Genomic DNA, 57671 nt, shown 5'->3' with positions numbered 1-57671 from the left:
ATATTTTAGAATTCTCATGATTAGGTATTTGTTTTCAACGGTAAAGTTAGAGATTTAATTAATATGCTATACGAACCGCTATAAAAAATATAAAGTAGCTACAATAATGGTATAATTTTTCTGTTCAAAATTTTTCAATATTGGGTACTGTTCTTATTAAAGTGCTATTAATCGAATACAGAATGCAATTAAGAATCATTTAAAAATATGAATTCTGTAAAATGTAGCGCTCAAAACGATGCTGTTTTATTGTTTGTTTAAAGATTATGTATATTTGTGATTAATAATTTATTGAAATTTAAATAACATATAGATGAAATTACAAAAAATAGCTGGTTTTCTATTGACTGCAGGACTTGTTGCTGCATGTAATACACAAAAACCTATTGCCGAATCAATGGCCAAATCACAGGATGCTAAGGCGTTTGATTTTGTTGTAGAGCAATTTGCTGATATTAAGGTGTTGCGCTACCAAATTCCAGGTTGGGAAAACCTAACTTTAAAAGAACAAAAATTAGTGTATTATTTGACGCAAGCAGGAACTTCAGGGCGTGATATTATGTGGGATCAAAACTACAGAAACAACTTGAAAATTAGAAAAGCATTAGAAAATATCTATCAAAATTATAAAGGGGATAAGACGAGTGCAGATTGGGCCGACTTTGAAGTGTATTTAAAAAGAGTTTGGTTTTCTAATGGAATCCACCACCACTATTCAAATGAAAAAATCAAACCAGAGTTTACTGCCCCTTATTTTGCTAGCTTAATGAAAGCGACAGACACAACACTTGAGGCGGATGTTGTTGCCGTACTATTTAATGACGTGGATACTAAAAAAGTAAATCTTGATGAATCTAAAGGGTTATTAGCAGGATCTGCAATAAACTTTTATGATAAAGGAATTACTCTTAAAGAGGCAGAAGATTTCTACGCTAAGAAAACGAATACTGATCCTAAAAAACCACTTTCATACGGATTGAATTCTAAACTGGTTCGTAATGCAAATGGCGTATTAGAAGAGAAAGTTTGGAAAAGTAACGGAATGTATGGAGCAGCTATAGATAAAATTATCTACTGGTTAGAAAAAGCTAAGTCTGTAGCCGAGAATCAAAAGCAAGCAGATGCTTTAGGATTACTTATAAAATACTATCAAACTGGAGATTTAAAAACTTGGGACGACTACAATATTGCATGGTTAGGCGCTACAGAGGGTAATATTGACTACATCAATAGTTTTATCGAAGTGTATAATGATCCATTAGGGTATAGAGGTTCGTATGAAGGCGTGGTGCAAATCAAAGATTTTGATATGTCAAAAAAGATGGCCGTGGTTTCTCAAAGTGCACAATGGTTTGAGGATAATTCTCCGTTGATGCCAGAACACAAGAAAAAAAATGTTGTAGGGGTTTCATACAAAACAGTTATTGTAGCAGGTGAGTCTGGTGATGCCTCTCCTAGTACGCCTATTGGTGTAAACTTACCAAACGCTGACTGGATACGCGCAGAGCATGGTTCAAAATCGGTTTCATTGGGTAATATTATAGATGCTTACGCAAATGCAGGAGGCAAAGGCAAATTACAAGAATTTGCTAATGATTCAGAGGAAATTGCTTTGGCTGAAAAGTATGCTGAAATTGGAGATAAGTTACATACTGCTTTGCATGAAGTAGTGGGGCATGCCTCTGGACAAATTAATGAAGGTGTAGGTACGCCAAAGGAAACTTTGAAAAGCTATGCCTCAACATTAGAAGAAGGTAGAGCTGATTTAGTAGGTTTGTATTATTTATACAACCCAAAAATTCAAGAATTAGGACTTGTTGATGACTGGAAAAAGACAGGAATGGAGTCATATGACAGTTACATCCGTAATGGATTAATGACGCAGTTAGTTCGTTTAGATTTAGGTGCAAATATTGAAGAAGCGCACATGAGAAACCGTCAATGGGTAAGTGCTTGGGCTTTCGAAAAAGGTAAAAAAGACAATGTTATCGAAAAAATAGCTCGCAACGGAAAGACCTATTTTAATATTACTGACTACGTAAAATTACATGCTATCTTTGGGGATTTACTACGTGAAGTACAACGTATTAAATCAGAAGGGGATTATGAGGCTGGAAAAGCTTTAGTTGAAAATTACGGAGTAAAAGTGGATCAAAAATTACATGCTGAGGTATTAGAGCGCAACAAGCAGTTTGCAGCAGCTCCTTATAGCGGATTTGTAAATCCAGTCCTAGTTCCAACAATGGATACGAAAGGAAATATTATTTCGATAGCAGTAGAGCAGCCAAAAACTTTTGAAGAGCAAATGCTTAACTACTCTAAGAATTTTAGCTTCTTGCCTTTAGAAAACTAAAAATCCTTACATTTTAGAATATAAAAAGTCCGCCATGAGCGGACTTTTTTAATGGTAACAAATGGATTGTTATCGTTTAAAGAATATCTTGATAATAAACAAAAGACCTATGAAACCTAAAAAGGCTAAAAGGACTTTGTAGTTACCTTTGTAAAATGATTTGTGAGTATTAATGTCTTTTCTATAAGCGATTGTCGTAGCAATCACAAAAGCAATAAAAAAGCAAGCCGCAAAAATTAATTGTCCTTGACTAAACATAATGTTATTATTTTTTGCAAATTTAAGTAAATGTTTCTCAATAGTTGCTAATTTGCAGTTCCATTTATTAAAATAAAAAAGATGCAAAAACAAATTAAAGCTGTCAAGGAATTTCATACCGCATACAAGTTAGGATACAGTGCAATTCCAACTGCTAATCTAAGTGAGGCAAAAACTAATTTGCGTTTTGAGCTTATGAAGGAGGAAAATGAGGAATATCTTGAAGCTGTAAAAAATAATGATTTAACTGAGATTGCTGATGCGTTAGGAGATATGATGTATATCTTGTGTGGAACCATTATCGAACATGGGTTGCAGGATAAAATGGAAGCGGTTTTTGACGAGATTCAACGCAGCAACATGAGTAAGTTAGGGGAGGATGGGCTACCTATATATAGAGAAGATGGAAAAGTATTAAAAGGACCCAATTATTCTAAACCAGATTTCACTACTATTCTTAAATAGTAAAAATAAAACGGGCTTCTACAATTGTAAAAGCCCGTTTTTTATATATTAATGTAGCAACTATACCTTTACAGTCCAACCAAAAGTATCTTCGGTAAGTTTATTTTGTATGTTTGTTAGTTTTTCTTTTAATTGAGAAGCATACGTATGTGCAGGTTTAGGTAGCTCATAATAAACATCTTGGTATGAAAATCCTGAGATCGGACTTATAACTGCGGCAGTTCCAGCACCAAAAATTTCTTGAAGTGTTCCATCTTTTGCAGCAGCAACAAGTTCTGCTACTAATACTGGTCTTACCTCTACATTGATTCCTTCGCTTGCAGCTAATTCGATTAAACTTTTACGTGTGATTCCGTCTAAGATTCGCTCACTTGTAGGTGCTGTATACAAAGTATCTTTAATTCTAAAGAATACATTCATTGTACCTGCTTCCTCCAGTTTAGTATGCGTAGTGTCGTCAGTCCAAATTACTTGTTGGTATCCCTCTTTATTAGCTAAACTTGTTGGGTAAAATTGTGCAGCATAGTTTCCTGCTGCTTTTGCAGCTCCAATTCCACCATTTGCCGCTCTAGAAAAATGCTCAGCAATTAATACTTTTACTTCTCCAGCATAATATGCTTTTGCAGGAGATAATAAGATCATGAATTTATAGTTGTCAGATGGATTTGCCATTACACCTGTTCCTGTAGCAATCATAAAAGGCCTAATGTATAGCGAACTTCCGTTACCTTTTTTTACCCACGCTTCTTCTAATTTAAGTAGCTCATTTAAACCATTCATGAATACATTTTCAGGTACTGAAGGCATTGCCATACGTGAAGCAGAATTATTAAATCGTTTAAAGTTTTCTTCAGGTCTAAAAAGCCATATTGCATTTGCATCGTCTTTATACGCTTTCATACCTTCAAAAATAGCTTGACCATAATGAAAAACACGAGCAGAAGGATCTAATAAAAAGGGTGCGTAAGGTTTGATAACCGGAGTTTGCCACTCTCCATTAATGTAGTCGCATTCGAATAGATGATCTGTAAATACAGAACCAAAAGTTAAATTATCAAAATCTACATCTTTTATTTTAGTAGTCGCTGCCTTTGTAACCTGGATTTGCTGATTTTGAGTGGTACTCATAATAATATTTATTTGTTTAGTTCGTAGTTTGGGTTATAGTATGGGACTACGGCAGCTAACTTGAAAAACTGCTTTTGTCTAAATGCAAAATTAAGTAAAAATCAGTAAAATACTTGCTAAAACGACATTAAAAAGTAGCTTTATCTGTGTTTTGTTTATATTATAACAAACTAATATAAATTACTACGTTTTATGTTAATTCTGTACTATAATCAGGCTAATTTTAAAGTAACTATGATTGTTTTTAGTTATTTTTGAGCGCATGTAAGTGCCGTTTTGTGGCTTACGTATTTTAAATTATTATTTTGAAAAGAGAAATTATACAAACATTAGATGGTTCGACAACCATACATATTCCAGAATGGAAAGAATCTTACCACTCAAAACATGGCGCAATCCAAGAGGCAAATCATGTGTTTATAAAAAATGGGCTATCGTTATTTGAAGGTAAGGCTATTGCTATAATGGAAATTGGTTTTGGAACAGGCTTAAACGCTTTTATTACCTATTTAGAATCAAGCAAGCTAGGTCAAACTATAAACTATGTAGGGGTAGAAGCATTTCCCGTTTCAAAGGAAGAGCTCACTGCAATGAACTACGTAGCAGAGTTAGAAGTGCCTGAGCAACAATCAGTTTTTGATTTAATGCACCAGTCAGTTTGGGGAGAGCAATGCAACATTGATTCCCATTTTAAATTAACAAAAAGAAAACAGTTCTTTGATGATATCGTAGATCAAGACTGCTATGATTTAATCTACTTTGATGCTTTTGGTTATCATGTTCAGCCAGAATTATGGAGCACTGAAATTTTTAGAAAAATGTATGCTTCATTAAAGGATAATGGTGTTTTAGTTACTTACGCTGCGCGTGGAGTGGTTAAAAGAAGTATGCTAGAGGTGGGGTTTACAGTAGAGAAATTAGCAGGCCCTCCTGGAAAAAGAGAGATGTTTAGAGCTACTAAGAAAATTTAGGAATTCTACATAAAAATTTATGTTTTAGCGATTTAATTTATCAGAATATAATATTTATCAAAAAATAACGTTAAATTCGTACCATACATTTTTTAAATGGTCTATTTTTACTCCATACAAAATCATATAAATAACCTGAAATTCTTTTTTATTATGTCTAAAGTAATGTTTGATTATACGAAATCTATATTAGAGAGAGTAAGTTTTGATCCTATTCTATTTTGTAAAGAATTAGAAAAAGCTATTAGAACTTTACTGCCATATGAAATTGAACAATTAAGAGAATGGTTATTCGACTTCACTGTTGAAAAACCAGAATTGAAACAATGTTTACTGATCGTTAATTCATAAAAAAAGGGAGCTCATTTGAGTTCCCTTTTTTATTGGTACGTGATTTCATTTCAATAAAAATCTAAATTTAGATTACAGATCAAGTGTTATAAATTGATTTGATCGTCATTCGTCTATACTTAACAGTATTTTGGCTTTTTTTTTCGAATAAACTAAGAAGTTATAACTAAGTTTATAAGGTCGAAAGAATACTAACATTTTAAGAAAAAATAATATGTCTAGATTAATTTATTTTTATACAAAGGAATCACTAGAAAAAGCACGTCTTAATCCTGAGGAGTTTACCAAAGTATTGAAAAAAGCGATCAAAAATTTACTACCGTATGAAATCGAACATTTAGGAAATTGGTTGCATTTTTATACTAGTAAAAACCCAGAATTAAAACCTTGTTTAGTTCACGTTAAAAAATAGTTTCTTCGTTACTTCTTTGGTAACGGACTAATCACCTCCACATTTTGAAACACTATTGCACCTTTTATAACTCCTGCAATTGTACTTCGTAATGCATCAATTATTTGAATTTTTAGTTCGCTCTTAGGGTAAATCAAGCTCACTTCTCTAGCTGGTTTGGGCTCTTTAAAATGGCGCAATTTTAATTTGTCAGATTCTTTTAAATCTAAGGTATGCAGGAACGGCAATAAGGTAGTTCCTAATCCTTCATCTGCTAATTTTACTAAGGTTTCAAAACTTCCGCTTTCGATCTGGAAATGGGTAAACTCATTTTTTGGATCGTTTTTGCAAAGGTTTAAAATGCCATCTCTAAAACAGTGACCATCTTGTAATAATAATATTTCATCTGGATTTAAATCTGACACTTCCAGTTCCTTCTTGTCAAAATGCTCGTGACCTTCTGGGATGTATGCCATAAATGGCTCAAAGTATAAGACAATCTCCTTTATTTTATCTTCTAGTAGTGGAGTAGCAGCAATGGCGGCATCTAAATGTCCATTGTTAAGTTTGATGATTATCTCCTCAGTATTTAACTCTTCTATAATGAGTTTAACCTTTGGGTATTTTTTTATAAAATTGCTTAAAAACATCGGGAGTAGGGTAGGCATAATTGTAGGAATGATTCCTAATCTGAATTCTCCACCTATGAACCCTTTTTGTTGTTCTACAATATCTTGAATGCGATCTGCTTCATTTACAATATTCTTAGCTTGGTTAACAATCTTGTGCCCTATTTCGGTTAATTGAACGGGCTTTTTCGTTCGATCAAAAATTAAAATACTCAATTCATCTTCGATCTTTTGAATTTGCATACTCAATGTAGGCTGTGTCACAAAACACTTTTCTGCTGCTAAGGTAAAGTTCTTATGTTCTGCTACAGCTAAAACATATTTGAGTTGTGTTATCGTCATGTATAGTATTTTTTGATACAAATATAAAAACAATCAATTTACATTATAGTGTATATAGCTCTTAATTTTCATAAATTTGTATAAAACAAAGCGATATGAAAACGAATATATTAGGATTACCAGTAAAAGAAACAGAAGCAACAGTAAAAGAATTGAATACGTTATTATCAAATTTTCAAGTCTACTATCAAAATCTAAGAGGTATTCACTGGAATATTAGAGGGAAACGCTTTTTTGATTTACACGTAAAATTTGAAGAACTGTACAATGATTCACAATTAAAAATTGATTTGATTGCTGAGCGTGTATTAACGTTAGGAGGTACACCATTACATACCTTTGAGGATTACATAGCAAACAATCAATTGACCGTAGGTAAAAATATTTCTAATGATGAAAAAGCTATTCACTTAATAGTGTCCTCTTTATCATCTCTACTTAAAATAGAGCGCTCCATATTAGATCATGCTGGAGAGATCAATGATGAAGGTACAAACAGTATGATGAGCGATTTTATAGCTGAGCAAGAAAAAACAATCTGGATGATGCAAGCTTGGTTAGAGGAATAAACTAGCTTTATATAGTAAATACATAAGCCACAAATAGTTGAAATTATTTGTGGCTTTTTTTGTTTTGAATATGTTAAATTTTTATAAATTTAGTAGTACATTTTTTTAATTTACTGACTTATACTATATTTTTGTAGTAATGAAAATAATCGCTCGTATATTTTTACTTCTATTTATTGCTTTTCTAGCTGTGCCACCTATCGTCACAATTATAGAGAAGTCTTGCGATACGTCAAAATATTTCAGTCTTTCAGAGGAAGAGCATACTCAAAAGGAAGTTAAAGTTTTTGCTTATTCTCAAGATGCAGTAAGTAGTCACGTGATAACAGCAGTTAGTAAAACAAGTCTCATACTATCAGAGAACTTATCAAAGCACGATAGAATTACCCCTAGAATATTTTCTCCGCCTCCGGATATTGCATAGTACATACCGTTTTTTATAAATTTAAACATGAATTTGCATATCTTTATGCAACAGTGTTTTATATATTAATTATCTATTGTATTATGACAAAGAAAATAAATCTTTTTGCCAACCTTAAATCTGATTTTGCATCTGGTTTAGTGGTTTTCTTGGTGGCGCTACCTTTATGTTTAGGAATTGCATTGGCCTCTGGAGCCCCATTATTTTCAGGTATTATATCTGGAGTTATCGGTGGTATCGTTGTGGGGTATTTAAGTAAATCTCATTTAAGTGTTTCTGGACCTGCTGCAGGTTTGACCGCTATTATCTTAACAGCCATAACTGATTTTGGTGCTTTTGATATTTTCCTTACGGCGGTTTTAATTGCAGGTTTTATTCAATTAGCTTTAGGATTCATTAAAGCAGGTAGTATTTCAAATTACTTTCCTACAAATGTAATTGAAGGTATGCTAGCCGGTATTGGAATAATTATCATCTTAAAACAATTACCACACGCTTTTGGTTACGATGCTGATTTTGAAGGGGATCAATCGTTTGTTCAATCAAATGGTGATAATTCGTTTTCTTCTTTATTTGAAGTGTTTAATCACGTCCAGCTAGGAGCAATTATTATTACAGTTGCCTCTCTTATAATTTTGATTTCTTGGGATAAAGTACCGTTTTTAAAACGTTTAAAACTTGTTCCTGGTGCTTTGATTGCAGTAGCGTCAGGGATTTTAATCAATCAATTTTTTATTAGTACAGGTAGTGATTTAGCTATTTCTAAGGAGCACTTGGTTACCTTACCAGTTCCTACTTCATTTGAAGAATTAAAAGGAATTATTGTTACTCCTAACTTTTCTGGCTTTACCAATCCTAAAGTTTGGTTAGTGGGATTAACTATTGCTATCGTTGCATCTATCGAAACATTGCTTTGTATTGAAGCTTCTGATAGAATGGACGAGCAAAAAAGGTATACAGATACTAATGTAGAGTTAAAAGCGCAAGGTATTGGTAATATTTTAAGTGCGTTACTAGGTGGTTTGCCTATGACATCTGTTGTAGTGCGTACCTCTGCAAATAATGCGGCTGGAGCCAAATCAAAGATGTCGTCTATTATTCATGGTGTTCTTTTGTTAATTAGTGTATTAGCAATTCCAGTGATCTTAAATATGATTCCATTAGCAACATTAGCTACGATACTAATCTTAGTGGGTTACAAATTAGCAAAACCTGCAACATTCAAACATTTCTGGGAAAAAGGAAAATACCAATTCATTCCTTTTATTGCGACTCTAGTAGCAGTAGTAACTACCGATTTATTAAAAGGTGTGGCGCTAGGAATTGTTATTAGCATTATTTTTATATTGAAAGGAAATTTAAAAAGAGCATACAGTTTCAAGAAAGAAGAGTACGTTGATGGAGATATTATTCATATCGATTTAGCACAAGAAGTTTCTTTCTTGAATAAAGCGGCTATAAAAAGTACGTTAAGCGAAATTCCTGAAAATTCTAAAGTTATCATTAATGCGCAGGATACCGTTTACATTGCACATGATATCTTAGATTTGATCAAAGAATTTAAAATAACACGTGCTGTTGACGAGAATATCAAAGTTAAATTGAAAGGATTCAAGAAAGCTTATGATTTAGAAAACAGCCCTGAAGTCAATAATCATGTTACTTTTGAACATTATTATGATGTTGCAAAAAGACAAATGGTGAAGAAGGAAGTTGTTGAAGACGAAGTAAAAAACTAAAAAAATACAATTGATTGGTTGCATTTATTGTTAAGTAAATGCAGCTGTCAATCAAAAACTAACAATAAAAAAGACACAAAATGAGCGATTTTTATAAAAAAATATTAGATAATAATAAGGAATGGGTAGAGACAGCATTAGCTAAAGATCCTAACTTTTTTGCAGATTTAGCTAAGGGGCAAACACCGCCATTATTATGGATAGGATGTTCAGATAGTCGTGTACCTGCAAATGAAATCATTGGAGCTAAGCCTGGTGAAGTTTTTGTACACAGAAACATTGCAAACATGGTTGTACACTCTGATATGAACATGCTAAGTGTACTTGATTATGCAGTTAATGTCTTAAAGGTAAAACACGTAATTGTTTGTGGCCACTATGGTTGTGGTGGTATAAAAGCTGCTATGGGAAATCAATCGATTGGAATTATCGATAACTGGATTCGCCATATTAAAGATGTGTACCGTTTACACAATACGTATCTAGATGCTATTGAAGATGAAACAGAGCGTTTTAATAAATTTGTAGAAATAAATATTAAAGAGCAAGTATTTGACTTGTCTAAAACATCTATTGTTCAAGCTGCTTGGAAAAGTGGTCAAGACTTAAGCATTCACGGATGGGTTTATGGTTTGAATTCTGGTTTTGTAACCGACTTAGAAGTAAATATAAGTTCGAATACAGATTTAGATGAAGTATTCCAATTGCAATTTTAAATATTAAATGAAAAAGCCACTTTATTAAGTGGCTTTTTTTTATTCGTTTTCGTCCCAATTTTCATTAAACGCCGAAGGCAGCATTTTTGGAATAAACTTAATTAGTATGGGAAGCAATAAACTACCTCCAGGTAATAGAAATATAGTTAATGAAGGAACAGATTTGCAAATATCTAATAATTGCTTTTTAACCTTTTTCTTTTCTTTTTCGTCTAAATCTCTTCTGGTGGATAATGCTAGCAAAACCATCAATTCTTTACTTTGAACGATCTCTTTTACAAGTCGGTTCTTATTGCGAGTAATCAAAGTAATCACACTTTGTGTCGTCTGGTCATAAAAATGTTTAACAGGATTGGAATAGTTAAAATAGGCAATATCTTTTTTATTTAACGATATAAAAGAATTGGTACTATCAATGCTTTCAGTAACAAAATCGTCTGACACTGCAACTGATTGAGCAACCTTATGTAAAAAATAAGCCTCTTCGTTTTCTATTTTTCCATCGCTCCACAAAGCCATTCCTGCCATATCGATCAGATAATATTTCTCTAATTCAGAGGTAAAGTAACTCAAATTTAAATGTTCTAGATTTTGAACATTAACTTTTGAAAACTTACTATAACGTACTGATGCCTCAAATAGCTTGATGAGCAAATCATCATAATTAGATTTTTGAGTTTTTGTTTTAAGGGATAATGAAACTAGGCTAATAACCGCTTCTTCTATCTTCTTTAAATATTTTTCTGGTATTTCACCGTGAATCAGGTATTGTCTAAAGGCTAAGATATCTACAAATAGCAGTGCATTAGTCATAATGTGAGAGAAGTTCTTACTTATAATGTCAATATTAGTTTGAACACGCTCATCAATAATTTTCTCCAGGTTTAGCGAGGCGGTACCATTAGGTAAAACTTTCTTAAACAAGTTGAATCCCTGCGGATGCATCTCATTGTAAAAATCGACTGCTTTATTTATAAAAGCGGTAGCATTATTTTCTTGTGATGTTAATTTGTAAACAGCATGTAAGGTATTCAATAAAGCAACTTTTGGAATCTCATTTTGAACCCATCCTTTTGTTTGTATTGGTGTAGTAGTTTCAAACGAAATTACGTGTCCGTATATGAAACCTGTTTGTCGAATCTTATAATAAAAATCTTCAGGACTGCTAAAAACTGTTTGAGGAACAGTACTTTGCATGCTAAAGTATTTTTCGATCCAGCCTGATGCTGATGGATTAATCATTGTGGTTATTTGAGGTGACAAAGCTAGTTATTTTTATCGCTTTGTTCATTAAATTTAAATTAAATAAGCATACACTATTTGTAAACAGCTAGTGTACGCTTATTAAAGTATTGGGCAAAATTATTTTATAATTGCAGAGCAAGCTACTCTAGCTCCTGCATCTCCTGAAGGTTGCGATACAAAATCATCTGTTCCTTGGTGCACAATCAATCCTTTTCCAAGAATATCTTTTGTAGGATCACCTGAACCAATATTCCATTCATTAGTAGTCATGGTTATCATTCCGTTTCCATTAGCGTCAGCTGTGAAATTTCCAATATCTCCTTTGTGGTACTCACCAACACCCCATTTTCCATGCTTTTTAAAAGTAGGGTTCCAGTGTCCGCCTGCTGAACTTCCATCTGCAGCTGAACAGTCTGATTTTTCATGAATATGTATTGCATGCACGCCTGGTTGCAATCCTGCTAGCTTTGCGGTGAAGGTTACCATACCATTTTTTTCTACAAATGTTGCGGTACCAGAAACGTTGCTGTTACTTTTGGATTCAAAATCAATTTTTAAGTTTTTTGTATTAGCCGAATCACTATTTGTTTTACAGCCTACTACAACAGCTGCTAATATCATACAAGAAATAATTATTTTTTTCATGGTTTAAGTTTTAGTTATAAAAGCATAAAATTAGGGATTATAGTGGTCATGTTTTATCAAAATTTTTAACAAAAGATACAACATTATGATGTAGTTGCTTTTATCTAATGTTGTAAAAGTATCTTGCGGTCATTATTTTGGGGCTCAAAACGGCAAGCTTATTTGGCAAATAAAAAACTGCATCACTAATAATTTTAGTGTTTCATTGACTATTTGCTTGATAGATTGAGTAATCCAACATAATGAGCTGTTTTTTGTCAATTTTTGTTAGTTTTGCAAACCAATTTGCAATTTTTTTGATTCTTTATTTTATTTCTGTTTTAAAATGTAATACAATCAAGATAGCGATAAGTTGCAATATTTTCAAAACTACAATGGCTTTTGTCATTCAATTTTCACTGGAACTCTTTACAGGGTTCTTAGCGTATCATCAATTATTTTATGATGATTACTCAGTGAGCTAAATTTATTTTTAGCAATTAAACATCATTTTTGGGTTTGGTTTTATATTCTAAAGCAGAATTGAGCAGACTATTTTTAATACTGTGAACAAGCATTGTTTGCAGTTAACTTTATTTAACTATTTATGAATAAACTATTATCTTTTTTAGAACAGAAGTATAATTTTAAAACTGATTTCACAAAGTCAGTTGCCTTACCTAGTCTTACGATTATCATCGTAATTTCTCTTTTTTGTGGAATTTTCTCTGTAGAGGCAGAACAATTTTTTAATGTCGTTAAAGGAGTAATTTTCAAAAATTTAGGTTGGCTCTATGTGTTAATTGTTACTGTTTTTGTAATTTTCTTAATAGGTCTGGCAGTTAGTAAACTAGGTAAGATCAAGTTAGGGGCTGATGATACTAAACCAGAGTATTCCTTCTTCTCCTGGGTAGCCATGCTTTTTGCTGCTGGTATGGGAATTGGTTTAATGTACTTTGGTGTTGCCGAAACTATGGCTCATTTTGCTAATCCTGCGATCAGCAATCTTGATGTAAGTTTAAGAGCAAAGGAGGCGCAGTTGTATACGTTCTTTCACTGGGGTTTTCATGCTTGGTCGATTTATGGTGTGGTAGGATTATCTATGGCATATTTTGCGTATCGTCATAATTTGCCTATTGCTATTCGTAGTGGGTTTTACCCAATGTTGAAAGATAAAATACATGGACGTTTTGGTGATATTGTTGACGTTTTTGCTTTGTGTAGTACGTTCTTTGGTATTGCTACTACCTTAGGCTTTGGTGTTTTGCAATTAAGTGCCGGACTTGAAAGTTTAGGTGTGATTCCTAATACTAGCTTCGAGTATCAAGTAGGAATTGTAGTTGTCGTGATGTTGATTGCCATTATATCTGCTACAAGTGGATTAGGAAAAGGAGTTAAAAAACTAAGTGAAATCAATATCATAATGGCGGGTGCGCTAATGCTGTTTGTTTTAATTGCAGGGCCAACCATTTATATATTAAGTACCTTAACAGAAGGAATTGGACATTATGTAAGTAACTTTATGTCATTGACTTTTAATACATACGCTTTCGAAAAAGACAGTCAAGAGTGGTTTTCTAATTGGACGATACTGTATTGGGCTTGGTGGATTTCATGGGCTCCTTACGTAGGACTGTTCATTGCTAAAATTTCTAAAGGTAGAACAATACGTGAGTTTATATTAGCTGTTCTATTCATACCAGCACTTTTCAACTTTGTGTGGATGACCATCTTTGGAAGCAGTGCTATCTGGATTGACAAATTTGTTGCTCATGGTGCTTTAAGCGAATTTGCAAATAATCCGGACACCTTGTTATTTAACTTTTTTGGTTACTTTCCTTTAACTAGTTTGTTGAATGTGCTTTCGATTGCTATTATTTGCGTGTTCTTTATCACATCAGCAGATTCTGGAATATTTATAATGAATGGGATTTCGTCAAAAGGAGCTACAAATTCTCCTAAATGGCAAAATGCTTTTTGGGGAGTTTTGCTTACCGTTGTATCGCTAAGCTTATTACGCTCTGGAGGATTAGCCTCTTTACAGACCATGACGCTAGTTACTGCACTACCATTCGGGATAATCATGTTGTTGCTTTGTGTGAACTTATGGAAGGCCCTATCGGCAGATAATGAGTACAGTATGACCAAGTATTCTCATGGAAGTTTAAACTGGAATGACTACCACTGGAAGGTTCGTTTACAAAAAATTCTAACCTATTCACAAAAGAAAGATATTAGGAAATTCTTGAATGAAACAGTACGTATTTCATTTGAGGAATTGGTAAGCGAATTAGAGAAGAACCAAATTGAAGCTAGTATTGTTTACCATACTACTCCTAATAATTCTATAGAGCTTGTCATCAAACACGAGCAATTACGCGATTTTGTCTTTGGGGTGATGGCACAACCGCAAACCGTATCAGAGACTTTAGTAAACGAATTAAACATGCCTACTATTGATTCTGAAACGATGTTTTTACCAATAACGTATTTTGGTGATCATCGAATGGGTTATGATATTCAATATTTAAGTAAGGACGAAATAATCTCTGACGTTTTAAGAGAGTACGAACGTTTCTTAAACTTAGGTTCAGATGGTACGCATGATTTATTTGTAAAACCAACGGTTATCGAATAATAGCACTGCTATCTATAAAAAAAAACTGCAATCCTGTATTGCAGTTTTTTTTTGCTCTGTTTTTAAATAGAGATGGAGTTGATAAATAACCATCGCTCATCTAGTTGTTCCTAATTATAGCTAGGGTAGTGGTAGGCTTTTATTCGAAAGAGAATATGCTAAAAATTAAAAACCGCAATCAAATTAATGAGTGCGGTTTTTTAAACAAATAAAATTCAACTTAAAACAATCTTCAATATGCTAGAAACAGTATTCGTTTTTAGCAACTAGCTTAGAAGTAATAGTTTCTTTTAAAGCTACAACATTTGGCATGTTAGTATATTTAGTGAAACGTCTTAATCCCATAAGCATCATGCGTTGTTCATCTCCTTCTACAAATGAGATGATCGCTTCTTTACCTTTTTGTGTTACAATATCAACTGCTTGATACAAGTACAATCTTGCCATTGCAATTTGTTCTTCAACTTTATCTTCTCCTTCTTTTTTAGCTAATTTTTCAGTTCTAAGGATTGTACTTTCTGCCATGTAGATTTCGATCAACATGTCTGAAGCCGACATTAAGATTTGTTGGTGAGAGTCTAATTCAGTTCCGAATTTTTGAACTGCACTACCAGCAACCATCATAAATGCTTTTTTCAATTTAACAATTAAGTCTTTTTCCTCAGCAAACAACTCAGAGAAATCTGGAGTATCGAATGAAGGAATACCTAATAATTCCTCACCTACTTTCGTTGCAGGTCCTAATAAATCAACATGACCTTTCATTGCTTTTTTAATCAACATTCCTACAGATAGCATTCTGTTGATTTCATTTGTACCTTCATAGATACGAGCGATACGAGCATCTCTCCAAGCGCTCTCCATAGGAGTGTCTTCTGAGAATCCCATTCCTCCAAAGATTTGAATCCCTTCGTCAGAACAGTTTTGAACGTCTTCAGAAACAGCTACTTTCAAGATAGAACACTCAATTGCGTATTCTTCAACACCTTTTAATTCAGCATCTTGATGCGTAGACCCTTCTGCTTCACGAGTAGTAATTCTGTTTTCGATATCTTTTGCTGCTCTATAAGTAGCACTTTCACCAGCATAACAGCTCGTTGCCATATCAGCTAATTTGGAACGGATGGCTCCAAACTGTGAAATAGGTGTATTAAATTGTAATCTTTCGTTTGCGTAAGCAGTTGCATTTGTGATCACTCTACGTTGAGCATCTAGACAAGCAGCAGCAAGTTTAATACGTCCAACATTTAAAGCGTTCATTGCAATTTTAAATCCGTTTCCTCTTTCAGATAACATGTTCTCAGCAGGAACTTTTGTTTCATTAAAGAAAACTTGACGAGTAGAAGAAGCTCTAATTCCTAATTTGTGCTCTTCTTCGTTCATTGTAATTCCATTCGCAGGATTATTTTCTACGATGAAACCAGTAATGTTTTTATCATCACCAATACGTGCAAAAACGATGAATACACTACAGAAACCTGCATTCGAAATCCACATTTTTTGACCTGTAATTGAGTATGTTTTACCATCTTCAGATAAAACTGCTTTTGTTTTTCCTGAGTTAGCATCAGATCCTGCACCTGGTTCAGTCAAACAGTAAGCACCAAACCACTCACCTGAAGCTAATTTAGGTACGTATTTTTGTTTCTGTTCTTCGCTACCATATAAAGTGATTGGCATAGTACCAATTCCTGTATGTGCTCCAAAAGCAGTTGAGAAAGATCCCGTTGCTCCAGAGATGTAATCACATACTAAAACGGTGTTTACAAATCCCATTCCCATTCCGCCGTAAGCCTCAGGAACTGCTACGCTTAAAAAACCTAAGTCACCCGCTTTACGCATCGTTTCTTCAGTTAAAGCATAATCTTTCTTTTCAAAACGGTCTTTATTAGGCCATAATTCTTTATCAACGAACTCTTTTACAGAGTCACGCATCATTATTTGTTCTTCATTGAAGTCTTCAGGAGTGAAGATATCTTCGCACTTTGTTTCTTTTACAAGGAATTGTCCTCCTCTAGTTACGTCTGCCATAATTTGCCCCCTAACCCCCGAAGGGGGAATTCCTACTAGGGGTCGGTAGGGTTTTAAATTCTCTAACCTAAATGAAGTTAAAGATGTGAATATATCTGTTTAAGAACTTTGAAATCTATTTTTTTTATATTAAATCTTGGTAATTCCCCCTTTGGGGGTTAGGGGGCTTTACATCAACTCATAAACCCCAGCACTACCTTGACCTGTACCTACACACATCGTAACGATTCCGTATTTGTTACCGCGGCGTTTCATTTCATCAAATAATTGAACTGATAATTTAGCACCTGTACATCCTAGTGGGTGTCCCATCGAGATTGCTCCACCATTTACATTGATGATATCAGGATTTAAATCTAATTCTCTGATTACTGCTAATGATTGAGAAGCAAAAGCTTCGTTCAATTCGATTAACTCGATATCGTTAATTGATAAACCTGCTTGTTTTAATACTTTCGGAATTGCTTTTACCGGTCCAATACCCATGATTCTAGGTTCTACACCTGCAGATGCAAAGTTTACTAATCTTGCGATTGGTTCTAGGTTTAATTCTTTTACCATTTCTTCGCTCATAACCAGTACAAAAGCAGCACCATCACTCATTTGTGACGAGTTACCTGCAGTTACACTTCCGCCAGCTTCAAAAACAGGTCTTAATCCCGCTAATGCTTCCTTAGAAGTTCCAGCTCTAGGACCTTCATCTTTGTTTACAACATAAGATTTAGTCTCTTTTTTACCATTTTCATTGATAAACGTTTGTTCTACTGTAATAGGAACAATTTGTTTATCAAACTTCCCATCAGCTTGCGCTTTCAAGGCTTTCATGTGTGAGTTAAAAGCAAACTCATCTTGGTCTTCTCTAGAAACTTTGAACTGCTGTGCTACAGCTTCGGCTGTTAAACCCATTCCCCAGTAGTAGTCTTCGTTTCCTGCTTTTGCAACAGCATAATCCGGAGTTGGTTTGTAACCACCCATCGGAATAAAGCTCATGCTCTCTGCACCACCTGCAATAATACAGTGTGCCATTCCTGATTGAATTTTGGCTGTAGCCATACCAATCGTTTCAAGACCAGATGCGCAGTAACGGTTTACGGTTACCCCAGGAACATCCTCTACTTTTAATCCCATCAAAGAGATCAAACGAGCAACGTTAAGTCCTTGTTCTGCCTCAGGCATCGCGTTACCTACCATTACGTCGTCAATACGAGTCTTGTCAAAATCAGGCAGCTCATTCATCATGAATTCGATGGTTTCTGCTGCTAGTTCATCAGGTCTTTTAAATCTAAAAACTCCTTTTGGTGCTTTACCAACTGCAGTTCTGTATGCTTTTACTATATAGGCTGTTTTCATAATAGCCCCCTAGCCCCCCGAAGGGGGAATTCCTATTAGGGGTGAATAGGATTTTTAGTTAATATTATAGTTAAACCTTCTAGATTCCCCCTTAGGGGGCTAGGGGGCTCTTAGTTACGTAGCGGTTTCCCTTTAGTTAACATAAATTGGATTCTTTCTAATGTTTTTCTTTCTGTACACAATGACAAGAAAGCTTCACGTTCTAGATCTAATAAATATTGTTCGCTAACTAATGTTGGCTCAGATAAATCACCACCAGCCATAACATATGCTAGTTTGTTGGCAATTTTCTTATCGTGCTCAGAGATGTATTTACCCGCTTCCATTTGGTCTGTTCCTACTAAGAACATTCCTAAAGCTTGTTTCCCTAATACACGAACATCTGTTCTACGAATAGGTTGTGTGTAACCCGCTTCAGCCATTAGTAAAGCATGTTTCTTAGCTTCTGCAATTTGACGGTCTTTGTTTACTACGATAACGTCTTTACCATGTTGTAATAATCCAGTGTCAAATGCTTCATAACCAGAAGTCGATACTTTTGCCATAGCAATAGTCAAGAAATACTCTTGCAATACATTTAGTTCTACGTCATTTTTATGGAATAAGTCTGAGGCACGTAATGCTAGTTCTTTAGAACCACCACCACCAGGAATAACTCCAACACCAAACTCCACTAATCCCATGTACGTTTCTGCAGCAGCTACTACTTTATCAGCATGTAAACTCATTTCGCATCCACCACCAAAAGTCATTCCGTGTGGTGCTACTACAACTGGAATAGAAGAGTAACGTACACGCATCATCGTGTCTTGGAACATTTTGATAGCCATATTCAACTCATCATATTCTTGCTCCACGGCCATCATAAAGATCATTCCGATGTTAGCTCCAACAGAAAAGTTTCCGGCTTGATTACCAATAACTAATCCTTGGTATTCTTTTTCGGCTAAATCAATGGCTTTATTGATCGCTTGTAAAACGTCACCACCAATAGTATTCATTTTTGAAAGGAACTCTAAGTTGATGATTCCATCTCCTAGATCAGTGATTACACCACCACTGTTGCTCCATATTTTTTTGCTTTCGCGAATGTTGTTCAGGATAATAAAATCATCTTGTCCAGGAACTTTAACTTGTGCTTTTGCAGGAATACTGTAAAAGTGAGTTGCACCATCGGTTACAGTATAGAAGCTTTTGTTTCCAGCAGCTAGCATTTCTGTTACCCATGCAGCTGGTTCAAGACCTTCTGCTTTCATGATTTCGATTCCTTTTTCTACTCCAATAGCATCCCAAATTTCGAATGGTCCGTTTTCCCAACCGAAACCAGCTTTCATAGCATCGTCGATTTTGTATAACTCATCTGAAATTTCAGGTATTCTATTTGAAACATAAGCAAACATTCCAGAAAAACTTTTTCTGTAAAATTCACCTGCTTTGTCTTTACCTTTTACAAGAACTTTAAAACGATTGATTGGTTTATCAATTGATTTAGTTAATTCAAGTGTTGCAAACGACGCTTTCTTAGCTGCTCTATATTCTAAAGTGTCTAAATCTAAAGTCAGGATTTCTTTTCCTACTTTCTTGTAGAAACCTTGTCCAGTTTTGCTTCCTAACCATTTACTTTCCATCATTTTGTTTACAAACTCTGGAAGCTTAAATAAGTCGTGTTGCTCATCATTTGGACAGTTTTCGTAGATTCCGTTAGCAACGTGTACTAATGTATCTAATCCTACAACGTCAACAGTTCTAAAAGTAGCCGACTTAGGACGACCAATTACTGGTCCAGTCAATTTGTCTACTTCTTCAATCGTTAATCCCATTTCCTTTACCAAGTGGAATAAACTCTGGATTCCGAAAATTCCAATACGGTTTCCAATAAATGCTGGTGTATCCTTAGCGACAACTGATGTTTTTCCTAAAAATTTCTCTCCATATATAGTAAGGAAGTCTAAAACCTCTGTAGAAGTTTGTGGGCCAGGAATAATTTCAAATAATTTTAAATAACGCGCTGGGTTAAAAAAGTGTGTTCCACAAAAGTGTTTCTGGAAATCTTCACTTCTTCCTTCACTCATAAAGTGAATAGGAATACCAGAAGTATTAGAGGTAATCAACGTTCCTGGCTTACGGTATTTTTCTACTTGTTCAAATACTAGCTTTTTAATATCCAGTCTTTCAACAACTACCTCAATGATCCAGTCCACATCAGCAATTTTTGCCATGTCATCCGTAGTGTTACCTGTCTTGATGCGATTAGCAAACTTTTGACTATAAATAGGAGAGGGTTTAGATTTTAAAGCATTCATCAAATGCTCATTAACTAAACGATTGCGAACAATTTTACTCTCTAATGTCAGTCCTTTTTTAGTTTCAATCTCAGTTAGTTCTCTAGGAACGATATCAAGTAGTAAAACTTCGACACCAATGTTGGCAAAATGGCAAGCAATTCCCGAACCCATAATTCCGGATCCGATTACTGCAACTTTTTTAATTGTGCGTTTCATACGTAGTTTTTATTTGTTTTTTATTAGAATGGTACTGCTTGTAGCTCTTATTTAAAAAGTATAAAGTAGTACGCGTTTATTGTTATGTGTAAATGCAACGACAATTAAGACTATCGTTGTTCAATTTTTAATGCTTCTTCTTGCTCGGCTTCGCTACTTGTAGTAAAGATGCTTTTTTCGGCAATTAGCTCGTTAATTACATCAGCGACTTCAGCAAAATGCTGTAACTTCTCATCTGATATGTTTGCTCTTACTGCCTCATTAAATTTGAGTACTGTGTTCTTAGACAGGTCTCTTTTTTCTCTACCAAATGGTGTAAGGTAGATTAATACACCGCGGCCGTCTTCAGGATTTTTCTTTCTTATGATTAAGCCTTTGTCTTCCATAGATTTTAGAGTACGTGTCAAGCTAGTTGCTTCCATTCCCATTTTTGGACCTAATGCCGTAGATGGTGTACCTCCTTCTTTGTCAATACTTAAAAGAGCAAATCCGGTTGCCATGCTAGCATCGTACTTAGAAGCTTCTTCATTGTACATTCTAGCAACGGCTTGCCAAGTGGCTCTCAGTATGTAATCTATAGTTTTGTCTTTCATATCTCTCGCAATCGATTTCAAATATACAAAAAAATATACTATGCACGCATAATAAAATCACTTTTTTTAACAGGAGATTTTAAAAAAAAATCAGTCTTCCCTTTTTTTTTAGAATATAAACTGGCGTAACAATGACTTGAAACAAGACGAATTCATTTTCGAACTAAATTAAAGCTTTGGTTTTACCTTATCGTTAAATTATCGTCAATAATAATTTTAATTTTTCGACAAAAAAAAACCACGAAAATTAATTCGTGGTCTCTCATTTGGTTGTGGTTAGTTATAAATTTTTTGGTATAAATTATCGTAATTCTTTAAAATGATTTTTCGTTTCAATTTTAAAGTAGGTGTTAAGTGTCCTCCTTCGATAGACCACACATCTGGTGTTAATTCAAAGCGCTTTATTTGTTCCCAATGTCCAAATTTAGTGTTGATTTGGTCAATTTCTTCCTGGATGCGTTTGATCACCTGATCGTTGTTTACGATAGCTGCATTGGTGGTTCCTATGTCAAATTTATGTATAGCAGCCCACTCTTTAACAAAATCAAAATTAGGTTGGATTAAAGCAGCCGGCATTTTTTGCCCTTCACCAATCACCATTATCTGTTCGATAAAACGCGATTGTTTCATCAAGTTCTCAATAATTTGAGGTGCAATGTATTTTCCACCTGATGTTTTGAACATCTCTTTTTTACGATCGGTAATTTTAAGGAAGCCATCTTTGTCAAATTCACCTATATCACCAGTGTGAAAATAACCGTTAACAATTACTTCATTAGTTAATTTCTCATCTTTAAAGTACCCCATCATTACATTAGGTCCTTTACAAAGGATTTCGCCATCTTCAGCGATTTTAACCTCTACCTCATTGATTAGTTTACCTACTGTTCCTACTCTAAACCCTTTATTTCTCAAATCGTTTACTGAGATTACAGGAGAAGTCTCGGTTAGGCCATATCCTTCCATTACTGGAATTTCTGCCGCAGCAAAAATGCGAGATAACCTTGTTTGTAAAGCCGCACTTCCTGAAACCATCAATTCTAATTTGCCGCCTAATCCTTCTTTCCATTTGCTGAAAATCAATTTTCTAGCAATCTTTAGTTGGAACTCGTACCAAGCGCCATTTGCTCCGTAAGGTTCATATCGCAATCCTAGGTCTATCGCCCAGAAAAATAGTTTCTTTTTTATACCGGTAAGTTCTGTTCCTTTAGCGTAGATCTTATCATACACTTTTTCTAATAATCTAGGAACAGCTGTAATTACTGTAGGTTTTACTTCCTTTAAGTTATCGCTAATTTTTTCTATTGATTCTCCAAAGTAAATAGACACTCCATAATACTGGTATAGATAAAGGATCATACGTTCAAAAATATGGCATACAGGCAAAAAGCTTAATGCCACACTGTTTCCTGCTTCAAACGGAATTCTTTCAGCACTATTTAATACGTCAGATACAATGTTTTTATGAGACAACATTACTCCCTTAGGACGTCCTGTAGTTCCAGATGTATAGATAATAGTCGCTAAGTCATCGGTTTTTACCGTGGCTTTGCGCGCATCTACGTCGCTCTGGTTACTTTCGTCAGCACCTAGCGTAAGCAAATCATTCCAATTTTTACAACCAGGAATCATGTCAAAACTAAAAACCTCTTTCAGGTTAGCTGTTTTGTCCTTAATCATATTTACTTTATCAAGCACTTCTTTATCTGAAACAAAGCAGTAAGAAGCCTCTGAATGATTTAATATGTATTCGTAATCCTGCTCAGATATAGTAGGGTATATTGGTACAGTCTGTGCACCCGTTTGTAGTACACCTATATCAATAATATTCCATTCTGTTCTATTTGTAGAAGATATAATTGCAATTTTATCACCTTTATTGATCCCCATTTTTAATAAGGCTCTTGATATTGTATTGGCTTTAGCTATATATTCTTGTGTTGAGGTCTTCACCCAAACGCCGTCAACTTTACTGACTAATGCATCTGGAATTGAAGTATATTTATCTTGTTGATAATAAGGAAAATCAAAAAGTCTTGTAATTTGAGTCATTATATAATAGTATAGGATTGTGACGCAAATTAAATAAAAATTAATTGTATTTATATAAAATCAAAAATTAAATAGAAAAATTTGCCAAATTTGCAGGCATTTTACGAAAACGTTTTCTTTATTGTGATTTTTTAGTCAAAAACTAGACTAAACTGTGCATTTCTTTTATAAAGAAAGCGTTCTACAACACTATTAAATGCTGTAATAAAACAATATGAAGGCTCAAAGGTGCCTGACTAAGCTATTTCTGGTATGTATATGTGCAATGTTGTTCCAATATTCTCACTACTTTCTGCTTCGATAAAACCATTGTGATTTTCAACAATCTTTTTTACTATCGCTAGACCTATCCCTGTACCCATTTGCATTTCTTGAGCACCTAATCGTTGAAAAAGTTCAAAAATCTTGTCTTTATATTTGTTGTCAAACCCAATTCCGTTGTCAGTAATTTTTAAATAGTAATAGGACTTGCTTTGATCTAAAATTGGTTTTCGAAAAGAAATAGCGCTGTCAAGCACACATTCAAATATAATATGAGGTGCTGTAGCGGGATTTGAAAATTTTAAAGAGTTAGACAATATATTGTGTAGTAGTTGCCTAAACTGAAACGTAATCATTTTTACTTCGATAGTATCTTTGAAGACTATTACGGCGCCTTTTTCTACTATTTCCTCTTGTAAGTCGTATTTAATATCTTCGATTAATTTATTTAGAGGTACTTTTTCAAACGTTTTTTCGGTAGTTGTTGTACGTGAATAGGCGAGGAGGTCTTTGATTAACATACTCATTCTATCAGCTGACTTGCCTATTCGTAACAAATAATTTTTACCTTTATCTGAAAGCAAATGCAATTCTTTATCGATTATTATCGAACTGAAAAATTGGATTTTGCGCAAGGGTTCTTGTAAATCGTGACTCGAAATGTAATTGAATGCTTCGAGCTCTTTATTCATAGTCGCAAGTGTGATATTCTGTTCAGCTATTTCTCTAGTTCTATCAGAGAGGTTTTTGTCAATTAAAAGCTCTAAATCCTTGTTATAAACTTCTAGTTTTTGATTTTGGATTTCTAACGCTAATCGCGCTTGCTGTAAATCACTATTTACTTTTCTAAGCTGTAGCAAGTTCATTGCTTGGTTAGAAAGCATCTTTAAAGCGGCGAGTTGTTTCTCAGTTAGTTCTCTAGGTTTATTGTCAATAATACATACCGTTCCCAAGCCTAAACCATCTTCTGTTACAATAGGTATTCCTGCATAAAATACAATATTGGGATCACCCAGAACTAAGGGGTTTTCTTTAAAACGACTGTCATTTCGACTATCTGTGATAATAAAAGGTTCGTCAATTGCCTCAATCGCATGGCTGCAAAAGGAATCAATGCGTGGAGTGCTCTTAGTATTCAAGCCTAAATTAGATTTGAACCATTGGCGGTCCTTGTCTACAAAGCTTACTAAAGCGATAGGAACATCGCATATAATTGATGCCATCAAAGTAATGTCATCGTAATCTTTCTCAGTTAATGAGTCTAAAATGTTATAGGATTCTAGCGCTTTTACTCGTTGCGCCTCTCTATCAGTAAATAGGTTGTTTTCCAAATTCATACGCTACAAAATTATGAAAATATAATTACATTTTGGTAAATTTTATTTCGTTCCATATGCTGTCTTAGTGGGGGTTTTTAGAGTAGTTTTCCAGCTAAAGTACATTTGTAATATTTGGGAAATCATAAATAAAATTAGCTCTTGAGTCAAAGCGGGTTTTTAGTTTTCTGTTCTAAAATTACATAGATTTTCTACGTATTGAACTTTACAAACGGTACGCTATTAGCTTGAAAATAGTAACTGTCTTTACTTGTTGAATGCTTAACTAATAGTAAAATAAAAGATGATTTTATCTGTGCTACTCGCTACAATGTGATGCAAAATGAATCTACTTGATATTTTTCTAGCTAAACTTTCAATAGGCTAGCGCAAAATTTCAAGCGTGTTATGAATGTCTGCTCAGATAAAAAAAGTGTTTTTTTTTATTATGGTTTTATTTTTCTACCTATTTTTGATTCTACCTATTAAACCAACCAAAGTAAATAACAATGAAAAAAACGTTTTTAATTGCGTCTTGTATCCTAGTGTTAGCAAGTTGTAAAAAGGAAGAAAAAGAACTTACGATGAAATCTGATATGGCTTATGCTAGCTTTGGGGATAGTATCTCAACAGATGATGCGTTATCTAAGGAAGATGTACTCGCTACTTATGAGAAATTATCTCAAGGAGATACTGTCGCTGTTAAGTTTAAATCAAATATTAAGGCAGTATGCAAAGAAAAAGGCTGCTGGATGAATTTGGATTTACCAGAAAATAAGGAAGTGTTTGTGAAATTTAAAGATTATGCTTTTTTTGTCCCTACAGATTCTAAAAATGAAGAGGTAATCATCAGTGGAAAAGCCTACGTGAGTGTTGAGTCTATTGAAGACCTAAAACATTATGCTAAAGATGGTGGTAAATCACAAGCAGCTATTGATAGTATAATTGCACCAAAAACAAAGTATTCACTACTGGCTGATGGCGTTTTAATTGGGAAATAATAAAGCTCCACTTTCAGTTTTAAACAAAAGCTTTATATAATAATGAAAGGCGCTTCTCGAAGGAAGCGCCTTTTGTATGAAGGAGCTACTTTAATGGATTATTTTTTGGACTTATTTAATTCTAATAACAATTTTTTGTCAAAGGGAATTGGATTTAAACTGTCTTGAGCTGTGTCGTAGATATAGAGTTTTTGTTGCAATGGGTCAAAAGTATATTTTGCAATTATTGTTATATGATCAGTATAGCTTTCATGTAGGCTAAAGTCATAAGTTCTTGAAAAACTATTTGCAGTATCTTTTTCCGGAGAAGGACTTCCTTCTAAGGTATAACCATATGAAGTTCCTCCGTTTTTTATTATAGCTTCGTTTAATCCTTTTGTTTTGTCAATAAATGATGGTGATGTAGTTAATATTTTTGCAACAATATTAATACGATTCGTTGTTTTTTGAATGGTGTTACTGTCGATTTTAGTTCTTTTTAGCTCTTTTAACTCATTGGTTGCAGCTGAAATGGTTGTTTTTTGACTATTTATTTTAGTGTTGTTCTGACAGCTATACATTGTAATTAAGACTAAAATTAATGGTACAATTAAACTATTATTAGATTTTTTCATAACGATTGGTGTCTTCAAGATTATAGACTATTTTACAAAGAAAAATTTTAATTTGGTTTTTTATTATTTTAAAGACGTGTCGCGACTTTAAGGAGTATTGAGCTTTTTTAACACGATCTTTCGGGTTTTATAAAAGTTCTTGCGATAAAAAAACGTGAATTTACCACATATTTTGCCATTTTTGCTAACCGCTGTTATATGTTTGTTGTTTTTCCTTTTTTTGTAAAAGTTTTGTCTAATTCAGCCCACACATTGGCACTATAAAAAGGTTTGTTCATAGACTTAATATTTTCAGGATCTAATTTTCTATTGTAACATAGTTTTTCGTTTAATTTAATATGTCGCATTGCATCGTGAAATAATGTAGTTTGTTTAAAATCTAAATATCTTTTTTTAGCGTTTGCGACCAACTTTCTAGTGTCGAATGGAAATCTATTTCTAATATCCTCTTCTGATAGATTTACAGGGATTCCATCTTCTGCGTAACGAAAATTTATTGAATCAAAACTGTTTGATTTGTTAAATTGAATATCGATGGAAATTGCAATTGTATAATCATCGTCAGTTGTGTTATCAACTTTATTTTTTACAAAATCAATATATTTTTTTACCTCATCTGTCGTTATTGAGCTTACATCTACTTTCGAATCTACGTAGGCCAATGGCATGAGATAAAAATTATATTTACTTAAATCAATGTCAACTTCCCATTCTTTGATAATATTCATATAATTTTTAATACAAGCAAAGCCAAGCTCCTGTAATTCTTTTGAAATTTCTTTTTCGTTATGAAAATGAATTGCATTATCTCTCAGTTCAACTAATGATTCAATGCTGTTTTTAATATTTGAACTTAAATTTATTCCTTTCTCCTCTATTTTTTTTATCGTTTCAAATATTCCAATTGTCATTGGATTTTGGGCTCTGTTTAGTCTAGGTTTTTTTCGCGCTGATTTTTCACCGTTTTGTTTAAGAACGAAATCCATTACATAAAGGTGAGTAATTTTATAGTTATATTTTTTTAACAAAAATGCCTTTAAAATCAGTTCCCAAGCATTAACAGCAAGTATTGCAAAAGTTTCTTCCCGATATGAAAAATTTGGTTTATTATAAATTTCTATTGCAGAAAGCATTGAATTAATAGATTTATCTAATAAACTTCGATAAGTTTTATTTATTTTCATTTTAACTACGATTTTTTTACAATAACGCATAACTACATTATCACATCAATCTAAAGTACAATTTAAACTTCAAATCATAATTATTAATTGTAAATAAATTCGCAACATAAAAAAAGCGCTCTTTTTCAAGAGCGCTTTCGAATAGTATAAACAGAAAATTATTTATTCTCAATCCACAATCGTGCATTAACAAATGCTTCATGCCATGGTGAAACCTCATCGTTTCTATCTTTTGGATAATTAGCCCAGTTCCATTGAAAAGTTGAACGCTCAATATGTGGCATCATCACTAGGTGACGACCTGTTGTGTCACATAGCATTGCCGTGTTGTAGTCAGAACCATTTGGGTTTGCAGGGTAACTGTCGTAGCCATATTTACCTACGATGTTGTAGTTTGCTTCTGACTCTGGTAAATTAAATTTTCCTTCACCGTGTGATACCCAAACTCCTAATGTTGCTCCTGAAAGGCTTGATAGCATCACCGATTTGTTTTCTTGAATCGTCACCGATGTAAAGATACTCTCGTGTTTGTTACTATCATTATGCAGCATTTTTCCGTGCACTTCATGTTCTGGATTTATTTTTTCTAATTCCATCAACAGTTGGCAACCATTACAAATCCCAACAGATAAAGTATCTTCTCTTTTAAAGAAATTGTCTAAGGCTGTTTTTGCTTTTCCGTTGTACAAGAAAGCTCCTGCCCAACCTTTTGCTGACCCCAATACATCTGAGTTAGAGAAACCTCCAACAGCACCAATAAATTGAACGTCTTCTAAGTTTTCACGCCCAGAAATCAAATCGGTCATGTGAATGTCTTTAACATCAAAACCGGCTAAATACATGGCATTTGCCATTTCACGTTCTGAGTTACTTCCTTTTTCACGAATGATAGCCGCTTTTGGTCGCTCACCACTGCTGATTACTGGTTTTTTACCTGTAAAATGAGCAGGGAAAGTAAACTGTAATGCTTGGTTTTTATAATTGTCAAAACGTGCTTGCGCTGTTCCGTTTTTAGATTGTTTTTGATCTAGTAAGAAAGAGGTTTTGAACCAAATATCTCTGTAGTGTGCAATATCTAGTGCACAAGAACTAAATTCTATTTTGGCGTTAGTTGTAACTGTTCCTAGTTTGTAGAAAGAAATACCATTTGTATTTAACTTAGCTTCTAACTCAGCATCATTTTTTGCTTGAAAAACAAGACCTATGTTCTCAGCAAAAAGGTATTTGATAATGTCTTTTTCCTCAAAAACAGAGAAATCAATTTTGGCACCCAAATTCACATCTGCAAAACACATCTCTAGTAAAGTTGTGATCAAACCACCACTTCCTATATCGTGTCCTGCTACAATTTGATTGTCAATAATCAATTCTTGTATTGTATTAAAGGCTTTTTTGAAGAAAGCAGCATCTTTAATAGTTGGTGCGTCTTTTCCAATTTTGTTCAATGTTTGTGCAAACGAAGATCCGCCTAGTTTAAACTCATCTTGCGACAAATTAATATAATAAATAGAATCCCCGTCTCTTTGAAGTACAGGTTCAACTACTTTTTGAATATCAGTACAGTTTCCACCTGCCGAAATAATTACCGTTCCCGGTGCAATTACTTCTTCGTTTGGATAACGTTGTTTCATTGAAAGCGAATCTTTCCCAGTTGGAATATTCACGCCTAATTCGATTGCAAAATCTGAACAACTTTGAACAGCTGCGTACAAACGAGCGTCTTCACCTTCATTTTTACAAGCCCACATCCAGTTAGCAGAAAGTGAAATTCCGTCCAAACCACCTTTTATAGGAGCCCAAACTATATTAGATAAAGACTCAGCAATAGCCGTTCTCGTTCCTGCAACAGGATCAATTAATGATGCAATAGGCGAGTGGCCAATTGAGGTAGCAACACCTTCTTTACCGTTGTAATCTAAGGCCATTACACCACAGTTATTCAATGGCAATTGTAGAGGTCCTGCCGTTTGTTGTTTGGCTACTTTTCCACCTACACAACGGTCTACTTTATTTGTCAACCAGTCTTTACAAGCAACTGCTTCTAGCTGTAAAACTTGCTCTAAGTAAGTTGAGATATTTTTCTTGTCGTATCCTAAGTCGGCATAGTTTCTATCAATGTTCTTGTCGTTCATTACAACTTTTGGAGAACTACCAAAGAAATCTTCTAAAGCATAATCCATAGGTTTAGCACCAGTAGTTTTTGATTCGAATGTAAAACGATGATCTCCCGTCACGTCACCTACTTGGTACATAGGAGAGCGTTCTCTGTCAGCAATGCGTTGTAAAATATCAATATTTTCTTTCGCAATAACAAGTCCCATTCGTTCTTGTGACTCGTTACCAATAATTTCTTTTGCCGAAAGGGTAGGGTCACCAACAGGTAATTTGTCTAGATCAATTAATCCTCCAGTTTCTTCTACTAGTTCTGATAGACAGTTTAAGTGTCCACCTGCTCCGTGATCGTGAATAGAAACAATTGGGTTAACATCACTTTCCACTAATCCACGAATGGCATTAGCAGCACGTTTTTGCATTTCTGGATTCGAACGCTGGATGGCGTTTAACTCAATACCAGAACTAAAAGCGCCTGTATCTGCAGAGGAAACTGCCGCTCCACCCATTCCAATTCTATAATTTTCTCCACCTAGAATAACGATTTTGTCTCCTGTTTGTGGTTTCTTTTTTATGGCTTGATCTAATTTTCCGTACCCTATTCCACCTGCTTGCATGATTACTTTGTCAAAACCAAGCTTGCGCGCGTCTTCTTCATGTTCGAATGTTAGAATAGAACCAGTAATTAGCGGTTGTCCAAATTTATTTCCAAAATCAGAAGCTCCATTTGAAGCTTTGATCAGAATATCCATTGGTGTTTGGTACAACCATTTTCTTTCTGTCATTCCGTTTTCCCAAGGTCTATTATCTTGAGCAGAGTCTTGGGACTCTAAACGAGAATACGAAGTCATGTATACCGCCGTTCCTGCTAGCGGTAAAGATCCTTGTCCTCCTGCTAAACGGTCTCTGATTTCTCCACCAGCTCCCGTTGCAGCACCATTAAAAGGCTCTACAGTTGTAGGGAAATTGTGTGTTTCCGCTTTTAACGAAATAACAGAGTCAAACTCTTTAACTTCATAAAAGTCTGCTTTGTCAGCACTCTTTGGAGCAAATTGTTCTACGCGTGGTCCTTTTACAAAAGCCACGTTATCTTTGTATGCCGAAACGATATCGTTCGGGTTTTCTTGTGATGTCTTTTTGATTAATTTGAATAATGATGAAGGCATTTCTACACCATCGATTACAAATGTTCCATTGAAAATCTTGTGACGACAGTGCTCTGAATTGGCTTGTGAAAAAGCAAAAACTTCTGAATCAGTCAATTTTCTACCAATTTTCACCGCTAAGTTGTCTAAATATTCTACTTCCTCGGGGCTTAAAGCCAAACCTTCTGATTGGTTGTACCCTGCAATGTCCTCAATATCTAAAATCGCTTCAGGAGCAATGTTTATTTTAAAGATGTCTTGATTCAATGCGCTGTACTTTTGCGAAAGCATAGGATCAAAATCAGAGAAATCTTCGGCTACTGCTTTAAATTCTTCGATTCTAATAATTCCTGAAATCCCCATGTTTTGAGTGATTTCAACAGCATTAGTACTCCATGGAGTGATCATTGTGGCGCGGGGTCCAACAAAAAAATCCGTCAATACGGATTTTTCTATCTTATGCGAGTTGGCAAAAAGCCAGTTTAATTTTGAAATGTCTTGAGCCGAAATTTCGTTTTGCGTCTGTACTGCAAAAACTGTTTTGCTTTGGTTTTCAAAGAAATGGATCATTGTTGTGTAGTTTGTTGTATTGCGTTGCAAATTTAGTTAATTAAGATTAAAATGCTAATAAAAAAAGCGGCAATATTGCCGCTTTTTGATTGCTTATTATTTTACTGTTTACTAGTTGATTACGATTTTTTTTGTGCTTGTATGTGTATCATCTGAAACTTTGACGATGTGCATTCCTTTAGGTATGTTTTTAACTGATAATGTGTTGCTATTGCTACTATCAGCTTTAAAGACAACTTGCCCAACCAAGTTATAAATAATCACAGTAAATGACTTGCTAGAGTTGTATATTACAATATCTCCTAGAGATGGATTAGGGTAAATAATTGTCTCGTCTAATGTCGTTTTTTCGATCATAGTTTCTTCTGAAATAAGCGCTGTTTTACTGGTGATTTGTGCGATTCTAGCTCCCAAGTTACTGCAAATATCTGAGGAATAAATATCCCAATCATTACTTTTATTAAATGTGGTTTTAGGACCTGTCGCAGTACTTTTTCTCCTTAAAGTCACGTCTGCTGCAAAGTTTGCGCTGCCGCCATTGTACAAACCGATGATATCAATCAATACACCATTTTTAAATAAGCCCACCGGGTCATTACCATTAAAGGTCATTTCGTTGGCTGATGTACTAATGTTTGATGCTGCAGTTGAGTAACAGCTCGAGCTTATAGCGCTATTTACAATGGTATATTTGCTTCCCTTAGTTAGCGACCCAGTCAAATTGATTCCTGAACTCCAAGCTCCTGATCCGTTTGTTTGTTTTCTTATACTATATCCAGATAGGTTGATCGTACCCGCTGTAGCGTTAGCTATTTCGAGGGCTTTATTATTTGACGATCCTTCAATATATTCTGATATGTAAAGATCTGTGAACGTGTTAGCTGTGCTTGTAACAGTACTCCATATTTTTTGTACGTATTCGGGATGATCGATGTACGGATTTCTATTATTTTGGATGGCATAAATCGCATTGTTACGGGCTATTTCTCTAGGACTTACAGGGTCAAGTGCGTTCCAACTTAGTAACATATTTAAGAATGCTGTTGTAAAAACTTGGTTGTTAGTTCCGTTAAACATAAGATAAGAATACCCATTTACCGTTGTTTCATAACGTGTAGCAAAATAGAAATACATGCGGGCAATATCGCCTTTGAATTCGTCAATAGGTTCAAAAACGGTTCCTGAATATCCTGAAACAGAACTAGTTCCTAATTTACTGCCATTTAATGAGGTCCAGCTCGAAGTAGCTACAGTCCCATGTGGATAGTTAGAGCGTTGTCCATTTACTTTTCCATCGGTGGGAGTTATAAAATGAGCATCTGACACCATTGGTGCGCTAGAATTAAAGGTAGATTGTGGGACAATGTGCTCTCTGTTGTAACAGTCACCTTCTTTAGAATATGTTCCGCATCGTTGTGTACTAGTTGTAGCATAGGTGTAGGGGTCAGATCCATTGGGTTTTTCAGAATACATGTCTAAAACTGTTCCGTCCTTTTCGTAAAAATTATCTACATCAGACGTTTGATAGGTAGTGTACAATCCATTATAACCTTTGTCTGAATGGTTTTTAATAATATTGTAAAGCTGTGTTTTTAAGCTGTATCCAGTACTTGTTGCACTATTATAATAGCCAGATGGAATTTGAGCAATTGCTGTAGTTATGCTAAAAATGAGAATAAAGGTGTAAAGTTTTTTCATGTAATAAATAATAGATTTGGGTTATAGTTAGGGGGGGATTTAAACTTTTTATTAGGGTTTTATTTGGCGCCAAATCTATGTAAATAATTAACACAAATAGTTAAGAAAATTTTAACTTTTTAACTTATTGTTTAATGTTATGTTGATAAATTACTAGCTATGTAAAATGAATTGATATTCTGATGTTTACCTAATTTTGTTTTCCTTACGCACTATTATCTACTTGTGTACTGATTGTATTGTATAATTATTAATATTTACTAGTATATAAAAGCTTTAGTATTGAAAATCAAAGCGGTAATTTTGCATTAGTGTGATTTTCGTAGTTTGAATAGGATGAAATTAAGATATCCCACCTCTAACTGAATTTTTTGCAAAAAGTCACAGTTTGTCTTTTAACTAAGAGTGGTATTGGGTAAAAATATTATTATAGTATTAAATTACAGTAACCAAACAGATAGAATACGCTACTTAGCGACCATAATTTCTATAAACCTGCTACATTTCAAGAATAAGCCGTTAGATTTTAATGGTGTCTCTTATCTTTTATTTATTTTTACATTCTTATTTGACTTAAAAATATGACTCTAGATAAAAATAAAATGATTGCTTATTGCAATACGTTTTCAAAAAACACCTTGATGGAAACCTTGCAAATTGAATATATAGATGCCGGTGAGGATTTTCTTGTTGCTAAAATGCCAGTAACGGCAGCGGTGCATCAGCCTATGGGTTTGTTGCATGGAGGTGCTTCGGTGGCACTGGCAGAGAGTGTTGGGAGTGCTGCATCGCATTTTTTTATAGACGCAGAAACGCAAGAAATTCGCGGAATCGAAATTGCAGCAAATCACTTAAAGAGTATTCGATCGGGTGTTGTTTATGGAACGGCGAGAATAATACATAAAGGGCGTAGTTTGCACCTTTGGGAGATTAAAATTACTGATGAAGAAGGAAATTTGATTTCGCTATGCAAGTTAACCAACATGGTTTTGTCAAAAACTACCAATAAAAAATAGTGTAAGCATTAAAGTGGACTTATAAACAACAGCTGTTATGATCGATTTTTTTATTAAAGTAAAACAACAAGAAGCGCAAAACTTACCTTTTGTAATTTATCGAAAACCCAATAAAACAAAATTAATTGGCTATTTTCAGCAGAATGATCACTTGTATTTTTCTGAGAATTTAGAAGAGAGCGGTTTTATTTTTGCTCCTTTTGAAAACAATCAAAAACTATTGATTCCTAAGGATGAGGCGGTGAAGTTAGAGTCTAAAATGAGTGTTATAAAATTTGATACTATTGCTACTGAAGCAATTCCTAGAGATGAATCTAGTAAAGCTGCTTTTGAGATGATGGTGAAAAATGCAGTTGCAGCGATAGCAAATGGAGATTTTAATAAAGTGGTTTTGTCTCGTAAAGAAACCATCGATGTCCCCGATTTTGAAGTGGTTGCTGTTTTTACTAAGTTAGTGCAAACCTATCCTACCGCTTTTTGTTACTGCTGGTATCACCCAAAAATAGGAATGTGGATGGGAGCCACTCCGGAACATTTGCTCAATGCAAAGAAAAAGAGTTTTTATACGATGGCATTAGCGGGAACACAAAAATATAGTGATACAGTTGAAGTAGTGTGGGGACGCAAAGAAATGGAGGAGCAGCAGTTTGTAACCGATTTTATCATTGATAATCTAAAGGAGATAACTACTGAGGTTTCTGTATCCAGTCCTTATACGCTGCAGGCGGGTAATTTATTGCACATTAAAACAGATATTGAAGGCGTTTTAGATCAAGATTCTAATCTAGAGCAGGTAGTTGCCGTATTGCATCCTACGCCTGCTGTGTGCGGTTTTCCTAAGGCTGCAGCCAAAGAATTTATTCTCGAAAACGAAAACTACAGTAGGGAATACTATACAGGATTTTTAGGCGAACTTAATAAAAAGAGTAGTGGTAATGGCAAGTTACAATCTGACTTGTACGTGAACCTACGTTGCATGAAAATTAAAAACCATAATACTGCAGCGCTAACTAAAGCTAATTTATATATGGGCTGTGGGATTACAAAGGACAGTGTGCCTGAGGATGAATGGAAGGAAAGTGAGAATAAGTCAATTACCATGAAAAAAATTGTGCTGTAAAAACGCATTATAAATACAATAAACAGAATAAAGAATATTTAAATTAGAATAAATGAAACTAGATATAGTAGCCTTTGGCGCACACCCAGATGATGTAGAATTAGGTTGTGCAGGAACAATTTTAAAAGAGATCTCATTAGGTAAAAAAGTGGGAATTGTAGATTTAACACGTGGAGAATTAGGAACGAGAGGATCGGCTGCGATACGCCATCAAGAAGCGACTGCGGCGGCTGAGATATTGGGAGTTACCGTTAGAGAGAATCTAGACATGCGTGATGGCTTTTTTACAAATGATGAGCAGCACCAGTTAGCGGTGATTAAAATGATTCGTAAATACAAGCCAGAGATTGTGCTTTGTAACGCAATCGATGACCGACATATTGATCATGCAAAAGGGAGTAAGTTAGTTTCTGATGCTTGTTTCTTATCAGGTCTTGTGCGTATTGAAACAGACATCGATGGCGTTAAGCAAGAAGCATGGCGACCAAAATTAGTGTACCATTACATTCAATGGAAAAATGTTGTTCCAGATTTTGTGGTTGATATTACTGGCTTCACAGATAAAAAAACAGAATCGATATTAGCGTACGGTTCGCAATTTTATGATCCAAATTCTAAAGAACCAGAATCACCAATTAGCTCGAAGAATTTTCTAGAAAGCTTGAATTATCGTTCTAGAGACCTCGGACGTTTAGCAGGCGTAGAACATGCTGAAGGTTTTACTGTAGAGAGGTATTTGGCAGTCAATAGTTTAGGAGATTTGATATAAATTTATTGATTTTTTTTGCTCAAAATGTTTGTAGAAGTAAACTTTAGTTGTATCTTTGCCACCGCTAAGAGCAAATGGTGGTTGTAGCTCAGTTGGTTAGAGCATCGGTTTGTGGTACCGAGGGTCGCGGGTTCGAGCCCCGTCTTCCACCCAGAAAGCAAAAGCCTCTCAGAAATGAGAGGCTTTTTTTGTGGTATAAACTCTCGTAAAAAAAAGAGCGCTTTGATAGATCAAAGCGCTCTTTTTTTGCACAAAGGATAGTAGTGAAAATCCTCCCGATTTTTATCGGGAGATTGTAGCGAATAGCCTGACCTAGCTGTAACGATAGTGAAAGCTAAGATGTGCCCAAATTCGGTATTTACTCTTTATCAACTACAGGTCTGTTTTCACGATTAGCAACTTCCCATGCAATCGAGAATGCAAGCTGTGCTCTCTTTGTCAATGCGTCAAATTCGATTTTGTCTACTGTATCTGTTTTTTTATGGTAGTCAGCATGCACCCCGTTAAACAAGAATACAGATGGAATACCGTGCTTTGCAAAGTTATAATGGTCTGAACGCTCGTAAAAGTGATTAGGGTCGTTTTTATCATTGAATCTAAAGTCTAAATCGATCTTAGTGTACTTCTCGTTAACTTCTCTACAAATACGGTCTAAATCGCTTGATAAACGATCCGCTCCAATTAGGTAAACGTAGTTGTTTGAGGCTTCGTGTGCCACATCGCGGCGCCCTATCATGTCAATATTAATATCGGTTACCGTATTTTCAAACGCGAACAACGGATTCTCTGAATAATAGCTCGATCCTAGTAAACCATGCTCTTCACCTGTTGCGTGAAAAAACATAATAGAACGTTTGGGTCCGTGGCCGTCTTTCCTTGCTTTGGCAAAAGCCTCAGCAATTTCTAATAATGCCACAGTTCCTGATCCATCATCATCTGCACCATTATAAATGTCTCCATTATTGATCCCTACGTGATCATAATGAGCAGAAATCACAACAACTTCTTCTGGTTTTTCTGAGCCTTCGATAAAAGCCCAAATGTTTTCTGAATCATTCAAATTGTCTCCTTTTCTTCTGTTTAAGAAAGCAGCAGGAACTTTTTGATAAAAAGATTCAGCAACTTTTGGGAATGAGATTCCGTTTTTAGTATACTGACTTATCAAATATTTACTCGCTTTCTTTTGCCCAACAGAGCCAGTTTCACGCCCTTCCATCGAGTCGTTTGCAACAATATTTAAATGTGTCTTTAAATCGGCTGCTGTGATCGAATTTAAGTATTTGGTTGGATTAGAATTATCGACCTGCTTGGGCGCTTTAACGGTCGAACAAGAGGCCATTGCTGCTGCAATAGCTAAAATTGGAATGATTTTTTTCATCTGGTTATTGGTTATTTTTTTAATACTTCGTTCAAAAATACTTTTAAGTGTTCAAAAGAGCGTTTGGCTGCTTTTTCATTGTAAGCTGCGCCTTTAGAATTGTCGTTTCCATATTCAGGATTTGTGAAACCGTGCACAGCATCAGCATAATAAATCATTTGCCAGTCTGCTTTTGTGTCGCGCATTTCTTGTTGGAAAGCCGCTACTTCAGCCGCAGAAACGTAAGGGTCGTCTGCACCGTGGCAAGCCAAAACTTTTGCTGTAATTGGTTCTGAAGGGCGAGATGCATCCTTAGATAAACCACCATGGAAAGAAACCACTCCTTGCACTTTTAAATGTCCGCGAGCTGCTTCAAGTACTCCAGTTCCTCCAAAACAATATCCTATGGCAACAATGTTATCAGGATTGGCTCCGCTTTTAATTAGCTCGTCTAGTGCTAGCTGAATGCGGTGTTGGTAGCTCTTGTAATTCGTTTTGTAGTAACTTGAATTTTTTCCAGCCTCGGCATTGTCTTTTGGGTAATTACCTTCTCCGTAGATATCAGCGATGAAGGCGTTGTAACCTAGTTTAGATAATTCTACGGCGATATCTTTAGACGCTGTGTCAATTCCGTGCCAAGCAGGAAGAATCAAAATCCCTGGTTTACTAACTGATTTTTTAACTGCCTGGATCGCAAAACCATTGAGAACTTGTGCCTCATCTTTGTATGTGACTGCTTTTAACTGAGCAAAAGCGCCATTGGAACAAATCAATATTCCTAGGATAATAAATTTTATGCTTTTCATAATTTAATTTTTTAAGAAACAAATATCCGAAAATAAATAGCTAGCTCTTTTTTATGGCACTAATTTACATTTTTTTTAATAATTGTTTAGTGGTCTATTTTAGTTGCGCTTAAAGACTGATATTCCTTTTAAAAGCGCAACCTAGTTCGATCATGGAATCGGTTTTTGCAATTCCGGGGATGTTGTCGATTTTTTCGTAGAGTAGTTTACGCATGTGTTCGTGATCTTTGGCAATCATTTTAATATATAAGGTGTAAGAGCCAGTAATGAAATAACATTCTGTTACTTCTGGAATTTTCTTCAGTTCTTCGATTACTCGGTTAGAATCTTGGTCTTTATTTAGCGTGATTCCGGTGAAAGCGCCCCAATCGTACCCTACTTTCTTTTCGTTTATAATAGGTTTAATGCCCGTAAGAATACCATGCTCAATAAGGCGATTTATGCGCTGATGCACCATGGTGTTAGAAATCTTTAATGTCGTTGCAATAGTCGAATAGGCGGTGCGGCCATCCTTCTCAAGTTCTTTAATGATATTAATGTCGTATTGATCTATTGCCTCCATATTATAGTTTAATAAGTGTAGTTAGTACTGTTTTATAGGATAAAAGTACTTTAAAATTTTACTTTTTCACTATGATTTTCGAAATAAATAAATTATTTGACTTTTAAAATTTTTATTTAGGAGTGAATTAACTTTTTATCAATGTTTTTAAGTCAAAAACTTCTAATTATTGGGTTAAATAGTTTAAATTGTATAGATTTGTAATTCACAAAATAATCTTAAAATTTATATCTATGCAAGACGCAACTCAAAAGCTCTCAAGTAAATCAGAAGCATTAATCGCTAAAGAAGACAAACATGGTGCACATAACTACCATCCATTACCCGTGGTACTTGAAAGAGGAGAAGGCGTGCATGTATGGGATGTAGATGGTAAACAATACTATGATTTTTTATCTGCATATTCTGCAGTGAATCAAGGGCATTGCCATCCAAGAATTGTGGGAGCAATGGTAAAACAAGCACAAACGCTAACGTTGACATCAAGAGCATTTCATAACGATCAGTTAGGTGTTTTTGAAGAATATGTTACAAACTACTTTAATTTTGATAAAGTGCTTCCTATGAATACAGGAGCAGAGGCTGTAGAAACAGCGTTGAAAATATGTAGAAAATGGGCCTATGAAGTGAAGGGAATTCCTGAAAATCAAGCCGAAATTATTGTTTGTGAGAACAACTTTCACGGAAGAACAACTACTATTATTTCGTTTTCAAATGATGAGAATGCACGTAAAAACTTTGGTCCTTTTACCGATGGATTTATTAAAATAGCCTACGATGATATCGATGCATTAGAAGCAACTTTAAAATCAAGTAAAAACATTGCAGGGTTCTTAGTAGAGCCTATTCAAGGAGAAGCAGGAGTGTATGTTCCTACAGAAGGGTATTTGGCTAAGGCCAAAGCACTATGTGAGGCACACAACGTTTTGTTTATTGCTGATGAGGTACAAACAGGAATTGCGCGTACAGGTAGATTATTAGCGACTTGTGGAAATTGTTCTTGTCAAAATGCTTGTGAGAACAAACCAGAGGTGAAACCAGATATCTTAATTCTAGGGAAAGCTATTTCAGGTGGTGTATATCCTGTTTCTGCGGTGCTGGCTAATAACGCAATCATGAATGTGATTAAGCCAGGACAGCATGGATCTACCTTTGGTGGGAACCCAATTGCTGCAGCAGTAGCGATGGCAGCTCTTGAAGTGGTTAAGGATGAAAAATTATCAGAAAATGCAGAGCGTCTAGGAATAATTTTAAGAAAAGGGTTAAACGAGATCGCATCTAGAAACCCATTAATTACTTTAGTAAGAGGAAAAGGATTGTTGAATGCTATTGTGATTAACAGCGATGAAGAGTCTGATCTTGCATGGGATATTTGCTTGAAATTTAGAGATTACGGTTTATTAGCTAAACCTACACATGGTAACAAAATTAGATTTGCGCCACCATTAGTAATTACTGAGGAGCAAATTCATGACTGTCTTGCTATTATTGAAAAAGCACTTAACGATTTTAAATAAGCCACTGTTATTATGGAAAGAGCAATAAAATTAATCAAGAATAGATCTGATATTGGCGCTGGAACACGCGGTTCTGATATGGGGATTGATGCCATAGAAATCGCTGCCATCAACAAAGGCAGTAATTATTTTAATCTTTTTCCATTTGAGGATGTAAAAACGCACAACGAAAGTATATACGACAAAAATCGAAATACTTTTGCAAAGCGAATCGAACATGTAGTGGAGCAGTGTACTCGCGTGAGTTATGCTGTTAAACACAATCTCGAAGCTAATTATTTTCCTATTGTTTTATCGGGTGATCACTCGTCTGCTTTAGGAACGATTAGCGGTATCAAAGCGGTATACCCTAATAAAACATTAGGTGTGGTTTGGGTTGATGCACACGCAGATTTGCATTCTCCTTACACTTCGCCATCAGGAAACATTCATGGAATGCCTTTGTCTGCTGCTTTAGGGAATGATAATCTCGATTGTAAAATCAATGAGATCACTCCTGAAACAGTACAGCACTGGGAGAACATGAAAAATATAGGTATCGACCAACCTAAAATTAAAGCTGAAAATTTGATTTATTTTGGCGTTCGCGATACTGAAGATGCAGAGGACAAACAAATCGAAAAGTTAGGTATTCGTAATTATATGGTTGATGAGGTGCGCTTTCGCGGATTACAAACTTGCGTTGCAGAAGCCTTGTCTAAGTTAGCAAACTGCGATTTAATCTATGTCTCTTTTGATGTTGATTCAATGGATTGTGATATGATCTCTTATGGGACAGGAACTCCTGTTGCTAAAGGGTTTGATAAACAAGAAGTTACTGATATTATTAATGGCCTTATTAAGTCTAAAAAAGTATGTTGCTTAGAAGTTGTAGAGGTAAATCCTTTACTTGATACAAAAGGTAATAAAATGGCCGAAACTGCCTTTGAAGTCCTTGAAAATGTCACAGAAACAATAGATCTCTGGATAGCTTAAAAGCTCTTTTTTAAAATACAAAAACCCCAAACAATGCTCGTTATTGTTTGGGGTTTCTTTTTAGTAATAATCTGGCAAGGAGTTGATTTGGTATTTATATGGCCTTTTATTGGATTAATTCCTTCGGTATCAAGCTTTAAAATGGAATTAAATATATCTTATAATAATTTATCAATAGCAAATAGTAGCTTGATAGAAATGCAGTTTTTAACAATTCATACTGAAAGTGCATGGCTTGATTTATTTATATTTGTGATTAGTACAGAACTGTCCTTTAAAACAATTTCTATGATTCAAGTTGAAGATGCATTAGCCATTGTAGCTGCTAGCAGTAGTAAGATGCCAATAAAAAAAATAAAAGTGGGTAAAGCATTGGGATTCGTCCTTGCAAAAACCATTTATTCACCTATTGATATGCCTCCTTTTAGACAGTCAGCGATGGATGGCTATGCTTTTATTCACGGTGATGTTAGTGCATTATCGGTGGTAGGAACTTCGCAGGCTGGAGACTATAGAAATGCGGCATTGAACGGTAATGAAGCTATTAGAATTTTTACAGGTGCCTATATTCCTGATGATGCTAATACGGTCGTAATGCAGGAGCATGTAACAGTAACTGATAGCCATATTACAATTGATAAATTGCCAGCAGCGGGAACAAATGTTAGAAACAAAGGCGAACAAATAAAAAAGGGCGAAGTAGTACTAGAAAAAGATACAGTGATTTCAGCAGCAGCAATTGGTTTTTTAGCTGGACTTGGAATCGAGACTATAAAAGTATATTCAAAACCGAAGGTAGGAATTATTGTCACTGGAAACGAATTAGTACCGGTGGGGAAAAAATTACCTAAAGGGAAAATATACGAGAGTAATGCAGTGATGTTAGCAGCAGCTTTAAAGTCAGTTGGGATAAATAAACCTATTGTTTTTAAAGTGAAAGACAGTTTAAAAGCGACGGCCAAAATGATCGAAAGTTGCCTGACACAGTTTGACGTTATTCTAATTTCAGGCGGTATTTCGGTGGGTGATTACGATTTTGTTAAAGAGGCTTTGCTGCAAAACGGAGTAGAAGAGTTGTTTTATAAAATCAATCAAAAACCTGGAAAGCCTTTGTTTTTTGGAAAAAAAGAAGAAAAATTAGTTTTTGCCCTGCCAGGAAATCCGGCGTCTTCATTGACTTGCTTTTATGTGTATGTGCTTGCAGCATTAAAAAAACGATTGGGCTTAACCGAAATTCATCTACCAAGAAAGAGCAGAAAAATCAGTGCTGCCTATAACAACGGCACCGGGAAGACTTTGTTTTTAAAAGGATTTTATACCGATCATGATGTTCGGGTTTTAGAAAGTCAGAGTTCAGCGATGCTGAACACTTTTTCTACGGCAAATTGTTTTATTACGATTCCGCAGGATGTTCGGGAGATTGCACAAAACGATGAGGTAACGATTATTCCTTTTAATTAGTTGGCATATGGAGTTACTTTCTACTAGTGATTTAATCATTTTTTGTGTGGCTTTAATGGTAGTCGCATTTTTATATTCAAGTGTTGGTCATGGTGGTGCTTCGGGTTATTTAGCGTTAATGGCAATTTTTGCTGTGCCCATCATGGTAATGAAACCGTCAGCGTTATTACTCAATTTGTTTGTGTCGAGCACGTCATTTTGGTTTTATTATAAGGCTAATTTTTTTAAACCCAAGCTGTTTTATCCTTTTGCAATAGCATCGGTACCAGCAGCATTTTTGGGAGGTTACATTACGCTTGACACTGCGATTTACAAAGCAATTTTAGGAGTGGTTTTGGTTTTTGCAGCTTTACGGTTGTTAGGTGTTTTTAGTTCGAAAGAAAAAGAAATCACCGCTATAAATATTCCGTTAGCTCTTGCAGCAGGTGCAACGATTGGCTTCCTATCAGGAATGTTAGGCATAGGAGGAGGAATTATCTTGAGTCCAATATTGTTATTATTAGGTTGGGCAACTATAAAAGAGGCAGCTGCAATATCTAGTTTGTTCATCTTTGTGAATTCCCTAGCTGGTTTTGGAGGTTTTCTTTTAAGTGGTAGTTCGTTCCCTATTGAGAGTCTCTACTTTGTTCCGGTAGCTGTAGTTGGAGGAATGTTAGGCGCTTATTATGGGAGTGGAAAATTTTCAAATAAGACTTTGAAATATGTTCTAGGCGTCGTGATTTTATCAGCGAGTGTAAAATTGATTTTTCCGTAAAACAACGGACTTGTAAAGTCCAATAAGATACAGCGATAAACAATGAATGATGTAAGTGTAGCAATTTTATGCGGTGGCAAAAGCAGCCGAATGCAGTCTGAAAAAGGACTGGTGTTATACCGTGGAATTCCGTTTATCGAATATGTAATTGCTGCTGCAAAAGATATTTCGACAGATATTATTTTGATTACAAATAGTACTGATTACGACTATTTACCTTTCGAGAAAAAAAAAGATATCGAAAAGGATAAAGGACCACTAGGCGGAATTTATACAGCGCTAACTTATGCCAAGCAGCAAAACTGTGTGATTTTAAGTTGTGATATTCCATTAATAAAAGCGTCATTACTGAGATTATTATTCGAAAACAATAAAGAAGACAGTATGGCGACCGTTTTTAAAGATGGGGAACATACGCATCCTTTGATAGCTTGTTATTCTAAGAAAGTGTTGCCTAAATTAAAAACGGCAATTGTAAATAATGATTTAAAAATGATGCGTTTTTTAGATTGTATTGAAGCAAAATACATAAGCATTGAAGATGAAAGAACTGTGCAGTTTCAAAATATAAATACTAGGGAAGCATTAGCACAGTTAGAACAAAAAAAGATCTAGAAATGGAAAAAGCAAAGGTTGCCAAATTAACGATTGTAGGAGCAGGACCCGGAGATGTAGATTTGATTACAATCAAGGCGGTGAAAGCTTTGCAGGATGCTGATGTGATTTTGTACGATGCACTGGTAAATGAAGAATTATTGACACATGCTACGCATGCTGAGGTAATTTTTGTGGGTAAGAGATTAGGGTGCCACGCTTATAGCCAAGACCAAATTAACGAATTAATTGTAGTCATGGCAAAAAAGCACGGTCATGTTGTGCGTTTAAAAGGAGGTGATCCTTTCGTCTTTGGGCGTGGTGGTGAAGAGACTGCTTACGCCGAGGAGCATGGCTTAAAAACAGCAATTGTTCCAGGAATTTCTTCAGCATTAGGAGTGCCTACAGCAAATGGAATTGCACTTACACAACGTAAAGTTTCTGATAGTTTCTGGGTGATAACAGGAACAACAGCAAACCATAAATTATCTAAAGATGTGGATTTGGCTTCCAAGTCTTCTGCAACGGTAGTCATCCTTATGGGGATGCATAAACTAAAAGAAATTGTAAGTTTATACCAGAGTAATCGAACAGATAATTTGCCGGTAGCGATTATTCAAAATGGTACTACAAGCCAACAAAAAATGCTGATAGGAACGGTAGATTCTATTGAGGCTATGGTTCAAGAACATCAATTGACATCTCCTGCAATTATAATTATAGGAGCCGTCGTGAAAAACCCCACTAAATTAAGTGCCTTGTATAGCGAGGCAACTTTAAGTGAAGGAGCCGTTTTTCAAAATTTAAATGAAAAAAAATGATTACAATAAAATATTTTGGAGCCATTGCGGCAGAGACCAAAACAACAGAAGAAGCGGTTTCTTTTGCTGAGCAATCTCTAGAAGAGTTGTTGCAAACAGTAACTGCAAAGCACGGTTTTGATTCTATTGCATTTAGTGTAGCAGTAAATCAAGAGCTGGTACAAGATCTGGCAAATTATAGGTTACAAAGTGACGATGTAGTCGCTTTACTACCGCCATTTGCGGGTGGTTAAGAATTAAATAAATAGTTAAAATATTAATAGTCCAGAGCATTATCATGGAATCACAACGTTACAATAGACAAATCATACTCGATGAAGTAGGAGCAAGCGGTCAGGAAAAACTCAAGCAAGCCAAGGTCTTAATTATAGGACTAGGTGGTTTGGGTGCTGCTGTATTGCCTTATTTGGCGGCAGCTGGAATTGGCGAAATAGGTTTGCTAGACGACGATGTCATTGATGTGAGTAATTTGCAAAGACAGGTTATTTACAAAACAACTGCAATTGGCAATCAAAAAGTTGCTGAAGCAGCAAAAATGGCAGTAGAATTAAATCCGCATGTAGTAATTAATACAGTAGCCGAAAGATTATCTAGTAAAAATGCCATTGCGTTATTCAATCAATACGATATCATCGTTGATGGGACCGATAATTTAAGCACTAAATATTTAATTAACGATGCTTGTTGTGCTATCAATAAACCATTTGTATACGGTTCGGTTTTTAAATTTGAAGGACAAGTAGCTGTTTTTAACTACGATAACGGACCTTCTTATCGCTGTGTATTTCCAGAGGAAAATGCTAGTGCTGCTAGTTGCAATGAGGCAGGCGTAATGGGAATATCTGTTGGTATCATCGGGATGTTTCAGGCTAATGAAGTCCTTAAAATGGTTTTAGGAATTGGTCAAACGCTATCTGGAAAATTACTAGTGTACAACATGCTTACAAACGAGCAGCAAAAGTTCAATGTCAAGAAAAAAGACTTTTTGATTGCCGATCGTTTTGCTTTCGATAAAAAATACAATAGCATAGAATCAGCTTTTGATACCATTACTGCAACAGATTTAGAGCAGTATATTAACGATGAAAACAGCCTTCTTCTAGATGTTAGAAACCCTGAAGAAATGCCAAAATTGATCACTACTAATTGCATTGCAATTCCGTTGTCAGAGTTGGCTACAAATCTAGATGCAATAGATAGCGATAAAACAATAGTCGTTTTTTGTCAATCAGGTATTCGAAGTAAAAAAGCGATCGAAATATTAGCAAGTAGCGGCTTTAAAAAGTTGCTAAATGTCTCAGGTGGTATGAGTGCCATTAGTAAAATTAAAAATAACGAAGTAGTATTTACTTCTTAAAAATAGAACCATGAGTAAGAAAACAGTTTTCGTACAAGGGGCAATTTCAAGTGAATTTATTGCACAATCAATCGCAAAGCACCAAGGCAAACACAGCATTGGGGCACACAACATATTTTTAGGACAGGTACGCGCAGATGTTCATGGTGAAACTAAGGTAAAAGCCATAGAATACACCGCTTATGAAGAAATGGCAAACGAAAAGTTAGACGCTATTAGAGAGAAGGCTTTCGCCAAATATGATTTGGTTTGCATGCACATCTATCACAGTCTTGGCGTTGTTGAAGTAGGTGAAGTTTGCTTGTTTGTTTTTGTTTCTGCAACTAGAAGAAAACAAGTTTATGAAGCAACAGAATCTATTGTAAACTGGATTAAAGAAGAGGTTCCTATTTTTGGAAAAGAAATTTTTGAAAACGAGGATTATACTTGGAAAGTGAATACGTTGTAAATCAATACGTAACGCTTGAATATTAAAAAATAGTTGAGGTCTTAAACGCTTTTGACTACAACATAAATAAAAAATCGTTTTACTACTGGAGTACGTTTCGTTCAACAGTTTAAAACACTAGAGCATTAAAATGGTAGATATCACACATAAAATAAATACGTTGCGTTCTGCAACGGCGATGGCTACTGTTTTAGTCAGTCATCAAGATACAATAGACGCAATTGTCAATAATTTGGTTCCAAAGGGGAATGTACTCGAGATGGCAAAAACAGCCGGATTGTTTGCAGTAAAAAACACACATTTGTCTATTCCAGATTGCCATCCCTTACCTATTGAATATACTGCTGTAGCTTATGAAATACGCGATTTGAGTATCGATATTTTATTCACAGTAAAAACAGTCTATAAAACAGGAGTAGAGGTCGAGGCCATGCACGGCGCGTCGATTGTGGCGTTGACCATGTACGATATGTTAAAGCCTATTGATAAGCAAATCGAAATTTCGACTATTAAACTAGTAGAGAAAAAGGGAGGGAAATCGTCTTATAAAAACAATTTTGACAAACCCATAAAAGCAGCTGTTTTTGTATGTTCTGATTCTGTTTTTGCTGGCCAAAAAGAAGATCGCTCTGGGAAAATTATCGTAGAAAAATTGGCTTCTTATGGCGTTGAAACTACGCATTACGAAATCATTCCTGACGAAGTAGATTATATTCAAGAGCGAACTAAAAAATATACTGAAGACAACCAACTGGTTATTTTTACAGGAGGAACGGGGCTTTCGCCACGTGATGTCACACCGCAAGCACTAGAGCCTTTGCTAGAAAGTCGCATTCCAGGTATTGAGGAAGCTATCCGTAATTATGGTCAAGACCGCATGCCGTATGCCATGTTATCGCGATCAGTAGCGGGAACTTTGGGAGACAGTTTAGTGCTGGCATTACCGGGTTCTACAAACGGTGCAAAAGAATCTATGGATGCTATTTTTCCACATGTTTTGCACATTTTTCACATATTTAAAGGCACTAATCATGACGCCAAATAACACATTATTAACGGATGATTTTGGGCGACAGCACAACTACCTGCGCATTTCTTTAATCGAGAAATGCAATTTGCGTTGTACGTACTGCATGCCTGCAGACGGAATCCCACTGTCTCCAAAAGCCGACATCATGACTGCCGATGAAATTTTTGAAATCGCCAAAACCTTTGTGGATTATGGTGTAGACAAAATTAGGCTAACAGGAGGTGAACCTTTACTACGCAAAGACTTTCCAGCGATAATCAAACAATTGTCTTCGCTAGAAACAGAAATATCAATCACTACAAACGGCATTCTAATTGACAGGCATTTAGCTGTTTTAAAAGAATGTAAAGTTTTAAAAATCAATTTAAGTTTAGACACTTTGGTGGCTACTAAATTCAATGCCATCACTCTGCGCAATCAGTTTTCTATTGTCATGGATAACTTGGCGTTATTACTAGAGCATAACTTCAAAGTAAAGATAAATGTGGTGCTTATTAAAGGGTTTAATGATAACGAAATCATCGATTTTATTGCCTTGACAAAGGAAATGCCCATTTCGATTCGGTTTATAGAATTCATGCCTTTTGCGGGTAATGAATGGGACAGCAGTAAGATGGTAACGCAACAAGAAATTTTGAACCAGGTAGAAGCGCATTACACGCCTGAACACGTCGATAAATTAATTGACGAAGCTAACTTTACCGCTAGGGAATACAAAATCAAGGGTCACAAAGGAAGCTTCGGAATCATTAGTTCGATAAGCAACCCGTTTTGCGATGGATGTAACCGCATACGACTGACTGCAAACGGAAAAATAAAAAACTGTTTGTTCTCAAATTCTGAAACTGATTTGCTAACGCCTTTTCGCAATAAGCAACCCATAGAAGATGCGATTTCGGCCGCTATAAAAAGTAAAAAGAAGGTGAGAGCCGGCATGACTACCACCGCCGAAATCAACAATCCCACCTTAAATCAAGACAACCGCAGCATGATCAGCATCGGCGGATAATACCTTTAGAATAATCAGGAGCAATTCCCGTCATTCGTTACAACACATTTGCTTTCAAATCCTTTTTCTAGCAGCTGGCAGGAGCTTCCTTTGGTCGCTCTGCCAGCTGCAGTAAAAGCAATCTTCAAGCTGCATGGGGTTTTCACTTCTCCCGGGGCTAGGGGAGTTGTGGGCTATCACGGCTATTGTGATTTACCATTATCACTAAAACGTGGTACGATTTTTATTATATGTTCGAAATTAATATTCAGATTTTTCGGATATTTATTTGTATGTTTGGAAATGTGAAATAATATGATGTTTTCGTTTACACTCTCAAAATAATTAAGTACTTCTAATATTTTTCTAAAAATAACTTAATAAGATGATATTTTATCTAAAAGTTAAGTAGATAGACTTAAAAATATAAAACTATATGTTCGGCAGATATAAAATAAATTTATCAGAAAATATAACTTTACATTGTTTAAATATCGATGAATATTCTGATAGATTAAAACAGTACATTGAAGGTAATATCCACTTCATTTGGAACGGAGACAATGAAGAGATAGAGAGCACTGATGATATTAGAATAACAAAAATTGAATTAAAAAATCTGATAAATAAAAAAACACCAGAACAAAAAATTGGTATTGTTTCTGAATTCATTTGTCATCTGTATCTGCGTGCAAATAAATATGAACAACACTTTTTATTTAGAAATCTTGAAGAAAAAGGTATGAAAAAAGGCTTTGATGGGCTGTATTTAAAAAATAATGATTACTATATTTATGAAAGTAAATCTTCTTTGGAAACAACCGCTAAAGCTTCACACAATGGAAATATTGGAGAAGCCTATAATGATCTGAAGAAAAAAATAGAAGGTACGAACACGACAAATGATCCGTGGAGAAATGCCTATAATCATTCTTGTCATAGAAGTATTAATTATAATATTAGCATTTCAGACACATTGAAAAAACTCTCGAAGGATTATGTTCAGAAAAAATTCAGTAAAATTGAGACCTATAATATTATACCGAGTTCTACTCTATATTTAGGAAGTAAATATTCCAAAATATTGAATAGTGATTTAAAACTCAAAATTGAATTGCTAACTAAAAAATACAAATTCAAAAATATTAATGTGATATGCATTAATAAAAGTTCGATTAAATATTTTATTGACTATTTAGATGAGTAAGATTACAAGTGCAGAAAAGAGGCAATTATCAGCGCTAAAAAATAATAGTTTCTTTAATTCATGTTTTAAAAAGCTAGTTTTAAACATTTCATTGAATTATGAAGAGTCTCAATATATACTTAGTTCGGCAATAATATTTTTTAGATATTATAATAACGACAAAAGATTGAAAGGTTTTTTTAATATTGCATATTATATTATATTGAAATATAGTTTTATACATAAGCAATTTAAACCATTATATGATATTTCACTACAAATTGGATTTTATCCTATTTCAGATTATTTAATTAAAAATAATTTACTTGAAGAAGTTAATTTACATGAAGCTCTAATAAATAAAGAAATACGAAGCATTTATAGTAAAGAATCATATATTGAAACAATTGAGCAGTTTAACAGATCAAAAGATGTTTTTGAAAATATTAAGTCCAAAGATACTGCTTACATCGCACCAACATCATTTGGAAAAAGTTCTATAATTCGCGATGTCATTATTCAGAATAACTTTAATAGAATAGCAATCATTGTTCCTACAAAATCATTGTTAATACAGACCTACAATGATATTAGGAAGCTTAATTTAAACTATAAATTAATTCTCCATGATGAAATGTTTAATCAAGAAGAAAGATTTATTGGGATTTTTACACAAGAGCGAGCTATTAGATTAATTAATAAAAATAAAGTTTCGTTTGACATGTTATTTATAGACGAGGCTCATAATTTACTAAATAATGATAGCAGAAATCTAATATTATCTAGATTAATAATGCTCAATCATAAGCATAATAATAATCAAAGACTTTTATATCTATCACCATTAATATTTGATAGTTCTAATTTAAAAATTAAAAATACCTCTGAAGGTCAAATATTTGCGAGTACAATTAATCACAACTTAAAGACTTACGAAGTATTGTTTGTAGATAATTTAGGTAGGCTTTCGAACTATAATAGATTCACGGATGATATGTATCATATAGGTGAAGGTTATGGACTTCAGGAATATATAGTAAGTAGATCAAAGGAAAAAAATTTTATATACAATTTTCGTCCAATAAACGTTGAAAAGATTGCAAATGAGATTAATAAAGGTTTAGTAAAACTAGACAAAAATAGGAATTTATTAAAAATTTCAAATGTGATTTCTACCGAGGTTTCTGCAGACATTGATTTAGTTCAATATATCCTTAATGGAGTTATTTATTTACATGGAAAACTTCCTAATATTTTAAAAGAATATTTAGAATATAATTATAAAAGATGTGCAGATTTGAAATATATAATTGCTAATTCAGTTATTTTGGAAGGAATGAATTTTCCTATTGATAACCTTTTTGTTACTTCAACTTATGGATTAAACGCTAAGGGCTTGAATAATTTAATTGGTAGGGTTAATAGATTAAACTATGTTTTTAAAGATTCTTTAGAGAAAATTATTTCAGATGTACATTTTATTGATAGTGATCTGTTTGCTGGCTCGAATGGTAAAATGATTAATAAAATAAAATTATTAAGAGAACATTCTTTTGTAGATGAAAATAAAAATCCGCTTTTAGAGAATTATGATATTGAAAATTTAAGATTGTCTAAAGCAAGTATGGAAATTAGAAGAATTAAAGATGAGACGATTAAGGTGTCAACTGATTATTTATTAAATTTTATTCCTAAAAATTTAGAGGAGTCAATCAGAAAAAATTTTATCGAAAATAACATAGATGATTTTTATAAAGATTATGAAAGGGTAATTCCTTTAATTATTAAAAATATATCAGCTATAAGTGATAGAGAAAATATTATTCAAACTATTTATGAAGTGTTTGTCAAAAATCTAGAATCCGAAATTAAGGACTATGAACTTGAGCGTTTGAGTAATACCCAAGCAAGGAGTTACTATCAATATTACATTGATGTTTTTCAGCTTTTAGGAATAAAAGATAAAATAAGACATACTTTAGAGTATTTTATTCAAAAAGCGAATGACAAAAACGATACTTTTCTATTTATTGGAGGTGCATTTGGTGAGGTTGTTAGAGATTCAGTTATATATATGAACAGAGAATATCAACAAAAGGTTTATATCAACTTAAAGAACAAAACACGGAAGGAATTAGCAAACATTAGTTTAATAAAGATTAAAATTGAGGATGATTTCGTCAGTTTTAAAATTAAGAAGCTTATCATTTTTTTGTATGAATTTAAATTGATAACTGAAAAGACATACCACTTAGCAATTTATGGCAGTTCTGATATTGAACTTATAAATTTAACAAGGATTGGTTTAAATCCTAATATTGCTAGAGTCTTGAAAGATAATGACCAAATGCAGAATATACAGTTTGACGGTAATGGTAATTTATTCTCAAATGATTTATTTAAAAAATTTATGTCGTCGCAATCGGAACTATTTAAATTTGAAGTTAATAAATACATTATATAATAAGGCACAGATAGCTGGTCCTTATTACCACAAGTTCTTTACTATATTATGCGTTAGTGGCACTCCCTCACTTCACCCTAATGTCACAATGTGTTATATATGTAAAGCCTTGCGTGTATGATTTATCAACAATCTAAAGATATATCTAGCAACTAATCTACCTCATAAAATCCTTCACAAACCGTTTCGAGTTAAAGTATACTATTTGCTGTAGATATATAAATTTGCTTTATGGCGTTAACAATTATAATACTGTCATGAAAATTACTCGTAAATAATAGCCCTGATGGGAGCGGCATCCTCGTAACGTAGTGAAGAGATACAGCGGACAGCAGGAGGGGAGTTCTTGAAAATGACGGTTATCGTGCTCCTAAATTAAGATGTAGCAGCAAATACTATTATTGAAATGGAATTAATAGTGACGAATATATGTTGGTTATTTTATTAATTTCACTGTAACAGATTTCGATAAATACACTCTTATAACAAAACGATTACTACAAATAAAAATACAGCTATGAAAAAAATTGTTATAAGTGGTTTAATGCTTTGTGCGGGGATGGTATCTCAGGCGCAATCTATTGATAAAATTATCACTGTCAAAAAAGTAACCGAGGTAGAAACTATCCTTGCTGCTGATGATATGGAAGGTCGTGCTACCTTTAGCAAGGGAATAGATAAGGCTTCGGGTTACCTCGAAAACCAATTTAAAAAGATAGGCTTAGAAACTTTTAATGGTGCTAAAGATTTTCGCCAAGAGTTTGCAATGACCGAATCTAAAATGAAGAGTTTGAATGTTCAAATTGACGGAAAAACAATTGAGCAAGATGCGATGGTTGCTTTTTCATATCAAAATGAAGCAAGCTTTACAGAAGATAGCCCCATTGCTGTAGTCAATATCCGAGCTGGAGAATCTTTTGGACCTAAGTTTTATGAGTACTATCAAAGTGATAAAAACTTATTAGTTCTTGTAGATAATTCTTTTAAAAGAGCGATTGCAAACTTGCGTCACATGAATCAGGTGGCTACGACTCCAGGAAAAAATACGGTGGTTTTTGTTTTTGGACCTAGTGAAGCAAAACATTTTACCGTTGAGGTACAAAACAAGGTGTCATTAAACAAACTTAACAATGTTGTGGGTGTTTTAAAAGGAAAAAGCAAACCTAATGAATTCGTGATTTTCTCAGGACATTACGATCATCTAGGAATTGGATCTCATGACGAAGGACCAGCTACGGCTTCAAAGGATACTATTTTTAATGGTGCTAATGATGATGCGGCAGGAACAACGGCGGTAATCATGCTTGCGGAGTATTTCAAGAAAATGAATAACAATGAACGCTCGATAATTTTTACTGCGTTTACAGCTGAAGAAATTGGTGGTTATGGATCACAGTATTTTTCTAAACAATTAGACCCTGCGCAGGTGATGGCAATGTTTAATTTAGAGATGATAGGTACAGAGTCTAAGTGGGGGAAAAATTCTGCTTACATAACAGGATATGAAAAATCAAACATGGGCGAAATTTTACAGAAAAATTTAAAAGGATCGCAATTTCAATTTCACCCAGATCCTTACACTGACCAACAATTATTTTACAGATCAGATAATGCAACGCTTGCAAGACTAGGGGTGCCTGCACATACTATCTCGACTTCTAAGATGGATAGTGAAGCAAATTACCATCAGGCTAGTGACGAAATAGGCACGTTAGACATGAACAACATGACCGAAATTATTAAGGCGATTGCGATTAGCTCGTCATCAATTATTAGCGGTCAAGACACGCCTTCAAGAGTAGATACGACGCAGTTGAGGTAAAATATATTGCTTTCGCTTTACGCGAATAGTCTTTAAAACCATTTAGATTTTAAAAGTTAGCAAGTTGGTCTTGTTATTTTAATAATCTAGATGGTTTTGCTATTTCAGTGCAATTAGTTTATAAAAGAAATAATGTTGGTGGAGGCTATACAATAGACTAATCTTAAAAGCTATTGTTTTTTCGAATGGCAATCTAATTAACCAAATGTATTAAAACACCTTATTGTAATAAATCATAAAGCGCGTTCATATGGGTAAAAATAGGTATGGAAAATGACTCAAAAATATGCTCAGAACCATGAGCTGCATATGCATAAACATCAAATCCACCAGCAATTGCAGCTTGAACACCTACAGGGCTATCTTCGATTACCACACAATCTGAAGCTGAAAAATCCATTGTCTTTGCGGCATGTAAGTACAGCTTAGGGTCTGGTTTCCAACTATCAATATCGTAAGCGCTAAAAATGTTGCCGTCAAAGTGATGTAATAAATTTGTAGTTTGTAAGTTCAGTTTAATTTTATCTGCAGGTCCGTTAGAAGCCACACAGATAGGGATTTTTATTTGTTCAAGTAATTGAGGTACACCGTCAACTGCTTTTAAATCGGTTTTAAAAGCCGCAAAGGAACGATCTCTAAAATCAGATTCGAAGCTCTCGGGTAGGTTTATAGCTGTTAGGGTATCGATATAATCAAAACAGAATTCTAAAGATTTTCCTAAAAATTGGGACATAGCCTCTTGCTCTTTCAGGGGTATGCCTAATTCATTTGCCATTTGCACTAAAGTATTGATCGAAATTTTTTCACTATCGACCAGTACGCCGTCGCAATCAAAAAGTATGCATTTGTATTTCATAATTAAAGCTGTTGAGGTTCCTGTGTTACACCAATTCTAGCAGTTCTATTGGAGATTTGATTATTTGACTGGCTCCATTTTCTTGCAATTCTTCTACCGTTCTAAAGCCCCAAGAAACCCCTACGGCATACATTTTTGCATTTGTGGCTGTTTGCATGTCGACACCACTATCACCAACATATATAATTTGGGAACTCGGAATTTTCCAGGTCTCACTAATAGCTATTGCCGCTGATGGATTGGGCTTTTTAAGTGCCTCAGTGGTTAACCCTTGTACAATTTTAAAATAGTCAGGAAAAAGTGTTGCGACAATTTTTTTAGTCAATGCATCTGCTTTATTAGACAGAATGGCAATGGGAATGTTTTTGCTTTTTAAGACATCAAGTAATTCAAAAACTTGCGGGTAAACATTAGTTTTTTGCACGCAATTAGCGGTGTAAAAATCCATAAAATCGTTAAAGCAACGCGTAATTTCTGTCGTTGTTTTTTTGCTTTCCGGCAATGCTTTCTCTACTAAACTAAGGAGTCCATGACCTATAAAAAGGTTGTAAGCACTATAATCATGAGTAGGGTAGTGATTGTCTTCAAGTACCTTGTTCATCGCATCGGCAATGTCTTCAAGCGAATTTACTAAGGTTCCATCAAGATCAAAAATTAGTGCTTTGTATTTCATTGTATCTTTTTAATTATTATAACCGCATTATTTACTTAAGTGTCTTATTCGAAAATAGAAATGCTGCAAAAAATACTTTCTTTCACTTGCAAATAATGGAATTAAGCTAGAATGTGTTGCGATTTTATGCGCCTATTGCTTCTTTTATTAATTCCAAATTTGGGACAGAATAAGGTAGCGTAAGCGCATATTGATGACCTTTGTCAGACATTTTATTCCAGGTTTTCAAGATGATATTTTTCATTTTTTCACGGTCGTGTTTTTGCACAAAGTCATCTAAATAAAATTCCAGAAAAACGAGGCAAATTACATCTTCCAATAGTTGTGTTCCTGAATCCTTCTTGAGTTGCTTTTTTTCGATTAAAAAACGCACTCTGTCAATAAATGTAGCGTCATACCCTACACTTTCTAAAATATTTGCAGTCGTATTTGCGTGGAATTTTTTTAATTCTTCGCGCCATTTTAAATAGCCCACACGATCCAGCGGATAACTATCACGAGCAATCTTCCATCGACAAATGTGTTGCGCTTTGCACGCTATTTTTATTTCCTCTGTTGCATCTGCCTCAAATTTTAATAACTGACCGTACATACGATCAGAGTACAGAAGTTCTTTCGGGAAAGAAACGTTTTGGTATAATTCAATAGTGGGATCTTGTGCATTTGCTGCGTCTATTTGCTCAAATGCTTTTTCTAGTAAAGCGTTTTTCATTTGTGTAAGGATATTTTCAAAGATACCGATTTATAATTTTTAAAAAAATGCTAGATCTGTATTTTAAGATCATTTTAGCGAAAATCAGTTTTGTAACCAACAGCCAATTTCAGTCGATTAATTGGCCTGTTTAGGATTTAAAGATGGTGAGAAAGCGCGTTAGAATAACAAAGCGTAGCGTAATGCGATACTTTCGCATCAGATTCTAAATTGTTATTCTTATCGAATGAACGGTGCGGTTGTCGTAAAGTATATAAATTAAAGAACCGCAGATTCGCAAATTAAGGTTTTACATAAATTGGATTTTTGGTGTTACTTGTTTTAGTACAGAATAGACGATTTAATTATTATAGCGCATAAAAATTAAAGAACCGCAGATTCACAAATTAAGGTTTGACATAATTTGCGAATTTGATATTACTTGATTTACTATTGAAACGACGATTTAATTATTATAGCGCACAAAAATTAAAGAACCGCAGATTCACAAATTAAGATTTTACATAATCTGCGAATTTGCGGTTAACTGTTTTAGTATCGAACAGGCGATTTAATTATTATAGCGCATAAAAATTAAAGAACCGCAGATTCACAAATTAAGGTTTTACATAATTTGTAAATTTGCGGTAAATTTTTTTATTCATGATAGTAAGTAAGTAGAAGTAAGCATGTTCAAAAACAACTACAAATGAAGCAATAAATAATATGCGAATTTACGGTTAATTTTTTTAAGCTGTTTATCAAATTGTATGAGACCGAAAATTCGCAAATTAAAATTTAAGTTAGTTTTGGGTTAAGTGTTTTATTGTCTGAAAGTGTAATCAAGGTAGTGTTGAAGCTCAGATTTTTAATGGTAAGAAAATAATTTGCGAATTTGCGGTAAATTTTTCTTGATAATATTGATGATTACTTCCAAATAAGTATGCTTGACAAAACACTACAAAACACTATAAAAAACAGCAACAAATAATTTGCGAATTTGCGGTTGACTGTTTTAGTATCGAATAGGCGATTTAATTATTCTAGCGTATAAAAATTAAAGAACCGCAGATTCACAAATTAAGGTTTTACATAATCTGCGAATTTGCGGTAAATTTTTCTTGATAATATTG

The 57671-nt window shown here is 34.5% G+C and carries 49 protein-coding genes and 1 tRNA gene (1 of these 50 running past the window's edge); 29 read left to right on the top strand and 21 right to left on the bottom strand.

Annotation, left to right across the window (positions count from 1 at the left end):
* Positions 1-18, bottom strand: the 5' portion of a protein-coding gene (locus HNQ00_RS10790) for an SRPBCC family protein (RefSeq protein WP_173838514.1). The gene continues 1263 nt to the left of window position 1, outside the view; 18 of the gene's 1281 nt are visible here — the first part of the coding sequence; it begins with the start codon at positions 16-18; its stop codon lies beyond the left edge, outside the window.
* A 295-nt stretch (positions 19-313) separates the two neighbouring features.
* Here HNQ00_RS10790 and HNQ00_RS10785 point away from each other — a divergent pair, with 295 nt between their 5' ends.
* Together HNQ00_RS10785 and HNQ00_RS10780 are read left to right on the top strand one after the other, a co-directional pair.
* Positions 314-2353, top strand: a complete 2040-nt coding sequence (locus HNQ00_RS10785) for a dipeptidyl-peptidase 3 family protein (RefSeq protein ID WP_173838513.1) — start codon at positions 314-316, stop codon at positions 2351-2353.
* A 339-nt stretch (positions 2354-2692) separates the two neighbouring features.
* On the top strand, positions 2693-3076 hold the full coding sequence (locus HNQ00_RS10780; protein ID WP_173838512.1) for a pyrophosphohydrolase domain-containing protein: 384 nt from the start codon (positions 2693-2695) through the stop codon (positions 3074-3076).
* A 60-nt stretch (positions 3077-3136) separates the two neighbouring features.
* Here the strand turns inward: HNQ00_RS10780 and HNQ00_RS10775 are convergent, their stop codons facing one another.
* On the bottom strand, positions 3137-4204 hold the full coding sequence (locus HNQ00_RS10775) for a branched-chain amino acid aminotransferase (RefSeq protein ID WP_173838511.1): 1068 nt from the start codon (positions 4202-4204) through the stop codon (positions 3137-3139).
* 305 nt (positions 4205-4509) lie between these two features.
* Here HNQ00_RS10775 and mnmC2 point away from each other — a divergent pair, with 305 nt between their 5' ends.
* The 3 genes from mnmC2 to HNQ00_RS10760 all read left to right on the top strand — a co-directional run bounded on the left by mnmC2 (position 4510) and on the right by HNQ00_RS10760 (position 5938).
* The gene (mnmC2, locus tag HNQ00_RS10770; RefSeq protein ID WP_173838510.1) at positions 4510-5175 is read left to right on the top strand and encodes a tRNA (5-methylaminomethyl-2-thiouridine)(34)-methyltransferase MnmC2; all 666 of its coding nucleotides are present in this window, start codon (positions 4510-4512) and stop codon (positions 5173-5175) included.
* Between the two features lie 153 nt (positions 5176-5328).
* Positions 5329-5526, top strand: coding sequence for a hypothetical protein (locus HNQ00_RS10765; RefSeq protein ID WP_173838509.1), 198 nt, complete (start codon positions 5329-5331; stop codon positions 5524-5526).
* Positions 5527-5740: 214 nt separating this feature from the next.
* Positions 5741-5938, top strand: a complete 198-nt coding sequence (locus HNQ00_RS10760; RefSeq protein WP_173838508.1) for a hypothetical protein — start codon at positions 5741-5743, stop codon at positions 5936-5938.
* An 8-nt stretch (positions 5939-5946) separates the two neighbouring features.
* On the opposite strand, the gene HNQ00_RS10755 is transcribed toward HNQ00_RS10760, so the two are convergent.
* Positions 5947-6888: a LysR substrate-binding domain-containing protein gene (locus HNQ00_RS10755; RefSeq protein ID WP_173838507.1), complete on the bottom strand. Its 942-nt coding sequence runs from the start codon at positions 6886-6888 to the stop codon at positions 5947-5949.
* A gap of 95 nt (positions 6889-6983) precedes the next feature.
* Between HNQ00_RS10755 and HNQ00_RS10750 the strand changes: the two genes are divergently transcribed.
* The 4 genes from HNQ00_RS10750 to can all read left to right on the top strand — a co-directional run bounded on the left by HNQ00_RS10750 (position 6984) and on the right by can (position 10336).
* Positions 6984-7457, top strand: a complete 474-nt coding sequence (locus HNQ00_RS10750; RefSeq protein ID WP_173838506.1) for a Dps family protein — start codon at positions 6984-6986, stop codon at positions 7455-7457.
* A gap of 139 nt (positions 7458-7596) precedes the next feature.
* The gene (locus HNQ00_RS10745) at positions 7597-7881 is read left to right on the top strand and encodes a hypothetical protein (protein ID WP_173838505.1); all 285 of its coding nucleotides are present in this window, start codon (positions 7597-7599) and stop codon (positions 7879-7881) included.
* A gap of 83 nt (positions 7882-7964) precedes the next feature.
* The gene (locus HNQ00_RS10740; RefSeq protein WP_173838504.1) at positions 7965-9620 is read left to right on the top strand and encodes a SulP family inorganic anion transporter; all 1656 of its coding nucleotides are present in this window, start codon (positions 7965-7967) and stop codon (positions 9618-9620) included.
* A gap of 80 nt (positions 9621-9700) precedes the next feature.
* Entirely contained in the window at positions 9701-10336 is a 636-nt protein-coding gene (gene can / locus HNQ00_RS10735; RefSeq protein ID WP_173838503.1) for a carbonate dehydratase, read from the top strand.
* Between the two features lie 39 nt (positions 10337-10375).
* Here the strand turns inward: can and HNQ00_RS10730 are convergent, their stop codons facing one another.
* Together HNQ00_RS10730 and HNQ00_RS10725 are read right to left on the bottom strand one after the other, a co-directional pair.
* A complete protein-coding gene (locus tag HNQ00_RS10730) occupies positions 10376-11578 on the bottom strand; it encodes an LETM1-related biofilm-associated protein (protein WP_173838555.1) in 1203 nt (400 codons plus the stop codon).
* A gap of 120 nt (positions 11579-11698) precedes the next feature.
* Positions 11699-12226 (bottom strand): superoxide dismutase family protein, encoded by a 528-nt coding sequence (locus tag HNQ00_RS10725; RefSeq protein WP_173838502.1) that lies wholly within the window; start codon positions 12224-12226, stop codon positions 11699-11701.
* A 586-nt stretch (positions 12227-12812) separates the two neighbouring features.
* Here HNQ00_RS10725 and HNQ00_RS10720 point away from each other — a divergent pair.
* On the top strand, positions 12813-14843 hold the full coding sequence (locus tag HNQ00_RS10720; protein ID WP_173838501.1) for a BCCT family transporter: 2031 nt from the start codon (positions 12813-12815) through the stop codon (positions 14841-14843).
* A gap of 240 nt (positions 14844-15083) precedes the next feature.
* On the opposite strand, the gene HNQ00_RS10715 is transcribed toward HNQ00_RS10720, so the two are convergent.
* From HNQ00_RS10715 to HNQ00_RS10690, 6 genes are all read right to left on the bottom strand, one after another.
* Positions 15084-16874 carry an acyl-CoA dehydrogenase family protein gene (locus tag HNQ00_RS10715; RefSeq protein ID WP_173838500.1) on the bottom strand — a complete coding sequence of 597 codons (1791 nt, stop codon included), beginning with the start codon at positions 16872-16874 and terminating at the stop codon, positions 15084-15086.
* Positions 16875-17042: 168 nt separating this feature from the next.
* A complete protein-coding gene (locus HNQ00_RS10710) occupies positions 17043-18224 on the bottom strand; it encodes an acetyl-CoA C-acyltransferase (protein WP_173838499.1) in 1182 nt (393 codons plus the stop codon).
* Between the two features lie 110 nt (positions 18225-18334).
* Complete coding sequence (locus HNQ00_RS10705; protein WP_173838498.1) at positions 18335-20725, bottom strand: 3-hydroxyacyl-CoA dehydrogenase/enoyl-CoA hydratase family protein; 2391 nt, start codon at positions 20723-20725, stop codon at positions 18335-18337.
* A gap of 110 nt (positions 20726-20835) precedes the next feature.
* Positions 20836-21318 carry a MarR family winged helix-turn-helix transcriptional regulator gene (locus tag HNQ00_RS10700; RefSeq protein WP_173838497.1) on the bottom strand — a complete coding sequence of 161 codons (483 nt, stop codon included), beginning with the start codon at positions 21316-21318 and terminating at the stop codon, positions 20836-20838.
* A gap of 276 nt (positions 21319-21594) precedes the next feature.
* Positions 21595-23370: an AMP-dependent synthetase/ligase gene (locus HNQ00_RS10695; protein ID WP_173838496.1), complete on the bottom strand. Its 1776-nt coding sequence runs from the start codon at positions 23368-23370 to the stop codon at positions 21595-21597.
* Between the two features lie 236 nt (positions 23371-23606).
* Positions 23607-24968 (bottom strand): GAF domain-containing sensor histidine kinase, encoded by a 1362-nt coding sequence (locus HNQ00_RS10690; protein WP_173838495.1) that lies wholly within the window; start codon positions 24966-24968, stop codon positions 23607-23609.
* 488 nt (positions 24969-25456) lie between these two features.
* Between HNQ00_RS10690 and HNQ00_RS10685 the strand changes: the two genes are divergently transcribed.
* A complete protein-coding gene (locus tag HNQ00_RS10685) occupies positions 25457-25948 on the top strand; it encodes a DUF4920 domain-containing protein (protein ID WP_173838494.1) in 492 nt (163 codons plus the stop codon).
* Between the two features lie 98 nt (positions 25949-26046).
* On the opposite strand, the gene HNQ00_RS10680 is transcribed toward HNQ00_RS10685, so the two are convergent.
* The 4 genes from HNQ00_RS10680 to HNQ00_RS10665 form a co-directional block, all read right to left on the bottom strand.
* Entirely contained in the window at positions 26047-26562 is a 516-nt protein-coding gene (locus HNQ00_RS10680) for a hypothetical protein (RefSeq protein WP_173838493.1), read from the bottom strand.
* A 194-nt stretch (positions 26563-26756) separates the two neighbouring features.
* On the bottom strand, positions 26757-27746 hold the full coding sequence (locus HNQ00_RS10675; protein ID WP_173838492.1) for a DUF3644 domain-containing protein: 990 nt from the start codon (positions 27744-27746) through the stop codon (positions 26757-26759).
* Between the two features lie 158 nt (positions 27747-27904).
* The gene (gene purL, locus HNQ00_RS10670; RefSeq protein ID WP_173838491.1) at positions 27905-31573 is read right to left on the bottom strand and encodes a phosphoribosylformylglycinamidine synthase; all 3669 of its coding nucleotides are present in this window, start codon (positions 31571-31573) and stop codon (positions 27905-27907) included.
* Positions 31574-31684: 111 nt separating this feature from the next.
* Positions 31685-33271, bottom strand: a complete 1587-nt coding sequence (locus HNQ00_RS10665) for an endonuclease (protein WP_173838490.1) — start codon at positions 33269-33271, stop codon at positions 31685-31687.
* A gap of 581 nt (positions 33272-33852) precedes the next feature.
* Here HNQ00_RS10665 and HNQ00_RS10660 point away from each other — a divergent pair.
* The 4 genes from HNQ00_RS10660 (at position 33853) to HNQ00_RS10645 (ending at position 36328) form a co-directional block, all read left to right on the top strand.
* A complete protein-coding gene (locus HNQ00_RS10660) occupies positions 33853-34287 on the top strand; it encodes a PaaI family thioesterase (protein WP_173838489.1) in 435 nt (144 codons plus the stop codon).
* 37 nt (positions 34288-34324) lie between these two features.
* On the top strand, positions 34325-35407 hold the full coding sequence (locus HNQ00_RS10655; protein WP_173838488.1) for an isochorismate synthase: 1083 nt from the start codon (positions 34325-34327) through the stop codon (positions 35405-35407).
* Positions 35408-35459: 52 nt separating this feature from the next.
* Positions 35460-36176 (top strand): bacillithiol biosynthesis deacetylase BshB1, encoded by a 717-nt coding sequence (bshB1, locus tag HNQ00_RS10650; protein ID WP_173838487.1) that lies wholly within the window; start codon positions 35460-35462, stop codon positions 36174-36176.
* A 76-nt stretch (positions 36177-36252) separates the two neighbouring features.
* Positions 36253-36328: transfer RNA gene (locus HNQ00_RS10645), tRNA-His, on the top strand.
* Positions 36329-36534: 206 nt separating this feature from the next.
* On the opposite strand, the gene HNQ00_RS10640 is transcribed toward HNQ00_RS10645, so the two are convergent.
* The 3 genes from HNQ00_RS10640 to HNQ00_RS10630 form a co-directional block, all read right to left on the bottom strand.
* Positions 36535-37554, bottom strand: a complete 1020-nt coding sequence (locus HNQ00_RS10640) for a M28 family peptidase (protein WP_173838486.1) — start codon at positions 37552-37554, stop codon at positions 36535-36537.
* A gap of 11 nt (positions 37555-37565) precedes the next feature.
* Positions 37566-38339, bottom strand: coding sequence for a dienelactone hydrolase family protein (locus HNQ00_RS10635; RefSeq protein WP_173838485.1), 774 nt, complete (start codon positions 38337-38339; stop codon positions 37566-37568).
* A 109-nt stretch (positions 38340-38448) separates the two neighbouring features.
* Positions 38449-38901, bottom strand: a complete 453-nt coding sequence (locus tag HNQ00_RS10630; protein WP_173838484.1) for an Lrp/AsnC family transcriptional regulator — start codon at positions 38899-38901, stop codon at positions 38449-38451.
* A gap of 233 nt (positions 38902-39134) precedes the next feature.
* Between HNQ00_RS10630 and rocD the strand changes: the two genes are divergently transcribed.
* The 14 genes from rocD to HNQ00_RS10560 all read left to right on the top strand — a co-directional run bounded on the left by rocD (position 39135) and on the right by HNQ00_RS10560 (position 54318).
* Entirely contained in the window at positions 39135-40418 is a 1284-nt protein-coding gene (gene rocD / locus HNQ00_RS10625) for an ornithine--oxo-acid transaminase (RefSeq protein ID WP_173838483.1), read from the top strand.
* Between the two features lie 12 nt (positions 40419-40430).
* Entirely contained in the window at positions 40431-41393 is a 963-nt protein-coding gene (gene rocF / locus HNQ00_RS10620; protein ID WP_173838482.1) for an arginase, read from the top strand.
* 33 nt (positions 41394-41426) lie between these two features.
* Positions 41427-42854 (top strand): molybdopterin molybdotransferase MoeA, encoded by a 1428-nt coding sequence (locus tag HNQ00_RS10615; RefSeq protein ID WP_254598490.1) that lies wholly within the window; start codon positions 41427-41429, stop codon positions 42852-42854.
* Positions 42855-42861: 7 nt separating this feature from the next.
* Positions 42862-43608, top strand: coding sequence for a sulfite exporter TauE/SafE family protein (locus HNQ00_RS10610; RefSeq protein ID WP_173838481.1), 747 nt, complete (start codon positions 42862-42864; stop codon positions 43606-43608).
* Positions 43609-43650: 42 nt separating this feature from the next.
* Positions 43651-44223 carry a molybdenum cofactor guanylyltransferase gene (gene mobA / locus HNQ00_RS10605; RefSeq protein ID WP_173838480.1) on the top strand — a complete coding sequence of 191 codons (573 nt, stop codon included), beginning with the start codon at positions 43651-43653 and terminating at the stop codon, positions 44221-44223.
* A 2-nt stretch (positions 44224-44225) separates the two neighbouring features.
* Positions 44226-45023, top strand: a complete 798-nt coding sequence (gene cobA, locus HNQ00_RS10600; protein WP_173838479.1) for a uroporphyrinogen-III C-methyltransferase — start codon at positions 44226-44228, stop codon at positions 45021-45023.
* Positions 45020-45256, top strand: coding sequence for a MoaD/ThiS family protein (locus HNQ00_RS10595; RefSeq protein ID WP_173838478.1), 237 nt, complete (start codon positions 45020-45022; stop codon positions 45254-45256). The genes cobA and HNQ00_RS10595 overlap by 4 nt, the downstream gene beginning before the upstream one ends.
* Before the next feature lie 44 nt (positions 45257-45300).
* A complete protein-coding gene (gene moeB / locus HNQ00_RS10590) occupies positions 45301-46380 on the top strand; it encodes a HesA/MoeB/ThiF family protein (protein ID WP_173838477.1) in 1080 nt (359 codons plus the stop codon).
* A 10-nt stretch (positions 46381-46390) separates the two neighbouring features.
* Positions 46391-46828, top strand: coding sequence for a molybdenum cofactor biosynthesis protein MoaE (locus HNQ00_RS10585; protein WP_173838476.1), 438 nt, complete (start codon positions 46391-46393; stop codon positions 46826-46828).
* 130 nt (positions 46829-46958) lie between these two features.
* Positions 46959-47873 (top strand): bifunctional molybdenum cofactor biosynthesis protein MoaC/MoaB, encoded by a 915-nt coding sequence (gene moaCB, locus HNQ00_RS10580; protein ID WP_173838475.1) that lies wholly within the window; start codon positions 46959-46961, stop codon positions 47871-47873.
* Positions 47860-48867, top strand: coding sequence for a GTP 3',8-cyclase MoaA (moaA, locus tag HNQ00_RS10575; protein ID WP_173838474.1), 1008 nt, complete (start codon positions 47860-47862; stop codon positions 48865-48867). Before moaCB ends, moaA begins: the two co-directional genes overlap by 14 nt.
* A gap of 415 nt (positions 48868-49282) precedes the next feature.
* Positions 49283-50053 (top strand): hypothetical protein, encoded by a 771-nt coding sequence (locus tag HNQ00_RS10570; RefSeq protein ID WP_173838473.1) that lies wholly within the window; start codon positions 49283-49285, stop codon positions 50051-50053.
* Positions 50046-52496 carry a DEAD/DEAH box helicase gene (locus tag HNQ00_RS10565; protein WP_173838472.1) on the top strand — a complete coding sequence of 817 codons (2451 nt, stop codon included), beginning with the start codon at positions 50046-50048 and terminating at the stop codon, positions 52494-52496. The genes HNQ00_RS10570 and HNQ00_RS10565 overlap by 8 nt, the downstream gene beginning before the upstream one ends.
* Before the next feature lie 517 nt (positions 52497-53013).
* Positions 53014-54318 (top strand): M28 family peptidase, encoded by a 1305-nt coding sequence (locus HNQ00_RS10560; RefSeq protein ID WP_173838471.1) that lies wholly within the window; start codon positions 53014-53016, stop codon positions 54316-54318.
* A 220-nt stretch (positions 54319-54538) separates the two neighbouring features.
* On the opposite strand, the gene HNQ00_RS10555 is transcribed toward HNQ00_RS10560, so the two are convergent.
* The 3 genes from HNQ00_RS10555 to HNQ00_RS10545 form a co-directional block, all read right to left on the bottom strand.
* Positions 54539-55174 (bottom strand): HAD family hydrolase, encoded by a 636-nt coding sequence (locus HNQ00_RS10555; protein WP_173838469.1) that lies wholly within the window; start codon positions 55172-55174, stop codon positions 54539-54541.
* 25 nt (positions 55175-55199) lie between these two features.
* Complete coding sequence (locus HNQ00_RS10550) at positions 55200-55847, bottom strand: HAD family hydrolase (RefSeq protein ID WP_173838467.1); 648 nt, start codon at positions 55845-55847, stop codon at positions 55200-55202.
* A 124-nt stretch (positions 55848-55971) separates the two neighbouring features.
* Entirely contained in the window at positions 55972-56559 is a 588-nt protein-coding gene (locus HNQ00_RS10545) for a DUF4202 domain-containing protein (protein WP_173838465.1), read from the bottom strand.
* Positions 56560-57671: the final 1112 nt, after the last annotated feature.

Origin of the sequence: Flavobacterium aeripolare (assembly GCF_013294025.1) — a bacterium.
Classification (GTDB): domain Bacteria; phylum Bacteroidota; class Bacteroidia; order Flavobacteriales; family Flavobacteriaceae; genus Flavobacterium.
The sequence above is the reverse complement of the archived record's forward strand: the minus strand, read 5'-3'. Positions and strand labels throughout refer to the sequence as shown.

Bases quoted from the DNA above. Each gene is read 5' to 3' on its own strand.
- HNQ00_RS10785 (WP_173838513.1), top strand. From the start codon at position 314: ATGAAATTACAAAAAATAGCTGGTTTTCTATTGACTGCAGGACTTGTT.
- HNQ00_RS10780 (WP_173838512.1), top strand. From the start codon at position 2,693: ATGCAAAAACAAATTAAAGCTGTCAAGGAATTTCATACCGCATACAAG.
- HNQ00_RS10775 (WP_173838511.1), bottom strand. From the start codon at position 4,204: ATGAGTACCACTCAAAATCAGCAAATCCAGGTTACAAAGGCAGCGACT.
- HNQ00_RS10765 (WP_173838509.1), top strand. From the start codon at position 5,329: ATGTCTAAAGTAATGTTTGATTATACGAAATCTATATTAGAGAGAGTA.
- HNQ00_RS10760 (WP_173838508.1), top strand. From the start codon at position 5,741: ATGTCTAGATTAATTTATTTTTATACAAAGGAATCACTAGAAAAAGCA.
- HNQ00_RS10755 (WP_173838507.1), bottom strand. From the start codon at position 6,888: ATGACGATAACACAACTCAAATATGTTTTAGCTGTAGCAGAACATAAG.
- HNQ00_RS10750 (WP_173838506.1), top strand. From the start codon at position 6,984: ATGAAAACGAATATATTAGGATTACCAGTAAAAGAAACAGAAGCAACA.
- HNQ00_RS10745 (WP_173838505.1), top strand. From the start codon at position 7,597: ATGAAAATAATCGCTCGTATATTTTTACTTCTATTTATTGCTTTTCTA.
- HNQ00_RS10740 (WP_173838504.1), top strand. From the start codon at position 7,965: ATGACAAAGAAAATAAATCTTTTTGCCAACCTTAAATCTGATTTTGCA.
- can (WP_173838503.1), top strand. From the start codon at position 9,701: ATGAGCGATTTTTATAAAAAAATATTAGATAATAATAAGGAATGGGTA.
- HNQ00_RS10730 (WP_173838555.1), bottom strand. From the start codon at position 11,578: ATGATTAATCCATCAGCATCAGGCTGGATCGAAAAATACTTTAGCATG.
- HNQ00_RS10725 (WP_173838502.1), bottom strand. From the start codon at position 12,226: ATGAAAAAAATAATTATTTCTTGTATGATATTAGCAGCTGTTGTAGTA.
- HNQ00_RS10720 (WP_173838501.1), top strand. From the start codon at position 12,813: ATGAATAAACTATTATCTTTTTTAGAACAGAAGTATAATTTTAAAACT.
- HNQ00_RS10715 (WP_173838500.1), bottom strand. From the start codon at position 16,874: ATGGCAGACGTAACTAGAGGAGGACAATTCCTTGTAAAAGAAACAAAG.
- HNQ00_RS10710 (WP_173838499.1), bottom strand. From the start codon at position 18,224: ATGAAAACAGCCTATATAGTAAAAGCATACAGAACTGCAGTTGGTAAA.
- HNQ00_RS10705 (WP_173838498.1), bottom strand. From the start codon at position 20,725: ATGAAACGCACAATTAAAAAAGTTGCAGTAATCGGATCCGGAATTATG.
- HNQ00_RS10700 (WP_173838497.1), bottom strand. From the start codon at position 21,318: ATGAAAGACAAAACTATAGATTACATACTGAGAGCCACTTGGCAAGCC.
- HNQ00_RS10695 (WP_173838496.1), bottom strand. From the start codon at position 23,370: ATGACTCAAATTACAAGACTTTTTGATTTTCCTTATTATCAACAAGAT.
- HNQ00_RS10690 (WP_173838495.1), bottom strand. From the start codon at position 24,968: ATGAATTTGGAAAACAACCTATTTACTGATAGAGAGGCGCAACGAGTA.
- HNQ00_RS10685 (WP_173838494.1), top strand. From the start codon at position 25,457: ATGAAAAAAACGTTTTTAATTGCGTCTTGTATCCTAGTGTTAGCAAGT.
- HNQ00_RS10680 (WP_173838493.1), bottom strand. From the start codon at position 26,562: ATGAAAAAATCTAATAATAGTTTAATTGTACCATTAATTTTAGTCTTA.
- HNQ00_RS10675 (WP_173838492.1), bottom strand. From the start codon at position 27,746: ATGAAAATAAATAAAACTTATCGAAGTTTATTAGATAAATCTATTAAT.
- purL (WP_173838491.1), bottom strand. From the start codon at position 31,573: ATGATCCATTTCTTTGAAAACCAAAGCAAAACAGTTTTTGCAGTACAG.
- HNQ00_RS10665 (WP_173838490.1), bottom strand. From the start codon at position 33,271: ATGAAAAAACTTTACACCTTTATTCTCATTTTTAGCATAACTACAGCA.
- HNQ00_RS10660 (WP_173838489.1), top strand. From the start codon at position 33,853: ATGACTCTAGATAAAAATAAAATGATTGCTTATTGCAATACGTTTTCA.
- HNQ00_RS10655 (WP_173838488.1), top strand. From the start codon at position 34,325: ATGATCGATTTTTTTATTAAAGTAAAACAACAAGAAGCGCAAAACTTA.
- bshB1 (WP_173838487.1), top strand. From the start codon at position 35,460: ATGAAACTAGATATAGTAGCCTTTGGCGCACACCCAGATGATGTAGAA.
- HNQ00_RS10640 (WP_173838486.1), bottom strand. From the start codon at position 37,554: ATGAAAAAAATCATTCCAATTTTAGCTATTGCAGCAGCAATGGCCTCT.
- HNQ00_RS10635 (WP_173838485.1), bottom strand. From the start codon at position 38,339: ATGAAAAGCATAAAATTTATTATCCTAGGAATATTGATTTGTTCCAAT.
- HNQ00_RS10630 (WP_173838484.1), bottom strand. From the start codon at position 38,901: ATGGAGGCAATAGATCAATACGACATTAATATCATTAAAGAACTTGAG.
- rocD (WP_173838483.1), top strand. From the start codon at position 39,135: ATGCAAGACGCAACTCAAAAGCTCTCAAGTAAATCAGAAGCATTAATC.
- rocF (WP_173838482.1), top strand. From the start codon at position 40,431: ATGGAAAGAGCAATAAAATTAATCAAGAATAGATCTGATATTGGCGCT.
- HNQ00_RS10615 (WP_254598490.1), top strand. From the start codon at position 41,427: ATGCTCGTTATTGTTTGGGGTTTCTTTTTAGTAATAATCTGGCAAGGA.
- HNQ00_RS10610 (WP_173838481.1), top strand. From the start codon at position 42,862: ATGGAGTTACTTTCTACTAGTGATTTAATCATTTTTTGTGTGGCTTTA.
- mobA (WP_173838480.1), top strand. From the start codon at position 43,651: ATGAATGATGTAAGTGTAGCAATTTTATGCGGTGGCAAAAGCAGCCGA.
- cobA (WP_173838479.1), top strand. From the start codon at position 44,226: ATGGAAAAAGCAAAGGTTGCCAAATTAACGATTGTAGGAGCAGGACCC.
- HNQ00_RS10595 (WP_173838478.1), top strand. From the start codon at position 45,020: ATGATTACAATAAAATATTTTGGAGCCATTGCGGCAGAGACCAAAACA.
- moeB (WP_173838477.1), top strand. From the start codon at position 45,301: ATGGAATCACAACGTTACAATAGACAAATCATACTCGATGAAGTAGGA.
- HNQ00_RS10585 (WP_173838476.1), top strand. From the start codon at position 46,391: ATGAGTAAGAAAACAGTTTTCGTACAAGGGGCAATTTCAAGTGAATTT.
- moaCB (WP_173838475.1), top strand. From the start codon at position 46,959: ATGGTAGATATCACACATAAAATAAATACGTTGCGTTCTGCAACGGCG.
- moaA (WP_173838474.1), top strand. From the start codon at position 47,860: ATGACGCCAAATAACACATTATTAACGGATGATTTTGGGCGACAGCAC.
- HNQ00_RS10570 (WP_173838473.1), top strand. From the start codon at position 49,283: ATGTTCGGCAGATATAAAATAAATTTATCAGAAAATATAACTTTACAT.
- HNQ00_RS10565 (WP_173838472.1), top strand. From the start codon at position 50,046: ATGAGTAAGATTACAAGTGCAGAAAAGAGGCAATTATCAGCGCTAAAA.
- HNQ00_RS10560 (WP_173838471.1), top strand. From the start codon at position 53,014: ATGAAAAAAATTGTTATAAGTGGTTTAATGCTTTGTGCGGGGATGGTA.
- HNQ00_RS10555 (WP_173838469.1), bottom strand. From the start codon at position 55,174: ATGAAATACAAATGCATACTTTTTGATTGCGACGGCGTACTGGTCGAT.
- HNQ00_RS10550 (WP_173838467.1), bottom strand. From the start codon at position 55,847: ATGAAATACAAAGCACTAATTTTTGATCTTGATGGAACCTTAGTAAAT.
- HNQ00_RS10545 (WP_173838465.1), bottom strand. From the start codon at position 56,559: ATGAAAAACGCTTTACTAGAAAAAGCATTTGAGCAAATAGACGCAGCA.